The 54,830-nt window shown below is 58.3% G+C and carries 59 protein-coding genes and 2 pseudogenes (2 of these 61 only partly in view); 30 read left to right on the top strand and 31 right to left on the bottom strand.

From position 1 onward, the window contains the following. The 4 genes from G3M63_RS04480 to G3M63_RS04465 form a co-directional block, all read right to left on the bottom strand. Positions 1-755, bottom strand: the 5' portion of a protein-coding gene (locus tag G3M63_RS04480; protein WP_163981982.1) for an alpha/beta fold hydrolase. Its footprint begins 109 nt before the window's first position; 755 of the gene's 864 nt are visible here — the first part of the coding sequence; its start codon is at positions 753-755; its stop codon lies off the left edge, out of view. A gap of 119 nt (positions 756-874) precedes the next feature. Further along, the gene (locus G3M63_RS04475; RefSeq protein ID WP_223824984.1) at positions 875-1,741 is read right to left on the bottom strand and encodes an arsenic resistance protein; all 867 of its coding nucleotides are present in this window, start codon (positions 1,739-1,741) and stop codon (positions 875-877) included. 95 nt (positions 1,742-1,836) lie between these two features. Then, the gene (locus G3M63_RS04470) at positions 1,837-2,181 is read right to left on the bottom strand and encodes a YajD family HNH nuclease (RefSeq protein ID WP_150299923.1); all 345 of its coding nucleotides are present in this window, start codon (positions 2,179-2,181) and stop codon (positions 1,837-1,839) included. After that, positions 2,178-2,915 (bottom strand): spermidine synthase, encoded by a 738-nt coding sequence (locus tag G3M63_RS04465; protein WP_163981981.1) that lies wholly within the window; start codon positions 2,913-2,915, stop codon positions 2,178-2,180. Before G3M63_RS04465 ends, G3M63_RS04470 begins: the two co-directional genes overlap by 4 nt. 107 nt (positions 2,916-3,022) lie before the next feature. On the opposite strand from G3M63_RS04465, the gene G3M63_RS04460 reads away from it, so the two are divergent. Continuing rightward, complete coding sequence (locus G3M63_RS04460; protein ID WP_150299921.1) at positions 3,023-3,394, top strand: glutathione S-transferase N-terminal domain-containing protein; 372 nt, start codon at positions 3,023-3,025, stop codon at positions 3,392-3,394. A gap of 71 nt (positions 3,395-3,465) precedes the next feature. Next, positions 3,466-4,398: an NAD(P)/FAD-dependent oxidoreductase gene (locus G3M63_RS04455; RefSeq protein WP_150299920.1), complete on the top strand. Its 933-nt coding sequence runs from the start codon at positions 3,466-3,468 to the stop codon at positions 4,396-4,398. A 52-nt stretch (positions 4,399-4,450) separates the two neighbouring features. Here the strand turns inward: G3M63_RS04455 and G3M63_RS19490 are convergent. Together G3M63_RS19490 and G3M63_RS04445 are read right to left on the bottom strand one after the other, a co-directional pair. Beyond that, a pseudogene (locus tag G3M63_RS19490) lies at positions 4,451-4,567 on the bottom strand (DUF1328 family protein); the annotation flags it as partial. A 96-nt stretch (positions 4,568-4,663) separates the two neighbouring features. Then, positions 4,664-5,509 carry a BON domain-containing protein gene (locus tag G3M63_RS04445; RefSeq protein WP_163981980.1) on the bottom strand — a complete coding sequence of 282 codons (846 nt, stop codon included), beginning with the start codon at positions 5,507-5,509 and terminating at the stop codon, positions 4,664-4,666. A gap of 291 nt (positions 5,510-5,800) precedes the next feature. Here G3M63_RS04445 and G3M63_RS04440 point away from each other — a divergent pair, with 291 nt between their 5' ends. After that, positions 5,801-6,355, top strand: a complete 555-nt coding sequence (locus tag G3M63_RS04440; protein WP_163981979.1) for a DUF4136 domain-containing protein — start codon at positions 5,801-5,803, stop codon at positions 6,353-6,355. A 33-nt stretch (positions 6,356-6,388) separates the two neighbouring features. Here G3M63_RS04440 and G3M63_RS04435 read toward each other — a convergent pair whose 3' ends face one another. Together G3M63_RS04435 and alr are read right to left on the bottom strand one after the other, a co-directional pair. Then, the gene (locus G3M63_RS04435) at positions 6,389-6,937 is read right to left on the bottom strand and encodes a cupin domain-containing protein (RefSeq protein WP_163981978.1); all 549 of its coding nucleotides are present in this window, start codon (positions 6,935-6,937) and stop codon (positions 6,389-6,391) included. A 248-nt stretch (positions 6,938-7,185) separates the two neighbouring features. Further along, on the bottom strand, positions 7,186-8,256 hold the full coding sequence (gene alr / locus G3M63_RS04430) for an alanine racemase (protein WP_163981977.1): 1,071 nt from the start codon (positions 8,254-8,256) through the stop codon (positions 7,186-7,188). Between the two features lie 239 nt (positions 8,257-8,495). Here alr and G3M63_RS04425 point away from each other — a divergent pair, with 239 nt between their 5' ends. Continuing rightward, positions 8,496-9,791 carry an FAD-binding oxidoreductase gene (locus G3M63_RS04425; protein WP_163981976.1) on the top strand — a complete coding sequence of 432 codons (1,296 nt, stop codon included), beginning with the start codon at positions 8,496-8,498 and terminating at the stop codon, positions 9,789-9,791. 402 nt (positions 9,792-10,193) lie between these two features. Here G3M63_RS04425 and G3M63_RS04420 read toward each other — a convergent pair whose 3' ends face one another. From G3M63_RS04420 to G3M63_RS04395, 6 genes are all read right to left on the bottom strand, one after another. Then, complete coding sequence (locus tag G3M63_RS04420) at positions 10,194-11,531, bottom strand: ribonuclease J (protein WP_163981975.1); 1,338 nt, start codon at positions 11,529-11,531, stop codon at positions 10,194-10,196. 558 nt (positions 11,532-12,089) lie between these two features. Next, positions 12,090-13,319, bottom strand: coding sequence for a nucleoside recognition domain-containing protein (locus tag G3M63_RS04415; protein ID WP_150299913.1), 1,230 nt, complete (start codon positions 13,317-13,319; stop codon positions 12,090-12,092). Beyond that, positions 13,319-14,170: an N-acetylmuramoyl-L-alanine amidase gene (locus tag G3M63_RS04410; RefSeq protein WP_163984175.1), complete on the bottom strand. Its 852-nt coding sequence runs from the start codon at positions 14,168-14,170 to the stop codon at positions 13,319-13,321. Before G3M63_RS04410 ends, G3M63_RS04415 begins: the two co-directional genes overlap by 1 nt. 235 nt (positions 14,171-14,405) lie before the next feature. Next, complete coding sequence (locus G3M63_RS04405; RefSeq protein ID WP_163984174.1) at positions 14,406-15,233, bottom strand: endonuclease/exonuclease/phosphatase family protein; 828 nt, start codon at positions 15,231-15,233, stop codon at positions 14,406-14,408. 208 nt (positions 15,234-15,441) lie between these two features. Next, the gene (locus G3M63_RS04400; RefSeq protein ID WP_223824983.1) at positions 15,442-16,077 is read right to left on the bottom strand and encodes a thiol:disulfide interchange protein DsbA/DsbL; all 636 of its coding nucleotides are present in this window, start codon (positions 16,075-16,077) and stop codon (positions 15,442-15,444) included. 208 nt (positions 16,078-16,285) lie between these two features. Next, complete coding sequence (locus G3M63_RS04395; RefSeq protein WP_150299912.1) at positions 16,286-16,894, bottom strand: cytochrome c; 609 nt, start codon at positions 16,892-16,894, stop codon at positions 16,286-16,288. A 269-nt stretch (positions 16,895-17,163) separates the two neighbouring features. Between G3M63_RS04395 and yihA the strand changes: the two genes are divergently transcribed. After that, entirely contained in the window at positions 17,164-17,814 is a 651-nt protein-coding gene (yihA, locus tag G3M63_RS04390) for a ribosome biogenesis GTP-binding protein YihA/YsxC (RefSeq protein ID WP_163981974.1), read from the top strand. Positions 17,815-18,064: 250 nt separating this feature from the next. Here yihA and polA read toward each other — a convergent pair whose 3' ends face one another. Next, a complete protein-coding gene (polA, locus tag G3M63_RS04385; RefSeq protein WP_163981973.1) occupies positions 18,065-20,806 on the bottom strand; it encodes a DNA polymerase I in 2,742 nt (913 codons plus the stop codon). Positions 20,807-20,899: 93 nt separating this feature from the next. On the opposite strand from polA, the gene G3M63_RS04380 reads away from it, so the two are divergent. Next, a complete protein-coding gene (locus G3M63_RS04380; RefSeq protein WP_150299909.1) occupies positions 20,900-21,184 on the top strand; it encodes a DUF2782 domain-containing protein in 285 nt (94 codons plus the stop codon). Positions 21,185-21,192: 8 nt separating this feature from the next. After that, on the top strand, positions 21,193-22,146 hold the full coding sequence (locus G3M63_RS04375) for a homoserine kinase (RefSeq protein ID WP_163981972.1): 954 nt from the start codon (positions 21,193-21,195) through the stop codon (positions 22,144-22,146). Between the two features lie 17 nt (positions 22,147-22,163). Here the strand turns inward: G3M63_RS04375 and znuA are convergent, their stop codons facing one another. Continuing rightward, positions 22,164-23,108 (bottom strand): zinc ABC transporter substrate-binding protein ZnuA, encoded by a 945-nt coding sequence (gene znuA, locus G3M63_RS04370; protein ID WP_163981971.1) that lies wholly within the window; start codon positions 23,106-23,108, stop codon positions 22,164-22,166. Between the two features lie 72 nt (positions 23,109-23,180). Here znuA and G3M63_RS04365 point away from each other — a divergent pair, with 72 nt between their 5' ends. The 7 genes from G3M63_RS04365 (at position 23,181) to pdeM (ending at position 31,014) form a co-directional block, all read left to right on the top strand. After that, positions 23,181-23,675, top strand: coding sequence for a Fur family transcriptional regulator (locus G3M63_RS04365; RefSeq protein WP_163981970.1), 495 nt, complete (start codon positions 23,181-23,183; stop codon positions 23,673-23,675). Further along, positions 23,672-24,448: a zinc ABC transporter ATP-binding protein ZnuC gene (gene znuC / locus G3M63_RS04360; protein ID WP_163981969.1), complete on the top strand. Its 777-nt coding sequence runs from the start codon at positions 23,672-23,674 to the stop codon at positions 24,446-24,448. The genes G3M63_RS04365 and znuC overlap by 4 nt, the downstream gene beginning before the upstream one ends. After that, complete coding sequence (znuB, locus tag G3M63_RS04355; RefSeq protein WP_163981968.1) at positions 24,441-25,226, top strand: zinc ABC transporter permease subunit ZnuB; 786 nt, start codon at positions 24,441-24,443, stop codon at positions 25,224-25,226. The genes znuC and znuB overlap by 8 nt, the downstream gene beginning before the upstream one ends. Before the next feature lie 95 nt (positions 25,227-25,321). Then, positions 25,322-26,317 carry a ligase-associated DNA damage response exonuclease gene (locus tag G3M63_RS04350; protein WP_163981967.1) on the top strand — a complete coding sequence of 332 codons (996 nt, stop codon included), beginning with the start codon at positions 25,322-25,324 and terminating at the stop codon, positions 26,315-26,317. Then, complete coding sequence (locus tag G3M63_RS04345) at positions 26,317-27,912, top strand: ATP-dependent DNA ligase (RefSeq protein ID WP_163981966.1); 1,596 nt, start codon at positions 26,317-26,319, stop codon at positions 27,910-27,912. Before G3M63_RS04350 ends, G3M63_RS04345 begins: the two co-directional genes overlap by 1 nt. Then, positions 27,902-30,364, top strand: coding sequence for a ligase-associated DNA damage response DEXH box helicase (locus G3M63_RS04340; protein WP_163981965.1), 2,463 nt, complete (start codon positions 27,902-27,904; stop codon positions 30,362-30,364). The genes G3M63_RS04345 and G3M63_RS04340 overlap by 11 nt, the downstream gene beginning before the upstream one ends. Then, positions 30,361-31,014 carry a ligase-associated DNA damage response endonuclease PdeM gene (gene pdeM / locus G3M63_RS04335; protein WP_163981964.1) on the top strand — a complete coding sequence of 218 codons (654 nt, stop codon included), beginning with the start codon at positions 30,361-30,363 and terminating at the stop codon, positions 31,012-31,014. The genes G3M63_RS04340 and pdeM overlap by 4 nt, the downstream gene beginning before the upstream one ends. A gap of 176 nt (positions 31,015-31,190) precedes the next feature. Here the strand turns inward: pdeM and G3M63_RS04330 are convergent, their stop codons facing one another. Further along, positions 31,191-31,457 carry a phage integrase N-terminal SAM-like domain-containing protein gene (locus G3M63_RS04330; protein WP_256669940.1) on the bottom strand — a complete coding sequence of 89 codons (267 nt, stop codon included), beginning with the start codon at positions 31,455-31,457 and terminating at the stop codon, positions 31,191-31,193. Positions 31,458-31,673: 216 nt separating this feature from the next. Between G3M63_RS04330 and G3M63_RS04325 the strand changes: the two genes are divergently transcribed. The 10 genes and pseudogenes from G3M63_RS04325 (at position 31,674) to G3M63_RS04280 (ending at position 38,311) form a co-directional block, all read left to right on the top strand. Next, entirely contained in the window at positions 31,674-32,327 is a 654-nt protein-coding gene (locus G3M63_RS04325) for a hypothetical protein (RefSeq protein WP_163981963.1), read from the top strand. A gap of 89 nt (positions 32,328-32,416) precedes the next feature. Continuing rightward, complete coding sequence (locus G3M63_RS04320) at positions 32,417-32,896, top strand: hypothetical protein (protein ID WP_163981962.1); 480 nt, start codon at positions 32,417-32,419, stop codon at positions 32,894-32,896. 95 nt (positions 32,897-32,991) lie between these two features. Beyond that, positions 32,992-33,552 carry a hypothetical protein gene (locus G3M63_RS04315; protein ID WP_163981961.1) on the top strand — a complete coding sequence of 187 codons (561 nt, stop codon included), beginning with the start codon at positions 32,992-32,994 and terminating at the stop codon, positions 33,550-33,552. 93 nt (positions 33,553-33,645) lie between these two features. Beyond that, positions 33,646-34,329 (top strand): hypothetical protein, encoded by a 684-nt coding sequence (locus G3M63_RS04310; protein ID WP_163981960.1) that lies wholly within the window; start codon positions 33,646-33,648, stop codon positions 34,327-34,329. 96 nt (positions 34,330-34,425) lie between these two features. After that, positions 34,426-35,184, top strand: coding sequence for a hypothetical protein (locus G3M63_RS04305; RefSeq protein ID WP_163981959.1), 759 nt, complete (start codon positions 34,426-34,428; stop codon positions 35,182-35,184). Positions 35,185-35,253: 69 nt separating this feature from the next. Continuing rightward, positions 35,254-35,742 (top strand): hypothetical protein, encoded by a 489-nt coding sequence (locus tag G3M63_RS04300; RefSeq protein WP_256669939.1) that lies wholly within the window; start codon positions 35,254-35,256, stop codon positions 35,740-35,742. An 83-nt stretch (positions 35,743-35,825) separates the two neighbouring features. Then, positions 35,826-36,461 carry a DUF2971 domain-containing protein gene (locus tag G3M63_RS04295; protein ID WP_163981958.1) on the top strand — a complete coding sequence of 212 codons (636 nt, stop codon included), beginning with the start codon at positions 35,826-35,828 and terminating at the stop codon, positions 36,459-36,461. Between the two features lie 106 nt (positions 36,462-36,567). Beyond that, positions 36,568-36,966, top strand: a pseudogene (fos, locus tag G3M63_RS04290) (fosfomycin resistance glutathione transferase). A gap of 108 nt (positions 36,967-37,074) precedes the next feature. Continuing rightward, complete coding sequence (locus G3M63_RS04285) at positions 37,075-37,383, top strand: tautomerase family protein (RefSeq protein WP_256669938.1); 309 nt, start codon at positions 37,075-37,077, stop codon at positions 37,381-37,383. Between the two features lie 283 nt (positions 37,384-37,666). Further along, entirely contained in the window at positions 37,667-38,311 is a 645-nt protein-coding gene (locus G3M63_RS04280) for a DUF2959 domain-containing protein (RefSeq protein WP_163981957.1), read from the top strand. A gap of 82 nt (positions 38,312-38,393) precedes the next feature. Here the strand turns inward: G3M63_RS04280 and G3M63_RS04275 are convergent, their stop codons facing one another. Further along, on the bottom strand, positions 38,394-39,521 hold the full coding sequence (locus G3M63_RS04275; RefSeq protein WP_163981956.1) for a zinc-binding dehydrogenase: 1,128 nt from the start codon (positions 39,519-39,521) through the stop codon (positions 38,394-38,396). A gap of 389 nt (positions 39,522-39,910) precedes the next feature. Between G3M63_RS04275 and G3M63_RS04270 the strand changes: the two genes are divergently transcribed. Next, positions 39,911-40,360: a hypothetical protein gene (locus G3M63_RS04270; protein WP_163981955.1), complete on the top strand. Its 450-nt coding sequence runs from the start codon at positions 39,911-39,913 to the stop codon at positions 40,358-40,360. Between the two features lie 63 nt (positions 40,361-40,423). Here the strand turns inward: G3M63_RS04270 and G3M63_RS04265 are convergent, their stop codons facing one another. Continuing rightward, complete coding sequence (locus G3M63_RS04265) at positions 40,424-40,678, bottom strand: Txe/YoeB family addiction module toxin (protein ID WP_008938367.1); 255 nt, start codon at positions 40,676-40,678, stop codon at positions 40,424-40,426. After that, entirely contained in the window at positions 40,675-40,926 is a 252-nt protein-coding gene (locus tag G3M63_RS04260; RefSeq protein WP_150299893.1) for a type II toxin-antitoxin system Phd/YefM family antitoxin, read from the bottom strand. Before G3M63_RS04260 ends, G3M63_RS04265 begins: the two co-directional genes overlap by 4 nt. A gap of 181 nt (positions 40,927-41,107) precedes the next feature. Here G3M63_RS04260 and G3M63_RS04255 point away from each other — a divergent pair, with 181 nt between their 5' ends. Further along, entirely contained in the window at positions 41,108-41,263 is a 156-nt protein-coding gene (locus G3M63_RS04255) for a hypothetical protein (RefSeq protein WP_163981954.1), read from the top strand. A gap of 131 nt (positions 41,264-41,394) precedes the next feature. Here the strand turns inward: G3M63_RS04255 and G3M63_RS04250 are convergent, their stop codons facing one another. Genes G3M63_RS04250 through G3M63_RS04230 form a run of 5 tightly spaced genes read right to left on the bottom strand, consistent with a single transcriptional unit; the run spans position 41,395 to position 45,368 of the window. Next, the gene (locus tag G3M63_RS04250) at positions 41,395-42,027 is read right to left on the bottom strand and encodes an SCO family protein (protein ID WP_163981953.1); all 633 of its coding nucleotides are present in this window, start codon (positions 42,025-42,027) and stop codon (positions 41,395-41,397) included. Further along, entirely contained in the window at positions 42,018-42,923 is a 906-nt protein-coding gene (gene cyoE / locus G3M63_RS04245) for a heme o synthase (RefSeq protein ID WP_163981952.1), read from the bottom strand. The genes G3M63_RS04250 and cyoE overlap by 10 nt, the downstream gene beginning before the upstream one ends. Positions 42,924-42,978: 55 nt before the next feature. Then, the gene (locus G3M63_RS04240; protein ID WP_163981951.1) at positions 42,979-44,025 is read right to left on the bottom strand and encodes a heme A synthase; all 1,047 of its coding nucleotides are present in this window, start codon (positions 44,023-44,025) and stop codon (positions 42,979-42,981) included. A gap of 6 nt (positions 44,026-44,031) precedes the next feature. Then, complete coding sequence (locus tag G3M63_RS04235) at positions 44,032-44,634, bottom strand: hypothetical protein (protein ID WP_163981950.1); 603 nt, start codon at positions 44,632-44,634, stop codon at positions 44,032-44,034. Further along, positions 44,631-45,368 (bottom strand): SURF1 family protein, encoded by a 738-nt coding sequence (locus G3M63_RS04230; RefSeq protein WP_256669937.1) that lies wholly within the window; start codon positions 45,366-45,368, stop codon positions 44,631-44,633. The genes G3M63_RS04235 and G3M63_RS04230 overlap by 4 nt, the downstream gene beginning before the upstream one ends. 66 nt (positions 45,369-45,434) lie before the next feature. Here G3M63_RS04230 and G3M63_RS04225 point away from each other — a divergent pair, with 66 nt between their 5' ends. Further along, positions 45,435-45,647 (top strand): twin transmembrane helix small protein, encoded by a 213-nt coding sequence (locus G3M63_RS04225; protein WP_163981949.1) that lies wholly within the window; start codon positions 45,435-45,437, stop codon positions 45,645-45,647. Positions 45,648-45,696: 49 nt separating this feature from the next. Here the strand turns inward: G3M63_RS04225 and G3M63_RS04220 are convergent, their stop codons facing one another. Genes G3M63_RS04220 through coxB form a run of 4 tightly spaced genes read right to left on the bottom strand, consistent with a single transcriptional unit; the run spans position 45,697 to position 49,939 of the window. Beyond that, positions 45,697-46,596, bottom strand: a complete 900-nt coding sequence (locus tag G3M63_RS04220) for a cytochrome c oxidase subunit 3 (protein ID WP_150299886.1) — start codon at positions 46,594-46,596, stop codon at positions 45,697-45,699. Positions 46,597-46,641: 45 nt separating this feature from the next. Then, positions 46,642-47,211 carry a cytochrome c oxidase assembly protein gene (locus tag G3M63_RS04215; RefSeq protein WP_163981948.1) on the bottom strand — a complete coding sequence of 190 codons (570 nt, stop codon included), beginning with the start codon at positions 47,209-47,211 and terminating at the stop codon, positions 46,642-46,644. Between the two features lie 9 nt (positions 47,212-47,220). After that, positions 47,221-48,804, bottom strand: a complete 1,584-nt coding sequence (ctaD, locus tag G3M63_RS04210; RefSeq protein ID WP_150299884.1) for a cytochrome c oxidase subunit I — start codon at positions 48,802-48,804, stop codon at positions 47,221-47,223. A 10-nt stretch (positions 48,805-48,814) separates the two neighbouring features. Then, positions 48,815-49,939, bottom strand: a complete 1,125-nt coding sequence (gene coxB / locus G3M63_RS04205; protein ID WP_150299883.1) for a cytochrome c oxidase subunit II — start codon at positions 49,937-49,939, stop codon at positions 48,815-48,817. A 406-nt stretch (positions 49,940-50,345) separates the two neighbouring features. On the opposite strand from coxB, the gene G3M63_RS04200 reads away from it, so the two are divergent. Further along, complete coding sequence (locus G3M63_RS04200) at positions 50,346-50,990, top strand: hypothetical protein (protein ID WP_163981947.1); 645 nt, start codon at positions 50,346-50,348, stop codon at positions 50,988-50,990. A gap of 9 nt (positions 50,991-50,999) precedes the next feature. On the opposite strand, the gene G3M63_RS04195 is transcribed toward G3M63_RS04200, so the two are convergent. Next, positions 51,000-51,260: a YheV family putative zinc ribbon protein gene (locus G3M63_RS04195; RefSeq protein WP_150299881.1), complete on the bottom strand. Its 261-nt coding sequence runs from the start codon at positions 51,258-51,260 to the stop codon at positions 51,000-51,002. Next, positions 51,257-53,305: an oligopeptidase A gene (gene prlC / locus G3M63_RS04190; RefSeq protein WP_163981946.1), complete on the bottom strand. Its 2,049-nt coding sequence runs from the start codon at positions 53,303-53,305 to the stop codon at positions 51,257-51,259. The genes G3M63_RS04195 and prlC overlap by 4 nt, the downstream gene beginning before the upstream one ends. A 224-nt stretch (positions 53,306-53,529) precedes the next feature. Between prlC and G3M63_RS04185 the strand changes: the two genes are divergently transcribed. Beyond that, positions 53,530-54,072: a gamma carbonic anhydrase family protein gene (locus G3M63_RS04185; RefSeq protein WP_150299879.1), complete on the top strand. Its 543-nt coding sequence runs from the start codon at positions 53,530-53,532 to the stop codon at positions 54,070-54,072. 153 nt (positions 54,073-54,225) lie between these two features. Then, positions 54,226-54,830, top strand: partial view of an NADP-dependent oxidoreductase gene (locus G3M63_RS04180; RefSeq protein WP_163981945.1) — the 5' portion only. It continues 418 nt past the right edge of the window; 605 of the gene's 1,023 nt are visible here — the first part of the coding sequence; it begins with the start codon at positions 54,226-54,228; its stop codon lies off the right edge, out of view.

Raw genomic sequence — 54,830 nt, 5'->3', positions numbered from 1 at the left:
CGTTCGGCCGGTACTACCGTGACAGGCTGATAGGGCGCCTGGCTGTAACCGGGCATGAAGGCGTCACGTGAGCGCGGCGAGGCCCACAGATCGTCGGTCGTGTTCAAGGCGACGATGGGCGTTGTGACACTGGCGAAGCTTTGATGCACATGCTCCATCTCCGGATCCTCGAAGAAGTAGCGCGGGTTGCGGCACCAGCGCTTCCACTGACGGTACACGCCCATGGGCAGATCTTCACCCATGCCCAGCCGGCTCCACGCCAGGTAGCCCTTGGTGCGGGTGATCACCGGCGCAATGAGCTCCCACATCGCCTGGACACGAATGCGCTCAAGCGGCGGCATCCAGCCGTGCCAGCCGGCACCCGTGCCGAAGGTATAGAAGCCACTGACCTGCTGGTGATTGGGTAGCAAACCAAACGCATGACCGCCAAAGGAGTGCCCGACCATATACAGCGGGAGCTGATCGGCGCTCATGTGATCCACGGCGGCGGCGAGATCCAGATAGGCCCAGTCCAGGTACTGCATATCGAAACCGCGCAGTGTTTCAGGCGCCGAGCGACCGACGCCGCGGTAATCGAGGGTCAGCGTGGTGTAGCCGCGCTGCGCTGCGTGTTCAGCGAAGCGTCGGTAAAAGCGCTGGGGCACCCCTGTGGCGCCGGCGACAATGAGTTTGCCTATCGGCTGTTCAGCCGGATAGAGCGTGGCGCCGAGAAGATAGCCATCAAGTGCAGGCAGTGTAAAAACATCGTTTTGCATGGGGTTCCCTTTGACCTGCAGGTGTATCTGCGCGCTGGCCCGGTGTGGGGTCGTCAGAAATAGTAGCAGAACCCCTGTTGAAGATGCTGCCCGCGCCTGATCGCGCCCGCTTTACTGGATCAGGCGTTCTTGATGCCTGCGAACAGCCCGCGCGGTATCCAGCGCAGGTATACGAGCATGCCGAACAGCTCGACCAGCGACTGCACCACGATGACCAGGGCAGCGACCTCCCAGCCATTGGGCAAGCCGAGGGCGAAGGGCAATACCACGAAGGAATTGCGCGTACCGAGACTGAACGCCAGGGTGCGGCCCTGGCTGTCCGGGAGTTGCCACAGCCTTGCCTGCAGCTTGGCAACGAGCGCGGCGCTCACCAGGTACGCAACATAGATCGGAATCACCCAGGGCAACCAGGCCAGCGCTGCCTGCAGCGTCGACACCTGCACCGCAGCGACCAGCAGAATGACCAGACCGAGCAACGGGATGGGCCACCAGGCCAGCGTATCGCGCAGCACCTCACGGCCCGTCTGCGCCTCGATCCAGCGCTCGCTGATAGCTGCGGCAACGAGCGGCAGCAGCACGATCAGCAATGCCGGCGCGACATCTCCCAGCGATAACACGGCGCTGAGCTGCGAGTCGGTCATCGCCCAGAGATACAGGGGCAGCAAGCACAGTTGAAACAGCAGGTTGAGCGGCGTGACAGCGACGGCGCGGGGCACATCGCCGCCGCCGAGCTGGGTGAAGCTGATAAACCAGTCGGTGCAGGGCACCAACAACACCAGCAGCACGCCGAGCCGCAGGGGCGCGTTATCCGGCAGCCACTGCACCAGCGCCCAGACCACAAGGGGCATCAGCACGAAATTACCGGTCAGCACGGCACTGCCAAAGCGCCGGTCACCAAAAGCCTGGCGCACATGCAGCAGCGGTACCTGAAGAAAGGTGCTGTATAGCAAGACCGCCAGTACCGGCCAGATCAGCTTTTCCAGCAACGAGCCGGATCCGGGCAGCAGACCTCCGACCAGGATGCCGATCAGCAGTCCGGTGAGATAGACCCAGACCTGATGCCGCTCAAGCGTAATCCGCTTCAGGACTCTCCGTCCTTGTTCTTCAAAAGCGACGCCAGGTCCGCAAACGCCTTGTGGGTGGCCTTGCCGGCCACCGGCGTCGCGGTGGATGACTCGGTGAAATACTGCTGATCGGTATAGCGGGAGTGCTCGTTGTCGTGGCAATACAGACAGAGCAGCTCCCAGTTGGAGCCATCTTCAGGGTTGTTGTCATGATTGTGGTCGCGGTGGTGTACGGTCAGCTCGCCGATGCGCTTGCCATCGAATTCGCGGGCGCAACGGCCACAGACCCAGGGGTACATCTTCAGCGCTTTTTCCCGATAACTGGCTTCGCGGCTGGCGTAGGTGCTTTTGGTGGATGTCATTGCCCTGCCCTCGTGTGTCTTGATGTGTGAGTTGCCCGTCCCGGCTTTGAAACCGCTCCGCGCGTGGCGACCCAGATGGTGTGTTTGGGACCCCGGTTGCCGTGTGCATAGACCTGCCGTTCCTCCGCGTGAAAGCCCGCCTTGCCGAGTCGACTGGAAAATTCCCGGTCGGCGCTGGCGGACCAGACGGTCAGCATGCCGCCGGTTCGTAATGCCCGCGCGCAGGCGCGCAGTCCATCCAGGGAATAGATCCAGCTATTGGTATTGCGGGTCAATCCCTCCGGACCGTTGTCGATGTCCAGCATGATCGCATCGAAGCTCCCGGCGTTGTCCTGCAAGATTACCGCAACGTCTTCATTCAATACCCGGGCGCGCGGGTCGTCCAGCGGATTGCCGGCTTTGGCGCCAAGGGCGCCCCGGTTCCATTCGATCACGCCGGGCACCAGCTCGGCGACGGTCACCTCGGCATCGGGCGGAAGATGGCGCAACGCCGAGGCCAGCGTGAAACCCATACCCAGTCCGCCAATCAGTGCGCGCACCTGACTACGTCCCGCCAGCGAGCGGCAGGGGATCTCTGCCAGGGCGTCTTCGGAGCCGTGCATGCGGGTATTCATCAACTGCCCACCCTTGCCGCTTTGCAATTTGATGACGAAATCATCCCCGTATTCGAACAGGCAAAGCGCTTCGCTCGTGTTGGGAATGGGGGCGGTATCGAGCAACAGGTGTCGCTTCATGAGTGCTTTCCGTTAAGCGGGCGATGGCCGGATTATGCCCGATTGGCCTGGCTGCGCGGCAATCGCGTAAGCTGTGCGCCCTTCTTTACTTCTCAAGGTGTGTTTCGATGATCATGAAGGCAATCAGAATCGGCCTCGGTAATCTGATCGTGGCGGGTGATTACATCAGCCGTCCGCCCCGTATGAAGCGCTCGCCCGAAGCCCAGGCGGTGGTCAACCAGGCCGCAGCGCATTTGGCGCTGTACCAGTTCAAGGCCTGCCCGTTCTGCGTCAAGGTGCGCCGCACAATGCACAAATTGAACGTCCCGGTGGCGCTGCATGACGCGAAGAACAACCAACAGGACCGACAGACGCTGCTTGAACAGGGCGGGCGTATCAAGGTGCCCTGTCTGCGTATCGAGGAAGATGGTCAGACGACCTGGTTGTACGAATCCAGGGCGATCGTCAGTTACCTCGAGGGCCGTTTCGCTGCCGTCTGAGTGAAACACCTGCTGGCACAGAACTTCTACGGACAATGGTTCTCTACCTGACATTCAGCCGAGGAAGCGATATGTCCGAGATACCCGCAACAGAACTCGATTGTCTGGTCATTGGTGGCGGCCCCGCGGGCCTGACCGCTGCGATCTATCTTGCGCGCTTTCACCGGCGCTGCCTGATAGTCGACGCAGGGGCCAGCCGCGCTTCCTATATCCCTACCAGTCACAATTATCCCGGGTTTCCGCCTGGTATAAGCGGCCCTGAGCTGCTCTCACGGCTGCGCACTCAGGCGCTCGAATACGGTGCGCGCATAGAGACCGGTACGGTCGAGCGTCTTGGGCGCAAGGGTAATGTTTTCGCGGCGCATATAGGCGCACGCGAAATTACCGCCAGCAGCGTGATTCTAGCCACGGGCATTGAAGATATATTGCCGGATATGCCTGATATAGAACGGGCTATCACCTCCGGGATCGTCCGGCTCTGCGCTATTTGTGATGGTTATGAAGTAAATGGCGATGATATTGCGGTATATGGCGAGGCTGAGAATGCGATCAATCATGCGGTATTTTTGCGCACCTTCACCGATCGGGTGACGGTAATCGTTCATGGCGAGCCGGACGCCTGCACCGATGCGCTGGCCAAAGCTGCGCGTTACGATATTACGCTGATCAGCGACGAGGTCCGCCGCATAAGCCTGACCAGGGATGATCGAATAGAGGTGACGACAGCTCAGGGCAGCCGTTACGTGTTCGACATTATCTACCCGAACCTTGGAAATACCTGTCGTGCCACGCTGGTACATCATCTGGATGCAAAGCAAGACGGAAACGGTGCCCTGATCGTGGACGGCCATCAGCAAACGTCGATCGAGGGCCTGTATGCGGTGGGTGATGTAGTGGTGGGTCTCAAGCAGATCAGCGTGGCAGTGGGGCAGGCTGCTCAGGCCGCGACCGCCGTACATAACCGACTGGAAAACAATCCCTGGCGTCGGCCCGCTCCCGCTTGAGGTAACGAGCTGGAAAGCAGGGCCGCTCGGAGGCTGCCCTGCGTTGTTCCGGTCAGGCTCGGGGGACGCGACGGCTCATCACCAGCGAAATGACAAGCAGCACAAGGAATACCACGGACAGTATCCTGGCAATGCTGGTGGCGGTGCCGGCTATGCCACCGAAGCCGACATCAAGAGGCTGAAGGAGGTCCTTGGTTGCATGCGAGGCTCTGCTTGATACGACCGGGCGGCCAATATTGTTCCGTGGCCGTCCGGCCTGGTGCTGTTACTCGGCCACGTTCAATGCCGAGCTGTCGACTTCCCTTACGCCACGGATGTTTTTCGCGGTTTGCTCGGCCAGGTCTTTTTCCGCGTCGGTATCCACCGAGCCCTCCAGCACCACCTTGCCGTTATTGGTATCGACGGAAATATCCAGGCCGCTGAGACTGCGGCTGAACAGGTAGCTCGACTTCACTTTGCTGGTGATCCATGCGTCACTGATAGCGTTACCGGCGTCGTCCGCCGTTTCGGCCACCGTGCCCTCTGCTTCGTTGGCATCTTCACCGGTTACCTGCAGTTCGTTTCGAATCTCCCGGACGCCATCGGTATCCTCGGCAAGGCGTTCGGCCAGTTCCTTGGATGCGGATGAATCGGTTTCACCGGTTAACGTGACCACGCCATTCTCGGTGTCGACGTGAATATCCAGGCCTTCGGTGCTGCTGTTCCATAGCAGCTTGGATTTGATAGTGGCGGTAGTGGTGGAATCGCTCATGCGCTCGGCCAGGGACCGTTCGCCAGCCGCCTTGCCGTGCTCTCTTTCTTTACCCACCTGTAGCTGGTTGTCGATGTTATCGATGCCTTCGATGTCCGCTGCGATTTGTTCAGCCAGGTCCTTCTCGACGTCAGACTCGACCTCCCCCGTCAGCACCGCGGTGTCGCCCTCGACTTCGACATCAATCGAGAAAGGACTGAGATTGCGGTTGGTGGCGATTGCGGTGGAGACCGAGCCTTCGGCACGTGCATCGTCCAGCTGGCGATTCAGGTCGCCGTCATCGGCATGGACAGCCATTGGCGACAGTGCGACCAGACCGGCGGTCGCGGTGGCAACGGCGAGTTGTTTCAGCTTATGCATGGCGATTCCTCTTCTATCAGATCCGTTTGAATTGCTTCAGGAACAGGGCAATCCCCGTGCCAATTGGACTTGGGCTTTTTTCATTAAGTTTCAATCGCTTATTGAAGCGCCACAGGTTCGCCCTTATGCACTCTGCACGAAATGGCCGTATGCCTGCATGCAGATTGCACGGAATCGCCAATGCGCCGCGAACGCCGCGCGGCAGCCGCGGGATTTGCTGCTGCGATCATCTCTGCTATATCTCAAGGTTAAGAGCAGGCCATCTGGCCGGCATTGCAGCGGAGTAGGACCATGTTGCGCTTTCTCTATCCGATGACCCTGGTGTTATTGCTTGGCGCTTGCCAGACCACACAGGGCCAGCGCGATTTCGACAGCAACCGCGACTTCACTCAATATCGCGACTGGAGCTGGAGTGAGCCGGCGGTGAGCTATAGGCCGGCTGATGATCCGCGCATCGCCAGCGATCTGACCACGCAGCGAATCCAGGAGGCGGTCAGCGCCCAACTGGATGCGCGCGGACTGCGCCCGTCCAACGACGGCGAGCCTGATTTGCTGGTGCGGGTGTACATGATTGTTGAGCAACGGCAGGACAACGTGACCACTCACTACGGTGGCGGCCATTATTACTGGGGCTGGGGCATGATGGGACCGATGAGTCAGACCCGTACCCTGACCTACGATGTGGCCACCATGCAGATCGATCTGACCGATGCTGCGGATGACAAATTGGTCTGGCGCGGGAGCACCAGCGAGGTGCTGAATCAGCGTCAGCGATCACCCACTGACCGCACCCAGAGCACACACGAGATGGCGCGTGAAGTGCTTGAGGGCTATCCACCGTACTGACCCGGCAAACAGGCTGGTTATCCTGCGAAGCAGTCAGAAATTGGCCGGGGTGGTCGCGCTGATCAGCGTACAGGGGGTCTCGAAGGGATTGCGAAAACGGTGTGGCTGGCTACTTTCGAAATAGTAGCTATCGCCGGTATCGAGCACGTACACCTCGCTCCCGATGGTGATTTCCAGCTTGCCGGCAACCACCGTTCCGGCCTCCTCACCTTCGTGGTTGAGCATATCCGGTCCTGTATCAGAGCCGGGTGGGTAGGTTTCGTTGAGGAATGAAAACGCCCGGTTCTGATGACTCTTGCCGACCAGTTTCATGGACACCTGGCCTGAACCGATTTCCAGCAGTTCATCCTTGCGAAAGATCACCTTGCGCTGGTTGACCTGCTCGGCTTCGGAGGAAAAGAAATCCACCAGCGACATGGGAATGCCCGCGAGCACTTTCTTCAGAGAACTCACAGAGGGACTGACGCTGTTCTTTTCGATCATGGAGATGGTGCTGTTGGTGACGCCGGCGCGTTTGGCCAGTTCACGCTGGGATAAGCCCTTCAGCTTCCGAATGGTTTTGAGACGGGCGCCAACATCCAAGGTTTGGATCCTCCGGGAGCTCAGGAGCCTCTGAATAACTACTGCGCTCGGCCGTGCTGCGTTGAAATCCTCCCGAAACTCGGCGTCTCAAAATGCTCATTTACAGCACGTAAACTCCGCTTTTTCGTCGGCTTTCGCCTTGCCTGACCTTCGCTCGCTACGTTCTTCAGAGGCTCCTAAGGCGAATCAATACTAGGGGGCAATTTGAGGCGAATCATTGCACGGCCGTTCGAAATTTTCAACGCAGCTTATTGCTGATAATGACGGGGTACGCGGTTCAGATTACAGAACAGTTGATAGGCAATGGTGCCCGCCCAGCCGGCGACCTCGCTGGCATTCAGCCCTTCACCCCATAACCGCACATGGCTGCCGAGTCCGGACTCCGGCAAGTCGGTCAGATCAACCGTCAGCATATCCATGGATACGCGCCCGGCGAGGGTGGTGCGCAAGCCATCGACCAGCACCGGCGTGCCGTCGGGCGCGTGGCGTGGATAGCCGTCCGCATAGCCCATGGCCACCACGCCCACCCGCGTAGGGCGGGCGGTGACGAAGCGCGAACCGTAACCAATGGGTTCGTTGGCGGGCACGTGGCGCACAGCGATGATTTTCGAATCCAGCTGCATGACGGGTTTCAGGTTGGTTGCGCTGTCCTGTGCGAAATCAAAGGGCGTCGCGCCATACAGCATGATGCCCGGCCGCAGCCAGTCGCCGTGTGCCTGGGGCCAGGCCAGCACGCCGGCTGAATTGCACAGACTGCTTGGCCCATCGAGGTTTTTCGTGGCCTGTTCGAAGACCGCCAGCTGCTGTTCGGTACGTCCCGTAGAGGGTTCGTCGGCGCGTGAGAAGTGAGTGATCTTGGTCAGACTGGCCACCTGAGGATTGGCCTGCAGCCTTTGCCATATCGCCGGGTACTCCTCCGGCGTAAAGCCCACCCGATGCATGCCGCTATCCAGTTTCAGCCATACATGGACAGGTTGGCTCAGGTTGGCCTGCTCGAGGTCCGCCAGTTGCCCATGATGGTGAACCACAACCCACAATTGCTGTTCGGCAATCAGCGGCAGCTCGCTCGCTTCGAACCAGCCTTCCAGCAGCAGTATCGGATGCTCGAGCCCCGCCTGGCGCAGCTGCAGAGCTTCTTCGATGCAGGCGACCGCATAACCGTCTGCCAGATCGGCCAACGCTTCGGCGCAACGTACCGCGCCATGGCCGTAGGCGTTGGCCTTGACCACGGCCAGGGCTTTGCTGGAGGAAAGCTGTTTGGCCAACAGGTAGTTGTAACGCAGGTTGGCGAGGTTGATCAGAGCGTGGGCTGGGCGCATGGCGGCGTATTCCGGAGGACGGCAGGTGCCTAGATTAGCAGACCGGAGCGGGCGCGCGGACGCCGGGAATCAATCGCAGCGGACCTTTTCTGTACCCGGCGCAGCGGGATCGGTTATTTTGGTCAGCATGTTTTCTTCAGAAGCCTCTGGAGAACCTGGCGAGCGAAGGTCAGCTGCAACGCAGCATGGCCGAGCGCAGCAGTTGTCCGGAGGTTCCCTGGTCCAAATGGAACGTTCCTATGCTCTGCCATACCGATCATCATGCGCCCTCCTATTACGCCGCCACACCGGGCAAATCCCTGGCATTTCCAGAACTGAAGGGCGAGGCCCAGGCTGACGTCTGCGTGATAGGCGGCGGCTTTACCGGGCTGAATACGGCTATTGAACTGGCCCAGCGCGGACTCTCGGTTATTTTGCTGGAGGCGCATCAGATTGCCTGGGGCGCGAGTGGACGCAACGGTGGTCAGCTGATCCGCGGCGTTGGGCATGATCTGGAACAGTTCGAAAACCAGGTCGGTGCCGAGGGTGTGCGGGAATTCAAACGCATGGGCATCGAGGCGGTGCAGATCGTGCGGGACCGCGTAGCCGAGTTTGATATCGATTGCGATCTCACCTGGGGCTACTGCGATCTGGCGAACAAGCCGCGCCACCTGGAGCAGTTCCGTGAGGAAAAAGCCGATCTGGAATCCCTGGGTTATCCGCATGAGCTGCGCATTGTCGAGCCGGACAACATGCGCAGCGTGGTGGGCTCGGATGTATATGTAGGCGGCATGAGTGACATGGGCTCCGGCCATCTGCATCCGCTCAATCTGGCGCTGGGCGAGGCCGCAGCGGCTGAGAGCCTGGGTGTCAGGCTGTTCGAGAACTCCCAAGTGACCCGTATTGAACATGGTCCGACGGTTACGGTGCACACTGCTGGCGGCACGGTGCGCGCGCAGCATCTGGTGATCGGCTGTAATGCCTATCTTGGTACGCTGGACAAACAGCTGAGTGGCACGGTCATCCCGGCAGGCAGTTATATCATCGCCACCGAACCCTTGAGCGAAGCGCGAGCGCAGCGGTTGATACCGCAGAATATGGCGCTATGTGATCAGCGCGTGGCGCTGGATTATTACCGCTTGTCCGCAGACCGCCGCCTGCTGTTCGGCGGGGCCTGTCATTATTCCGGCCGTGATCCGGTGGACATCGCCGGCTATATGCGCCCGAAGATGTTGCGGGTGTTTCCTGAGCTGGCGGATGTGAAAATCGACTATCAATGGGGCGGCATGATCGGCATCGGCGCCAACCGCTTGCCGCAGATTGGAAAGATGCCGGGGCAGGCTAATGTGTTCTATGCCCAGGCGTATTCCGGGCATGGCGTGAACGCCACGCACCTGGCTGCGCGAATCCTCAGCGAGGCGATTACCGGGCAGGCCAGCCGGGGCTTCGACCTGTTCAGCCGCGTACCGCACATGGCGTTTCCCGGCGGTGATCGTTTCCGCGCACCGCTGCTGGCGCTGGGCATGCTGTGGCAGAAGGTCAAGGAAGTGGTGTGATTGGGCTTTGTTGAAAAGCGAATCCCCCCTAGCCCCCCTTTTTCAAAGTGGGGGACTGGTCCGAGCGGCTGCTGGTTGTTGTATTCTCAGGGATAGCCATTTGACGCGGCGACACAGGTGCAAAAGTGCCATACGAGCTTCCCTCTTCTTTCAAAAAAAGGAGCCGGTTACCGGCTTATCATTTCCTGGCAGAAGCTATCCAGCAGGACGGCGCAGATGCGTCAGACCCGCACGAACGTCCCTCCTTTTCAAAGTGGGGGGCTGGTCCGAACGGCCGAGGGTTTTTATATTCTGGGCGATAGCCCGCCGTCAGAATGACGCAGGTAACCCAGACCCGCACGGTAACGTTCCCCACTTTGGAAAAGGGGGGCCAGGGGGGATTCGGGGTTAACCGCCGACAACTCAATCCCGCTGAATCTCAACCAACCCCGTCGACATCTGTGCCACCTTGCACGGCCGCCCGCGCAGGTCTATCAGGTCGCCGTTGGCCGGCACCAGGCCGCTCAATCCCAGGCTGCGACTGAACTTGAGGTGAGCTTGCTGATGGTAGGGCTCGCCGTGCACCGGCAGTAAATAGCGCGCGTTCAACCATCCATATAGCTGGCGCAGATCATCCTGAGGCGGGTGGCCGGAGGCGTGGATGGGCGCCATGTCGTCATCGATGACTGTGACGCCCTGCTCCTTCAAACCTGACTTGATCGCAGCCAGGGACTCCTCGTTTCCGGGAATCAATCGCGAGGAAAACACCACAGTGTCGCCTTCCTCCAGTGACAGATGCGGATGGCTTCCGCTGGCCAGCCTGCCCAGAGCCGCAGCGGGCTCGCCCTGGCTACCGGTGCAGATCCACAGTTGTTGCTCGCGCGGCAAATAGCCCAGCTCCCAGGGATCGATAAATCCGGGGCGGGCGCTCAGATAGTCATGCGCACGGCCGGCCCGGTGCATGGTCAGCAGGCTGCGCCCGAGCAGGCCTGCATAACGCGCAGTATCGAAGGCGATTTCCGCAAGACTGTGCAGGCGCGCGAGATTGCTGGCGAAACAGGTCACGATGACCCGTTTGGGGCATGCCCGGATGGTGTCGAGCAGACCGTTCTGTACGCTTGCTTCGGAATAACTGGCTCCAGCCGTCGGCGCATTGGTGGAGTCGCCAATAATCACGTCCACACCACTGCGGCCAATCGCCTGCAGCCGACCCTGTGCGGTCAGGCCACCCACGACCGGCTGCGGATCCAGCTTCCAGTCGCCACTGTGGTAAAGCCGTTTGCCCGCGACGTCGAGCACAATGCCATGCGATTCCGGGATCGAGTGGGTGACCGGTATCCATTCAGCCTGAAAGGCGCCAATGCCCACCGGTTGCAGTGGCTTGATCTCACGCAGGGTTGGCCAGCTGAGGGCTGGATCAAGCTTGTTACGGATAAGCCTTGCGGTGAAAGGGCTGGCATAGAGTGGGCAGTCCAGCTGTCGCCAGAGATAAGGGATCGCGCCGATATGATCTTCGTGCCCGTGGGTAATCAGGATCGCCGAAAGTTTGATGTCGTGACGCTCAAGAGCGCCGACGTCCGGAATCGATACCTGTGTTGCGCCCCCGGGGGCCGATTGCAGAGCGAAACCGCAATCCACCGCGATCCATTCGCCAGCCGAGCCGTACAGATAGAAATTGGCACCGAACATGCCGGCGCCCCCAAGGGCGACAAAGAAGGGGCCTGGCTCGCGGTGAAGCTGATCGAATCGGGGTGCAGACATCGGCGCGGTCCTGTGTGAGGCTGTTTTGACAGCTTAACAGATGATTCCGGCCCCGCAGGAAAGGGGGCTGTTGACCGTCGATCGCGAGCCGAAACCTGGGCGAGCGCACGCCACGCCACGCCACGATGAAGCCCGTTTGAGGCAGCTCGGCGCTATGCAGGGGTGCCAACCTTTGTCGGCGCGCAGGCGCACGCCAACCCCAGGGGAGCCCGTCCGATCCGCTGCGCCGGATCATGAATATGAGCTATGGCGCAACGCACCTGGGGGTGTAGCGCGCCTGCGCTACGCCAAAGCCTCCGCAGAACACCAAGTCTGGTATCAAACCCTGTCGGCGCGCAGGCGCACGCCAACCCCAGGGGAGCCCGTTCGGTCCGCTGCGCCGGATCCTGAATATGAGCTATGGCGCAATGCACCTGGGGTGTAGCGCGCCTGGGCTACGCCGTGCTCGCGCTTGACCTCACGCTTTTGCCTGTCGGCGCCAACCCCAGGGCGGCCTGCTGCAGCTAATGCGGCAGATCCCAACTTTCATATCGAGCTGCGGTGAGACGCCAGTGGACCCTACCCAAAAAACCAGTAACAGACTGCTATGGCAGTCAGCATCCCTGCCAGATCAGCCAGCAGCGCGCAGCCCAGCCCGTGGCGGACGCGACGGATACCGACCGCGCCAAAATACACGGCGATGACATAGAAGGTCGTTTCGGTGCTGCCCTGGAAGGTCGCGGCCATCAGGGCTGGGAAGCTGTCGACACCAAAGGTATCCATGGTCTCTATCATCATGGCCCGGGCGCCGCTGCCCGATAGCGGTTTGATAAAGGCCGTGGGCAGCGCATCGATGAAGCGCGTATCCCAACCCAGCGCATCAGCCACCCAGCGAATCCCGTCCAGGCCGGCGTCCAGTACGCCGCTGGCGCGCAGCACCCCGACCGCCACCAGCATCGCCACCAGGAACGGCAGCAGTGACATGGTGAAGCTGAAGCCTTCCTTTGCGCCTTCGATAAAGGTGTCGTAGACGTTTACCTTGCGCAGCGCGCCCACCAGCAAAAACGCCATGATGATGCCGAACAGCGTCAGGTTGCCGACCAGTGTCGAGGTGGCGCTCAATGCTTGGGCAGACATGCCGGCGAGCGTGGCCAGCAGCGCGCCCAGGGCGAGTGCGCCACCCAGGAGATAGGCCAGCACGACCGGGTCCCACAGCCGCAAGCGTTGCATTACCGCCACGGACAACAGGCCAACCAGGCTTGAGGCGGTAGTCGCCAGCAGAATTGGCAGAAACACCGCAGTAGGATCCGCTGCGCCCTGTTGCGCCCGGTACATGAAGATGGTGACCGGGAGCAGCGTCAGCGACGAGGTATTCAGCACCAGGAACAGGATCTGTGCGTTGGTGGCGGTTTCCTTGTTCGGGTTCAGGCTCTGCAGGGCGTGCATGGCCTTGAGACCGATCGGCGTGGCGGCATTGTCCAGCCCCAGCACATTGGCGGCGAAATTCATGGTGATATGCCCCAGCGCCGGATGGCCGCTGGGCACCTCGGGCATCAGGCGCCGGAACAGGGGATCCAGCACGCGCGCCAGTACCCTGATCAGGCCGGCTTTTTCGGCGATGGCCAGGAAACCCAGCCACAGCGTCATGGTGCCGACCAGCACCAATACGATTTCGACGCTCAACCGCGCCATATCAAACAGCGACGCCACCAGACGGCTGAAAACTTCGCTATCGCCGACGCCGAGCCATTGCCAGAGCGCGGCGGCGAACGCAGCGGTAAAAAAGCCGAGCCAGATTCCGTTCAGCATCAGTCGAGAATGTCCTGGATGGGGCTTGCGTCGGGCAACGGCAGCAGACAGGGTGGCGTCGTGCTTTCAGACGTCTGCTTGTATGCACACCATAGGGGCGATTGTGCTGCTGTGGGTACCAGCGCTGCGAGTATGGCTGCCGTCTGGGTGTCTGGCTGGCCGTCATGGCGCGCCGGCCGGAAGCGCATCTGAAAGGCCGCGATGACATTCAGTGTGGGCTTGTCCAACAGCCCGGTTTGCGGAACCTCGTAACCGAAGCCGGCCAGCGCCTGCTGGAACCAGCTGATCGATGGGGTCAGCCCGGCGAGTTGCGCCTGGTAGAGGGCTACCGAATCGGCGTCCGGCCAGATTGCCACGCCCGCCTCCGCGAGTTGAAACCACGGAAACAGCGGACCCGGATCGACCTTGCGTTGCGGCGCGACATCGCTGTGTCCGACAACCTGTTCCGGTGCCAGATCATGGCGCTGAAGAATATCCTCGAGCAGAGTGACCAGGTTGTCGATCTGTTCCTGCTCCCAGGGATACCAGCGCCTGCCCTGGGGCGTCTCAATAAATCCCCGATGTACCAGTTCGATCCCGATCGATATGCCATTGACGTAGCTGCGCCCCTGCCAGCTGCTTTCCCCTGCATGCCAGGCGCGGCGATCTTCGTCCACCAGTCGATAGATGGTGGCCGGACCTTCATCAATCAGGTAGTGGCTGCTGACGGGCCCCAGGGTCAGGGCATTCAGGGACCGGTCGAAGCCGGACGAGGTGTAATGCAGCACTACGTAACGTACGCGGCTGTCATGGCTTCTGGATTGGTGACTGGTATCGATGCGGGGACCGCCGGTACAGCCAACCAGGAGCATGACGAGAAAAAACAGTGCGGTAAATCTCACCTGGGCCCCTTGCCGGTCTGTCCCCGGTTAACGCACATGGATGTGCTGAACACACTTCACTCCTCGCGTCCTGCCTGTTCACACCAAACGGGTCCTGGTCGCGGCCGCAATGAAACGGCACTGGCCCGGACGCCGCTGGAAATCGAAGGCTAGCCTAGCATGTCCGTTACCTAATGCGAGGGGTACCAGCAGGAAGATCTGTCGGTCAGCTGCCCACCGAACTGGCGGGTACGCACAGGCCGGACGGCAGGCGGATATGCATCGACACCGGTAGGTGATCAGAGATCGGATGGGGCAGTACATCGACCTGTTCGATGGACAGGCTGGGGCTGAGCAAAATGTGGTCAAGCACCCGCGCGGGCTTCCAGCTTGGATAGGTGCCCGGCAGCGTTGCGGTGTGCATTTTCGAGCCGCGCAGGGGCGAGTTTTCCAGCAGATCCTCGGCGTGGGTGTTCATGTCGCCCATCAGCACTACGTGCTTGTGATCAGCGATGCGCTCACGGATATATGCGAGCTGATTCGCACGTGTGCGCGGGCTGAGCGCGAGATGCATCATGACGACCAGCAGCGAATCGGGACCTTCACCGAAGCTGGTGAGAATAGCTCCGCGCCCGGGTAGTACGCCCGGTAGCTTGTGGTCTTCGAGCAGTTGCGGTGCATAACGGCTGAGCAGGCCATTGGAATGCTGGGCGAAGCGCCCGAGATTGCGGTTGAGTTGCTGGTACCAGTAAGGAAACTTGCCTTCGCGGGCAAGGTGCTCAACCTGGTTGATATAGCCCGAGCGCATACTGCCGCCATCAACCTCCTGCAAAGCCACCAGGTCGAAATCGTTGAGAATACGGCTGATCAGATCCAGCGTGGTGCTGCGCCCTGCGTGGGGCAACAGATGTTGCCAGCTGCGGGTGACATAGTGTCGATAGCGCTGGGTATTGATACCCACCTGGATATTGAAACTCAGCAGGCGTAGTACTTCAGGCAGCGCTTGCTCGCCGTGCACACAGTGCGGGTTGGTTTGCAGACTGGCAGTCGCCATTGCGCCATGGGTGGAGCGCTTCGCCGGTATGTTTCCCGCTGCAATCATCAAACCCCCTCATAGCCATCGTGAAAAAACTGCGTGGCCAGTCCTTGGTCAGAAGCGCAAACTGCACAGTGGGCCCCTTTCAGAGCCCCTGGTAATAGCCTGTCCGTTTGTCGGCCATCACCCTCTGTGCGGTACTCGCCAGGCTCCAGAAACGGAGCGGTTAAAGTGCCTCGCGCTCCTGCTCGACCAGATAGTCGGCCACTTTCAGCATATCCTCAAAACTGCCGGCCATGCCGCCTTCGATCCGGTATTTGCCGTTGACGATCAGAGTCGGTACGCCACTGGCGCGGTAGGCCTTGGCCAGGCGTTTGGCTTGCTCGATTTTCGCGCGTACGCCGAAGGATGACCACGCCTTGGTGAACTCTTCTTCGGTGATGCCGTAGGGCTCAAGGAACTTGATCATGGCTTCCTGATCAGCGAGGCGGTTTTTCTGGTTATGCATCGCCTGGAACACAGCAGTGTGGGTTTCATCAAGCTTGTCCAGGCTGTCGAGGGTGTAATACAGCTGGCCGTGGGTATCCCAGGCGCCCCCAAAGAATGCCGGCACAGGACGGAAATGTACGTCCTCTGGCAGGTCTTTTTTCCATTCGCCGATGATCGGCTCGAAGCTGAAGCAATGACCGCAGCCATACCAGAACAGCTCGGCGACTTCGATCTTGTCCGGCTCTTCCACGGGTGCCGGGCTCGGCAGTTTCACGTAATGCTTGCCTTCCTGATAGTTGGTAGCTTCCTGTGCGGTCGCCATGGCGAAACTGCCCAAGAGCCAGATCAGACCAACAGTTAACATCGCGCGCATGTAGTTCTCCTGTACAGAACGCTGGTATTCAGGGAATTCGATGAGCTCGGAGCTTCCCTGATATCGTCCGGCAACGCAACACGGGCCGGGGTAATTTAAAACACTGCCTGCATGGTAAAGCCACTGTAACGCCCGCAGGGACAAAAAAGGGTGACCGAAGCCACCCTTTTTTTGAAGTCTGCCGTTACAGATGGCAATACATCAAGGTCTATCGCAGACCCTGAATGTAATCCGAAACAGCTTCAATATCGCGGTTGCTCAGGCGGCTGGCGATGGTCTGCATGATCTGCGCCTCACCGTCGTTGGTGCGGTCCCCTTCCCGGAAATCAGCCAGCTGCTTGGCGGTGTACTGAGCGTGCTGACCAGCCAGTTGCGGGAAACCAGCTGTATCGATGCCCTGGCCAGTCGGCGAATGGCAGCCGGTACAGGCAGGAAGGCCGACTTCCAGATTGCCGCCGCGATACAGCTCTTCACCACGCTCGACCAGCGCGGGATCGGCGACGCCCTTGGTTGCGGTCTGTTCAGAGAAATAAGCCGCGATGTCAGCCAGATCCTGTTCGTTGAAAGGCTCCAGCATGCCAGTCATTTCCGGAACTACTCGAGCGCCTTCCTTGATGTCCACTAACTGCTTGAGCAGATAGCGTTCGCCTTGCCCAGCGATCTTGGGGAAATTCGGGAGAGGGCTATTTCCGTCTGGTCCATGACAGGCGCCACAAACGGCGACCTTGCCCTGTCCAGCTTCGGCGTTGCCTTCCAGTGCATGGGCCGAACCGGCCACACCGAGAGATAACACCAGGCTCACGAGTAATTTATTCATCGGCTAATCCAATTACGGCTAAAAGAATGTGTGGGCTGTACCCGTCGCTACGGTCTGCAACGCGCTCTAGGACAGACCGCCTCGTTTGTTATTGCTCGATAAATGAAGCAGAGGTCGGTTTGCCAACGCCATGCTATCGGTCGCTCGAAAGCGAAGCAATGTCCATACTGTCGCAGTTACGCTTTCAGGATATAAAACCGCAGCAGTATATACTAAGCTACCGGCTCAGGTGAATGTCATCAGCCCTCGTCAGCCCCAATGGATCGTCCATGTCCTCAGCTACACCCCTTGTTTCCCTCTGTCAGCAAGCCACTTTCATCAAGAGCGCCAGCCAGGTCGACCAATGCCCCATGGACGTCGGCTACGAGGTCGCCTTCGCCGGGCGCTCCAACGCGGGCAAATCCAGCGCGCTGAATACCTTGACTCACGCGCGTCTGGCCAGAACATCGAAGACGCCGGGTCGGACCCAGCTGATCAATTTCTTCGCTCTGGATGAACAGCGCCGGCTGGTCGATTTACCCGGCTACGGTTATGCCAAGGTGCCGCTGGCGCTGAAGGAACACTGGAAACAACATCTGGATGCCTACCTGACACAGCGGGATTCGCTGGTCGGCCTGGTGCTGGTGATGGATATTCGCCATCCATTATCCGATTTTGACCGGATGATGCTCGAATGGGCGGATGTCAGCGGTCTGCCTGCGCATATCCTGTTGAGCAAGGCGGATAAACTGGCGTATGGCGCAGCAAAGAATGTGCTGCTCAAGGTGCAATCGACGGTTCGCAAGGAATACGGCAACCGGGCGACGGTACAGCTGTTCTCTGCGCCCAAGCGTCAGGGCCTGGAAGAGGCTTACGAGGTGCTCGACGTGTGGTTTTTCAGCGAGGATGAGGACGACAGCGAGGATGTGTCCGCGGAGTAAATCGCAGCCAAAAAAAACCCCGAGCTTCTATGGGGAGGGAAGGATCGGGGTTTAACGACCGGGCTGTGCTAGGAAAGGGTGCCCGGGTTTTTCTGCCAACACTAAAATCACATCTAAGGAGCAAGAAAGGCTTGACTGGCCATTCATAAGCTCTGACCGAAAGGGTTCCGAAAAAGTTCAATCAGCACGCAAAAAAATCGAACTTTTTTGCAGGCCGCGTCTGGCGAGGCCTGCAGAGCAATGGTGAGGGTCAGTGCGCCTCGTCCCAGTTGTTGCCCACGCCCACTTCCACCGCCAGCGGGACATCCAGCGTTGCCGCCGCACTCATGCGTTCGCAGAGGCCGGCGCGGATGTCATCAACCAGATCCTCACGCACTTCCAGTACCAGTTCGTCGTGGACCTGCATGATGACCCGCGCATCCAGCCCGGATTCGGCGAGCCAGTTATCCACCGTGATCATTGCGCGTTTGATGATATCGGCCGCGGTGCCTTGCATCGGTGCGTTGATCGCCGTGCGTTCCGCGCCCTTGCGCAGTGCCTGGTTGCGCGAATGAATCTCCGGCAGGTACAGACGGCGCCCGAACAGGGTTTCGACGAAGCCCTGGTCGCCGGCCTGCTGACGGGTGCGTTCCATGTATCCGAGTACGCCGGGATAACGCGCGAAATAGCGGTCGATGTATTCCTGGGCTTCCTTGCGTCCGACGCCAAGCTGTTTGGCCAGCCCAAAAGCGCTCATGCCATAGATCAGGCCGAAGTTGATCGCCTTGGCGCTGCGCCGCTGATCGTTGCTCACTTCTTCAAGCGACACGCCGAATACTTCCGCAGCAGTGGCGCGGTGCACATCCCGGTCATGTCGGAAGGCATCCAGCAAACCGGCATCCTGGGCGAGGTGCGCCATGATCCGCAACTCGATTTGGGAATAGTCCGCCGCCAGTACCTTATAACCCTGCGGCGCGATGAACGCCTGACGGATTCGGCGGCCTTCGGCGGTGCGAATCGGAATGTTCTGCAGGTTCGGGTCGGATGACGAAAGCCGCCCGGTGGCCGTTACCGCCTGGTGATAGGAAGTATGGATACGACCGGTACGCGGATTGATCTGCTCGGGCAGGCGGTCGGTATAGGTAGATTTGAGCTTGCTCACCGTGCGGTACTGCATGATTACCTGGGGCAGCTCGTAACCCTGTTCCGCCAGCTCGGCGAGTACCGATTCGGCGGTGCTGGGCTGACCCTTGGCGGTCTTCGAGATGACCGGCAAACCCTGTTTTTCGTACAGCACCACGCCCAGCTGCTTGGGCGAACCCAGATTGAATTGCTGTTCAGCAAGCTCATGTGCGCGCTGTTCCAGACTGAGCATTTTCTCGCCCAGTTCGCGGCTCTGGATGCCAAGCAGCTGAGCATCGACCAGGGCGCCGTAACGCTCGATGCGCGCCAGCACCGGCACCAGCGGCATCTCGATGTCCTTCAGCACGCTGACCAAAGATGGCGTAGCCGAAAGCTTCTGCAGCAGCGTCTGGTGCAGGCGCAGCGTGATGTCCGCGTCCTCGCAGGCGTAAGGCCCGGCCTGCTCCAGCGATACCTGATCAAAGGTAAGCTGCTTGGCGCCCTTCCCGGCAACGTCCTCGAAGCGGATGGTGCCGTGGCCCAGATACTTCAGCGCCAGGCTGTCCATGTCGTGACGGCTGGCGGTTGAATTCAGCACGTAGGACTCGAGCATGGTGTCGTACGACACCCCACAGATATCGATGCCGTAGTGAGCAAGGATATTCATGTCGTATTTGAAATGCTGACCGACCTTGGCGCGCGACGGGTCTTCCAGTAGCGGTTTCAGTGTGGCCAGCACATAGTCGCGGTCGAGCTGCTGCGGTACACCCATATAGCTATGCCCGAGCGGAATATAGGCTGCCTCGTGCGGATTGACCGCCAGCGAGATGCCCACCAGTTCGGCCAGCTGCGCATTCAGGTTGGTGGTCTCGGTATCAAAGGCAAACAGCTTGGCGGCCTTGAGCTTGTCGACCCAGCGTTCGAAGTCGGCTGTTTCCAGAATGGTTTCGTAATGCGGCTCGACAGTTTCCGCCTTGGCGGGGCCGGGGATGGCGGCATCGGCGGCTTTGGCTTCGCGTTGCAGATCGTCCAGCCAGTTGCGGAATTCCAGTTGCTGATAAAGCTCGATCAATGCGTCGCGGTTCGGTTCGCCGGGCATCAGCGCATCGGCGCGCAGCTCCAGCTCGACGTCGACCTTGATAGTGGCCAGCTGGTAGGAGAGATAGGCCATCTCGCGGTTCTCGACCAGCTTGTCGGCCAGTTTCTTGGCGCCGCGGATCGGCAGCTCGGGTATCTTTTCCAGATTGGCATAGATCACCTCAAGCCCGCCGCCGAGCCCGGTAACCAGGCCCTGGGCAGTCTTTTCGCCGATACCGGGTACGCCCGGAATGTTGTCGGATTTATCGCCCATCAGCGCCAGATAATCGATGATGCACTCCGGGCCGACACCGAATTTCTCATGCACGCCGGCAATATCCAACACCGTGCCGCTCATGGTGTTGACCAGGGTAATGTGTTCGTCGACCAGCTGCGCCATGTCCTTGTCGCCGGTGGAAATAATCACCGGTCGGCCTGCCGCTGCGCTTTGCCGCGCCAGCGTACCGATCACATCATCGGCTTCGACGCCCTCTACACACAGCAGCGGCAGGCCCAGCGCCCGCACGCTGGCGTGCAGCGGCTCGATCTGCACGCGCAGGTCGTCGGGCATGGGCGGACGGTGTGACTTGTAGCTTTCGAACAGCGCGTCGCGAAAGGTCGGTCCCTTGGCATCGAAGACCACCGCAAAGGGGCTGTGGGGATATTGCCTGCGCAGGCTGTTGAGCATGTTCAGCACGCCTTTCACTGCGCCGGTCGGCTTGCCGGTGGAGGTCATCAGCGGCGGTAGGGCGTGGAAGGCGCGGTACAGGTAGGACGAGCCATCCACCAGGATCAGGGGTGCATTATCAGTCATGCGTCAGGTCAACGTATCCATAGGTAAAAAGGGCTAGAATGGTCAGCAGTAGAAGGGACATTCCGAACATTCCGGGCAAAGGGCAAGAGTAACATGTCACGCATATTAAACCGTTGGTTGGGCGCCGCAGTGTTGGCAGTGAGTCTGCCGCTCATGGCCCAGGATCAGATTACCGCAGAGCCTGATGTCACCATTCGTCAGGAAGGTGACCGCACCGTCGAGGAGTATCGGGTCAACGGCTTTCTCTATGCCGTCAAGGTTACCCCGAAGGTCGGCCCGCCCTATTTTCTGGTAGCCGTGGATGACGAAGGCAACTTCACCCGTGGCGATCAGCCTGAGGGCATGCGTATCCCATCCTGGAAGATTTTCGAGTGGTGAGATAATTCATGTCGGTATTTACCCCGGTCAGCCGCGCCCAGCTCGAGCAGTTTCTGCAGACCTTCGATCTGGGCAAGCTGATTGAGTTCAGGGGCATCGACGGCGGCAGCGAGAACAGCAATTTCTTCGTGACCTGCGAGACGGGGGAGTTTGTACTGACCCTTGTCGAGCGCGGTCCTGCCGATGAGCTGACGTTTTTCGTCGCGCTACTGGAGTGCCTGCACCAGGCCGCGTTGCCGGTGCCTTACGCCATTCCAGATCGATACGGGCAAGCCATAGGCACCTTGAACGGTCGACCGGCACTGCTACAGCCGCGCCTGCGGGGCAACCACGTGCAGCAACCCGAGGCCAGGCATTGCAGCGCTGTGGGTGACATGCTGGCGCGCTTGCATGAGGTCAGCGCCGATTGTGGCCTTGCCCGCAAAACCGATCGCGGTGCCGAGTGGATGAAGCACGAAGCCGCATTGCTACGCCAGCATGCGTCGGGCGACACATCAGGGCTGCTTGATGAGGCATTGCAGGCGCTTGATCAGTTTGCAACATTCAGGCAAAAGCTACCCCAGGCCGTGCTGCACGCAGACCTGTTCCGCGACAACATCATGTTTGAAGGTGACAAGCTCACCGGCGTGATTGATTTCTACAACGCTGCCAGTGGCTCGACACTCTATGACGTCGCCATATGCGTGAACGACTGGTGCCTGGACGATGCTGATCAACTCGACCCGGTCCGTACCGACGCCTTGCTCAAGGCGTATGCGGCGCGCCGTCCCTTCACTACCGTTGAGGCTCAGTGCTGGCCGCCTATGTTGCGCATCGCCGCGCTGCGGTTCTGGCTATCCAGAGAAATTGCAGCACGGGCGCACGCCGAGCATGCGGGTGTGTTGATCAAGGATCCGGGTCACTTCCAGACAATACTGGCGAACCACCGCCGGGTGGAGATAGCGCTGCCGGTATCCAGCTGATCCTGGCAGGCCTCGCCTCAGAGTTTTTCCAGACAGCCCGCCAGCTGATCGGCAAGCCCTTCGAGTAACGCCTCATAGCCTCGCGCATCCACCTTGATCTCGCTGCCCAGCGGGTCCAGCTCGGCCTTGCGGATCGGCAGATCGCGGGTCAGGGTATCGACCAGCCGCGGGGTGAATTGCGGCTCGCTGAACACACAGGCAGGGCCGGCCTGCTGCAGTTGCTCCCGCAAGGCATTGATATGTCGGGCACCCGGCTGCACCTCATGGGACAAACTGAATATGCCGCGCGGCGCGAGATTGTAGTGGTCTTCGAAGTAACCGTAGCCGTCATGGAATACAAAGTACGGCTTGTCATGCAGCGGCTCGAAGCGCGCACGCAGCCGGGTATCCAATTGCGTCAGGCGGCTTTCGAATGCGGTCAGGTTATCAGTCAGTTTGCCGGCCTGATCTGGATAGAGAGCCTGCAGATCGTCAGCCATGTAACGCGCGATAGTCAGCGCGTTGTGCGGGTCCAGCCAGATATGCGCGTCCAGACTACCGGGTGTGTGCTCGTGTCCATGTTCGTGCTGATGAGCCTGTGCACCCGGCGAATCGGAATGGTTGTCTGCACCGGGGAGCGTCTGGCGCATGTCTCGTAGTGCCAGTTGCGGAATGTCCATCAGTTCCACGGCAGTCTGGCTGTTGTTCAACAGTCGCTCGACGAACATCTCCAGGTCCGGGCCCACCCAGTAAATGCGTTCAGCCTGCAGCACGGCGCGGCGATCCGATGGCCGCAATGCATAACTGTGCGGTGAGGCGCCTGGTGGCAGCAGCACGCCAGGCGCATCGACACCATCCAGCACGGCAGCGGCGATCAATTGCAGCGGCTTGATAGTGGTCAGCACGGTGGGGGCGGTGGCTGAGACGGCGGACCAACTCACACTCAGCCCGGCAAGCAACAACACCAGACGACGGAACAGCATGGGAGATACCTCGAGGGAGTTAAGTGTTATATGATAACAGCCCATTCCTTCCTGGGCATATAGGCCAGACCAATGACGGACGCATTCATCCAGATCGATCCCCATCACCCGCACGACCACAGCCAGTGTGTCAGCGAGGCGTTGGACGCTGCCGAGCAATTGTGCGCGCAGGCTGGCGTACGCTTTACGGTGTTGCGCAAACGCGTGCTTGAGCTGGTCTGGCAGAGCCACAAACCGCTCGGTGCCTACGATATTCTCGAAGCGCTGGCGCGCGAGGATGACCGCCGCGCGGCACCGCCCACCGTGTACCGCGCGCTGGACTTTCTGCTTGAGCAGGGGCTGGTGCACCGTATTGCCTCGCTGAATGCCTTTATCGGCTGCGCCAGTCCGGAGCATCGGCACGAAGGGCAGTTTCTGATCTGCCGGTCCTGCCGGATTGCCATCGAGCTGGATCAGCCGGCTATCCGCGACGCCATCGCTGCCAGCGCGGCCAGCTTGGGTTTTGCTGTCGAAGGCGAAACGGTGGAAATCACCGGGCTCTGTGCCCAGTGCCAGGCGGCCGCATGAGCGACGCACTGCTTTCACTGGAGTCGGTCAGCCTGCGCTTGCACGGCAACGCCATTCTCGATGAGGTAAACCTCAGCGTTCAGCCGGGCGAAATCGTCACGCTGATCGGGCCCAACGGCGCGGGCAAGACCAGTTTGGTGCGTATTGTGCTGGGCCTGCTCAAGGCCGATTCGGGCACGGTCACACGCAAATCGCGACTGCGGATTGGCTATATGCCGCAGAAACTGCAGGTCGATGCGACGCTGCCACTGACCGTGTTGCGTTTCCTGATGCTCGCACCGCGCGTCAAGCGTCCCGCGGCGGTCGAGGCGCTTGAAGAGGTTGGGGCAGGGCATCTGGCCCAGCGACCGCTGCAACAGGTGTCCGGTGGCGAACTGCAACGCATCCTGCTGGCGCGGGCCTTGTTGCGTAAACCGCATCTGCTGGTGCTCGACGAGCCGGTGCAGGGCGTCGATGTCAACGGCCAGATCGAGCTCTACGAACTCATTACCCGGCTGCGCGACCGCTACGGTTGCGGTGTGCTGATGGTGTCGCATGATCTGCATCTGGTGATGTCCACGACCAATACCGTGGTCTGCCTCAACCGGCACGTCTGCTGTTCCGGCCGGCCGGAGCAGGTCAGCCTGGATCCGGCCTTCGTCGCGCTGTTTGGTGAACAGGCCAGCGCGCTCGCGGTATATAACCATCACCACGATCATGACCATGATCTGCGCGGCGAGGTGGTCGAAACGCCCGCTGGGCTCCAACACGGACCGAACTGCAAGCATGCCTGATTTTCTGATTTACGCGCTGGTCGCAGGACTGGGGCTGGCGCTGGTTGCCGGCCCGCTGGGATCCTTCGTGGTCTGGCGGCGCATGGCCTATTTTGGCGATACCCTGTCGCACTCCGCTCTGCTCGGCATCGCCATGGGCATGCTGCTGGACATCAACCTGACCATCGCGGTCACCGCTGGCTGCGTACTGTTGGCGGTACTGCTGGTGGTGATGCAGAACCGCCAGTGGCTGGCCAGCGATACCCTGTTGGGTATTCTAGCGCACAGCACACTGTCCCTCGGCCTGGTTGTGCTGGCGCTGACCGATAACGTGCGGGTCGATCTGATGGCCTACCTGTTCGGTGATCTGTTGGCGATCAGTACCGCGGATCTCGGCTGGATGCTCGGCGGCGTCGCGGTGGTCTCGGCATTGCTGGCACTGCTCTGGCGTCGCCTGCTGGCGGTCACCGTGCATGAGGAGCTGGCGCGGGTCGAGGGGCAACCAGTCACGGCCATTCATATGGCCTTGATGCTGCTGATCGCCATCGTTATCGCCGTGGCGATGAAGATCGTCGGCGTGCTGTTGATCACCTCACTGCTGATTATTCCGCCGGCCGCTGCCCAGCGCCACGCACGCACCCCGGAACAGATGGCTCTTGGCGCCAGTGTGCTGGGGTGCCTGGCGGTGCTGGGCGGGCTGAGCATGTCGTGGAATCTGGACACCCCAGCCGGCCCGTCGATCGTGGTCTGCGCGGCGGCGCTGTTCATGCTGGTATTGGCAGTGCCCAGACGCGCCTGAGCCACGGATTGCGCCAACCCCTGTAACACCGTCGCGCTTCGATTGTCCCACCTACAGGTGTCGATATTCGACGTGTCACAGGGGCGCCGTACCGCATGCGTGATCCGATCATCATTCCGACCGATGAAGGCCTGTTCTGCCCGGCGGGCAATTTTCACATCGATCCGTGGCGCCCGGTGGCTACTGCAGTCATCACCCATGCCCACGCCGATCATGCCCGCGCGGGCAGTGAGCATTATCTGGCCCAGCACGACAGCCTGCCGATCATGCGCCACCGGCTGGGTGACCACGCTTTCACCGGTATGGATTATGGCGAGCAGCGCCGGTTCGGCCCCATTACCCTGAGCCTGCATCCGGCCGGTCATGTACTGGGCAGCGCCCAGGCGCGCCTGGCCCATGATGATGGCCGCGTCTGGGTGGTGACCGGCGATTACAAACGCGACCCGGACCCGACCTGCGCCCCCTTCGAAGTCGTCCCCTGCGATACCCTGATCACCGAGGCGACCTTTGCCTTGCCCTGTTACCGCTGGCCCCCGGTGGAGCGCGTTGCCGAGCAGATCTGGCAATGGTGGTCGGCGCACCCTGACCGCCCCTGCATTCTTTTCACCTACGCACTGGGCAAGGCGCAGCGGGTGCTGGCCGCGCTCACCGAACATACTGATCGTCCCGTGTACGTTCACGGCGCGATGGTGGCGATGACCGATATATACCGGCAGGCCGGCGTGAAGATGCTGCCGACAACGCCCATCTCGGAACTGCCCGCTGACCATGATTTCGGCGGTGAGCTCATCCTGGCGCCGCCCTCTGCCGCCGGATCGTCATGGATGCGACGCTTCCGCAACGCCAGTACCGGCTTTGCCTCCGGCTGGATGCGTATACGCGGCAACCGGCGCCGGCGCGGCTATGACCATGGCTTCGAGCTCAGCGACCATGCTGACTGGCCGGCCCTGCTGCGCACCATCCGCGAAACTGGCGCCAGTACCGTGCTGACCACTCACGGCCGCAGCGATGATCTGGTGCGCTACCTGCGCGAGTGCGAGGGCGTCGAGGCCTACGAATTGGAAACGCTCTACGGCGGCGAGGACGACTGATGCAGGCCTTCGCCGATATGTACACCGCGCTGGACGCCACCACCCGCACCCAGACCAAACTGGATGTGCTCACCGCTTATTTCGACGGCATCGACCCGCACGACGGTGCCTGGGCGCTCTACATACTGACCGGGCGGCGCATGAAACGGCTGGTTGGGCCGAGCAAACTGCGTGAATGGCTGGCCGAGGCCAGCGCCCTGCCGGAATGGCTGGTTGAAGAGACCTATCAGCACGTGGGTGATCTGGCCGAAACCATCAGCCTGTTGATGGAAGACGACGCCGAGCGGCCGGCGGTGCAGGGCAGCCTCGCCGAGTGGATCGAGCAAAGCATCCTGAGTCTGCGCACCCTGGAAGAAGAGCAGCGCAAGGAACAGGTCATCGCGCTGTGGCGTGCCTTGCCGCGCCACGCCTGCTTTCTTTACAACAAGCTGCTGACGGGCAGCCTACGCGTCGGTGTGTCCCGGGGCTTGGTGGAGCGTGCTTTGGCAACGCTGAGCGGTAAGCCCCGGGCGTTGATCGCACGCCGCCTGATGGGTGAATTCGAACCCAGCGCCGAATTCTACTCACGTCTGTTTGATGAGGAGCACCGCGAAGAGCGCAAGGGCCAGCCCTATCCGTTTTTTCTGGCGTCCCCGCTGGAGGGCGAGCCTTCGGATCTGGGCGATTTGCACCAGTGGCTGGCGGAATGGAAATGGGATGGCATCCGCGCACAGCTGATTGCTCGGTCCAGCGGGGTGTGGCTCTGGTCGCGTGGCGAAGAGCCCATGGGCGGGCGCTTTCCTGAGGTGGAGGAGGCTGCACTGGCGCTGCCTGAGGTCGTGCTCGACGGCGAGCTGCTGGCCTGGGATGTCGATGTACTGCTCTTCTCTCAGATGCAGCGACGTATCCAGCGCAAGACGGTAGGCCCGAAACTGCTCAAGGAAGTCCCGGTGGTGTTTCTCGCCTACGACCTGCTCGAATATCAGGGCGAAGACTGGCGGCAAAAGCCGCTTGATGAACGGCGCAGTGAGCTGGAAGGCGTTCTCGCCGAAGCGGCGCAACCCGCGATACGGTTGAGCCCGATGACCGACGCCAGCGACTGGCCGGCACTCGCGACGCTGCGCGATTCCAGCCGGGAGCGCCGCGTCGAGGGTCTGATGCTCAAGCGCCGCGCCAGTCCCTATCGCAGTGGTCGAATACGCGGCGACTGGTGGAAATGGAAAATCGACCCGCTGAGCATCGATGCCGTGCTGCTGTATGCCCAGCCGGGGCATGGCCGACGCGCCAATCTGTACACCGATTACACCCTGGCGGTGCGCGACGGCGACAGCTTTGTGCCCATCGCCAAGGCTTATTCCGGCCTGACTGACAAGGAGATCCAACAGCTGGATCATTGGATTCGCCGCAATACCGTCGAGAAGTTCGGCCCGGTGCGCTCGCTCAAGGCCCAGCAGGTGCTGGAAATCGCCTTCGAGGGCATTCAGCCCTCGCCCCGGCACAAGTCCGGCATCGCTCTGCGTTTCCCGCGCATCGCCCGCTGGCGTCAGGACAAGCCGGTGGAGGAGGCCGACACCCTCGATCAGGTCAAAGAGCTGCTGCGTATCTATGGCAGTTGACGGTATCAAGGCGATTGAAGACTGGTTCGCCAGCCGCGGCTGGCAACCGGCACCGTTCCAGCGTCGCACCTGGGCAGCCTTTCGTGACGGGCAGTCGGGCCTCATCCATGCGTCCACCGGCTCCGGCAAAACGCTCGCTGCCTGGCTGGGCCCGGTATCCATGGCGCTCGAGCAAACCAGAGCACCGGCCAGGCTGCGGGTGTTGTGGATCACACCGCTGCGTGCACTGGCTTCGGATACCGCGGGCAATCTGCAGGAGGCGGTCGACGGGCTGGGACTTGGCTGGCGCGTGGAAACCCGCACCGGCGACACCAGCGCAGGCGTGCGCGCCCGGCAGCGGCGCAAGTTACCCGAGGCGCTGGTCACCACGCCCGAAAGCCTGTCCGTGTTGCTGTCCTACCGCAACGTAGAAGACAGTTTTCGGCACCTGGACGCGGTGATCGTCGATGAGTGGCACGAGCTGCTGGGTAACAAGCGCGGCGTCCAGCTGCAACTGTGTCTGGCCTGGTTGCGCGCGCGGCGTCCCGGTCTGCCGGTCTGGGGCTTGTCCGCCACGCTGGGCAATCTGGATGAGGCCATGCAGGTATTGCTCGGCCAAGGCGCAGCGCCGGGTGTCAGCGTGGCCGGCGATACACACAAGACACTGACCGTTCGCGGCCTGCTGCCCCCGACGCTGGAGCGCTTCCCCTGGGCCGGTCACCTGGGTTTGGCGCAGCTCGAGGGTGTGCTCGAGTATCTGGAGCAGGGCGCCACCACACTGTTGTTCACCAATACACGTTCGCAGGCCGAGTTGTGGTTTGAGTCGGTGCTCAAGGCGCGTATGGACTGGCTGACCGAGATTGGCCTGCATCACGGCTCGATCGATCGCAAGCTGCGCAAACGTATCGAGGACGGGCTGCGCGACGGCAGCTTTCGTTGCGTGGTCTGTACCTCGAGTCTGGATCTGGGCGTGGATTTTTCGCCGGTGGACCGCGTGGTCCAGGTCGGCAGCCCCAAGGGCATTGCGCGGCTGATGCAACGCGCGGGACGCTCCGGCCACCAGCCCGGCGCCAACAGTGAAATCCTCTGTGTGCCGAGCCACGCCTTTGAACTGGTGGAAATTGCCGCAGCCCGCCGCGCCTGGGAGGCCGGGCGAGTGGAGGCCAGACGACCGCTGCGGTTGTGCCTGGATGTGTTGGTTCAGCATCTGGTCACCCTGGCCGCCGGCCCTGGTTTTAACGCCGAACACGCGCTGGCCGAAGCCCAGGCCACTCATGCGTTTGCCGACCTGACCGAGGAGATGTTCAACTGGTGCCTGGTGTTCATCACCCAGGGCGGGCCGGTGCTGGAACACTATCCGCAGTTTCAGCGGGTGGTCGAGCAGGGTGGCCTGTTCCGCGTGGAGGACACCGGCATTGCGCGGCGGCACCGCATGGCCATCGGCACCATTACCAGTGACGCGCAGATGCGCGTGAAATTCATGCGCGGTGGCTCGCTTGGCACGGTGGAAGAGTCGTTTATCGCACGGCTCAATCCCGGCGATGTATTCCTCTTTTCCGGCCGTGCGCTGGAGTTGATCAAGGTCCGTGATCTGGTCGCTTACGTGCGGCCGGCCAGTACGCGGCGGCACAGTGTGCCGCGCTGGTACGGCGGCAGGCTGCCGTTGTCGTCGGAGCTGGCCGATACCGTGCTGGAGATTCTCGAAGAGGTGGACAAAGGTATCTACCGCGACGCCGAAGTCGAAGCCATACGTCCGGTGCTGGAAGTCCAGCGGGACCAGTCCGCCTTGCCCGGCCGGCACCATCTGCTGATTGAGCGCTGCCGATCGCGGGAAGGGCATCATCTGTTTATCTATCCCTTCGCCGGCCGGCTGGCCCACGAAGGACTTGCTGCCCTGTTGGCCTGGCGCATCGGGCAAATCCAGCCGGCTACCTTTTCACTATCGGTCAATGACTACGGCTTCGAGCTGCTGACCTCCACCGAGCCGCCCGAGCTGACCGAAGCGGTGTGGCGCACGCTGCTCAGTCCGGAGCATTTACTCGATGACGTACTGGCGGCACTGAATGCCAGCGAGCTGGCGCGCCGGCAGTTTCGTGATATTGCGCGGATCAGCGGGCTTGTGTTTCAGGGTTACCCGGGGCGCGGCAAGACCGATCGTCAGCTGCAGGCGTCGACGGGCCTGCTTTACGACACCCTGGCACGTTACGATCCCGATCACCGACTACTCGATCAGGCGCGCCGCGAAGTGCTGGAATATCAGCTCGACATCCGCAGGCTGCGCGATGTGCTTGAGCGCGCCGCCGGACAGGAGCTGACCATCGTCACACCGAAGCATTTCTCCCCGCTGGGCTTTCCGCTATGGGTCGACCGCCTGCGCAGCCGCCTGAGTACTGAGAACTGGCGCCAACGCGTGCAACGCATGTTGGCAACACTGGAGCGCAACGCGGACCGCGTCGCGAAAAAACGCAAGTGAGCCGCACGCTTGACTGGGAACTGGCGGGCGAGAAGGTCGTGTTGCACGGTGACCAGGCTCTGTATTACCCCGCCCACGCAACGCTCATGGTTGCCGATACGCATTTTGGCAAAGGCGCGTTCTTCCGCCGCAAAGGATTGGCAGTGCCCACCGGGCAAAGTCAGGACGATCTGCGCCGCCTCACGGCACTGATCCATCACTTCAGCCCCAAGCGGCTGATCGTGCTGGGCGACTTCTTTCACCATCGCCCCAGGGAAGGCGAGCCCTTCCTCGAGCAGTTCCCGGCTTGGCTCAAACGCCATGCGGACGTGCAAGTCGAAGCGGTGATCGGCAACCACGACCGACATGCCGAAGGAATAGACATCGGCATCACCTGGCACGCCACCCTGGATCTCGGCCCCTTCCGGCTCTGCCATGAGCCAACTAAAGTGCCAGGCAAACACATCCTCGCCGGCCACCTGCACCCCGCGCATACCCTGACAGTAGGACGGGACAAACTACGCGCGCCGGTATTCTGGTTTCGCGAAAGTGTAACGGTACTGCCCTCATTCGGCGCGCTGACAGGGGGGTGGGACATCAGACCAGACCCTGCTGAGGACGCTGTTCTGGTTGTAGGTGGAGAGCTGTTTCCACTGTCTGGCGGGATGTAACGCACCTGCGGTACGCTGGGGTTGTTAATACTTGGCGTGCGTTTTACGTAGGGCGGTAGCGTGCCTGAAATCTAATGACCCTAAGGGGCGCTGTCAGCGCCTCGGTATGGCTGAACACCGTTGGAATACGAGCTGGCCGCTTCACACGCACCACGTCACCAATCTCCCCCAGTGGTTTATCGAGCACCCGGGCATAGAGAAAGACGATTGTATTCAGCGCCTGGTTTTGCGTGGCCGCCAACGTCTCGGTCCACGGCTAACCAACTGAGAAAAGCGTTAACCTCCGCCGGACCCATTTCGAGAGGATGACGCAGCTTGTGGAAACGGATGAAGTATCGTATCCAGTACCAGTAAGACTTCTCCGTGCGAATGCTGTAATGGTGTAACCGAATAACGGCTCGGAACTGGTCTTGCAGACGCGGTGGGGCTGACGTGGTGCTCATATCGATTCCATAGTTGTATGAAGGTACAGCGGTGTTGAAATCGACAAATGTGGAGGTCAAGCGATTACTTACGAGGCCGTGACTCAGTCGTTGAAGGACTGATTTTGCATGGGATAACGATATGCTGGAGCGGAAACCCTCCGTTGTTATCTGGAAGCCACGAATATGTAATATGATGGGATTCCATCTAATCACTGTTATGTTTAGGGAGAGCATGTGCTCAAGGAATTAAAGTCGCTCATTACTGCATTGATAGGCGCAGCTCCAGCATTGGTAAAAATATACGAACAGAAACGTCAAGATAAAAAACTTGTCGAGCTAATGGAGTCAGCCTTTCTCTTACGTGATCTTATTAATACAGCAGAGGAACTGCTAGAGCTGGTCAATTCTGGCAAAGTCATCACCGTGGAGAAATTAGAAATTGAGTATGCTTTCATTCAGGCAAGCTTAAATATTCAACTTCAACGCTTGAAGCGAATTGGCGATATATTTAAAGAGAGCCCAACGATAGATTTGTTAGATCCTAGAATAAAAAAACGAATTAATACAGCTCTTGGCACAAAGGGTGAGGGTCTTTTTAAGATAGGTTCAGCTATCTTTTTTAACCAAATATTTGGAAATGCACGCAAGGAAGGTGAATCCGATGCGGACGCCAGAACTCGGATCCTGCATGAAAAAATGGAATTCGTATCGTGTATTCTTAACGGAGATAAATATGGATACGAAAGACAACGCGCCCTGATTGAGATCTTAAAAGAGTTACAAGAGAGATACCTTCATGCGCTTAACAATGTGCTTACAAGTAAAAGCAAGCTTATTCTTGCCAGTGAAGCAGAAAAGCTAGCTTCAGAGTATGGTGTGCGTAAATAAACATAACAAATCAATCAACGGTCGCCTGCGGCTGGACGCGCACCAGCGCGCCCGTTATTGACGCGTTATGCATGCAGAGAGGCCGCAGTATGAATTGGTTTAAGAGGATGTTTGGAAAGCCAAGGATTGAAGGCGACGATATTGAGCGAAAGTTCAGTGCGCAAATGGCGGAGATTAGGAGCGCTGGCAAGATTAATGATGGTCACTATACCGATAGTGTTGAAAAGATAAAGGCGCTAAAGCGTGAAGGCAGGAATTTGGAAGCGATTGAGCTCCTACTCAAGTGTATTGATGCGACGGAAAAAGAAGCGAAATCCGCAAACGCGAAACCATCCGTATTGGACGAGAGGTTTTCCTTTCTAGAAGAAGGTCGATCTGAACATGGATGGGGTGTGGCGCCTTGGTATTATGAGCAGTTGGCAATTCTGTACCGTAAAGAAAAGCAGTACCAGAAAGAGGTTGAAATCCTAGAGCGCTACAAAAAACAGGAAAAGGCGCCAGGTGTCGGCCCACAAAAGCTTGCCGATCGCCTAGTGAAGGCGAAGGAACTGGCGAGAAAACATGCATAACAAACCCATCAACTCAGACAGCCAAAAGCTACGTTCCTTCGTCGCTCCGCTTTCGGCTGCGGGTTATGGGCGGCGTTAGGCTATAAAGAGGCCGCATGAAAACTGCCGATGCAAATCAAATTTATGTGATGGAATTTTGCTCTAGCATTTGTGCACATAGCGCACCCATGATAGTTGAGTGTTCTCCGGCACACGGCACAGCCGAAAACGAATGCTTTGAATTGGTTGGAAGAAAAGTCCAAGAGCTCGGTGGAAGTCAGGTATTTGGCTGGGCTGTTTGGGAAAAGCCGGGGGTTTTCATAGAGGCTGAGTTTCACTCAGTATGGCAGCAGCCTAACGGAATGTACCTTGATATAAACCCACGCAACCCAATATTCAATATAAAAACAAATATTGTTCGTTCCGGACAAGAAAATAAAATACAAAGAAAAACAAATAGACAATATTCGCAATCCCTGGTAAATGACAACGACGTGATTCGATTCTTGTATTTAAGCGCAAAACGCTTCCAAATTCTAAACCGCGGTAAGCGAGCATACGAACACGGCGAAGTAAGTCTTCCAAACAAAGAAATTAAAGAATATCAGCGAGCCATGAAAGAGCTAATCAAGCTACAAAATATTATCAATAATCGTTACAGCACCGTTACCGCCTAACAAGTGGTTCAAATCGCTCGCTGGGACGGGTAAAAGCCCGCCCCTTGACCAAACGTTAGCTTGTAATTCCACAAGATTATTTTTGGGAGGTTTATGACAGAAGAAGAATTGGCTCAGATAGTTTCAAAAATATCAGATCTAGGTCTCAGTATCGGCTACGACAGCTATATAGCAGTCGCAGTCATAAGCGTCGTTTCGGCAGGTTTAGGGGCATATTTTGGCTCTTATCTGAAGAAGAAGGGGCAAGATAAGGCCATGTCGGAGGGCTTCAGAGAGCTCAAGGAAAGATTGAGAGTTACAACAAAATTAACCGAAGGTATTAAAAGTGACGTAGCAAGGGATAGTTATGAATACAAATTTAAATTCGAGAAATATCATGAAAAACGAATTGAAGTAATTGAAAAGCTATACGAACTATTAATAAATATAGAGCGCCATGCTACTGACTATATAGTTACATCTGATTTTGGCGGTGGCCAGAATGAGTCATTTAAGAAAGCGAAAGCCGCTACTGAAGAATTTGTTGCATACTCAAAGCTTCGCAGCTTCTGGGTACCTAAAGATTTGCACTTAGAGATAGAGAGCCTGGCCATTATGCTTGATACACATGTGTATTCAGTGCTTATAAAATTGGGTTCAAGTTCTTCAGAACAGGACGGATTGGCTGGTATTCAGGCAAGCGATGAGGCTATAAACACCCTAAAGCATCAGGTTCCAGAAGCTAAAGAAAAAATAGTTGAAAACATAAGAAGACAGCTTGACCCGACATATAGCTAACAATTGACTTCACAGCGACCGATTTTTCGCCGCTTCGCGGCTCCAAACCGGCGCGCGAGCCGGGAGTTATGCAGCATGTCATCTTGGGAGTAAATTTTGAGCTCAATTAAAGACCATCTGTTTGAGGTTCAAAGCGAGCGAGCAGAGCAATGGATTCGTGAAAGGCTTAGTGATGATCAGCTTGATGAGGGCTCAGAAGAGTGGCAACAATTGGCAAGTGACTATTCAAATTATCAAGATTATTTATTAGAAGAGGCCGAATGGAAAGCTGAACTAGAATGGTTAAAAGAAAATGGTTCGTCCAATATACACAAGTTTTTTTTAGATGAGTTAAATGCGCTCAAAGTAATGGCTGAAAGCAATTTAGGTCATTCCACCAAAATGGCGTTTATGTTGCACTCGAATATCATTGTAAAAATGTCATATGCCTACGCAGTTACTCTTTTGGAATCATTTCTGGGTGACACATTAAAAGCCCTGATTACCGAGCGAGAAGAATTCTTGCATAATGCAATCAGAAATGTAGAAGAAGTAAGTAAAGCGAAATATTCACTTGCAGATCTTGCTGAAACAGATTTAAGCATTTGCGACTTAGCTTTAAAGCACGCGAATGAGATATTGTTTCATAACATCCCTAAAGTGAAGAAAATCTATGAGCAAGTCATTGGGGTGAAACTGCAACTCGATATCTCTAAGATTTCTAGAATCACTGCCTTACGGCACGATATTGTACACAGAAATGGTTACAGCAAATATAACGAGCCGATCAATTTAAATGCTCAAGACTTTTATCAGGCAATAGAGAATATCAAAGAGTTCACGTCCTCACTGCAAAAACAGATCAATGCGCTATAGATTGCATAACAAGGCCAGGCACTGCGACGGCTTTTTCGTTGCGGCTTCGCCTTCACTACAAAGCCGCGCATGCTGGCAGCGTTAGGTCGCAAGATGGAAATCACAAACATCGGACGCTACAAGCTGAGCTTTGATGCAACTCAGTTCTCCATTGAGTGCCCGCTAGGAACAGCTAAGTTCTCTGGCCTCGCAACATCCAGACTACCGAAGCTATACGTGATTAGTGTTGGCGAAAAACCCATCTATGTTGGTATCACCAAACAGCCTATTCGCAATCGTCTTCGCCTTGGCTGGACCGCTAAAGGAGAGGGTGGCTACTACGGTTACGCTTGGCGGCACAAGTTCACGGCGGCGCATCTCGATCTTTGGTGCCACACCAATCCGGCTGGTGAGAACGATTGCCTGGACATCGAGACAGTAGAGGCCGAATTGGTCTACCTCGTACGCAAATCCGGGCAGTGGCCTTTGTTCCAGACAGAAATTCATTTTCACCCATCAAGCGAGGTGCATCGTGCGATCGCAGCGCAAATTGGATCAATATACAGAATTGCGCCCTAACAAGGCATTTAAGCTCGCTCGTTTCACTCGCTGGGACCGGCGTACCTCCGGCCCCTTAATTTCGCGTTAAATTTAAGGTTGTCATGGCTTACGATTACAAGAAATGGAAGGAGCGGATGAGTGAAAGACAAGACCTGTCTTCATCGCTCGTTCACCTCACGAGAGCGGCAGAGATAGACGGGAAGAGCTTGTCTGCTGTTGATGTACTACTAAAGATTTTGCGTGAGAAAAAGCTGCTTGGAAGCACGACAGCGAAAGGCTTCATCCGAGGAAAAAGGAGTGCGGTGTGTTTTCAGGATGCTCCGCTTTACTCGATAGCCCAGAACCTGAAGTTCGAGAAGGAGCTTAGCAGGGAGCAACACGCGCGGCATCGGTACTCTGGCTGCGGCTTGGTCTTTTCGAAGTATTACTTATTCCAAAACGGCTGTCGGCCCGTCATTTATGACAAGGTCGAAACAGGGAAGTCCTACATAGATGAATCTGAACTTTACCGCCTGGTCTGCTTTGATATGAGCGACACTAAAAATATCATAGACTGGTCTCATGAAAGGGAGTGGCGAATGGTCGGCGACTTTGAGTTCAAAATTGGCTGGTCGGCTGTAGTTTTGGAGACGAAAGAGGATTATCGAGAGTTTATCAAGAAGGTTGTTTTGCCGGAGAATGGCGGCATTCTTGATGCCATTTGTGGAGTTATTGTTCTCGATGCTCTAGTCATGTAGAAATTTTAACAATCGCAGGCACGGCGACGGCCTTTCCGTTGCGGCTTCGCCTCCACTGCAAGGCCGCGCGTGCTGCGAAGCGTTACGTTTTCTCAAGGTGCATCGCATGATTACCGGCATCAATCACATCACCTTTTCTGTACGGGATCTGCAACAGTCGATCGGGTTCTACCGTGATCTGTTGGGGATGAAGCTACATGTGTTTTAGGACACAGGTGCGCACCTGACGGTAGGTGACACGTGGTTATGTTTGAGCTTGGGGCAACCTGAGATTCCCAAGGACTACACACATGTCGCTTTCAGTATCAGTGAAGGCGAGCTCATGGAGTTGCGAACTAAATTGAATCAGGTTGGCGCTGTAGAGTGGAAGCAGAATACTAGTGAGGGTGATTCCATCTATTTACTCGACCCGAATGGCCATCGGCTTGAACTACATAGTGGCACATTGGCAACTCGCCTGGCTGAGCTGAAGAACGCGCCTTACGAAGGATTAGTCTGGTGCTGAAACGTACCAATTGGCTGTTTCCTTCCCGACGGGGCTGGGACGGCCTTTCCGCCACTCTGCGGCTATAAGTCAGCCCCAAGCCGGGCGTTACATATTGCGGGAGCCATCGTGATAGTCATCTATGGAATCAAGGAACACCTCAACCCGGTAAAGGCGCAGCTCTTCGAGGTCATTCATGGATGTATGCAATCCGTACTCGGTATGTCGGAAAACAAGGGGGCTCACCGTTTCATCCCGATGGATGCCGAGGATTTCTATTACCCAGGCGGCAGAACGCCAACCTACACTGTCATCGGGATCAACACGATGCAGGGGCGGGCTCCTGAGACCCAAAAAGCGCTGATCAAGGAACTCTTCAACAGAATTGAGTCTGTGGTTGGTATATCACCTGTGGACGTTGAAGTGACGTTGAAGTGACGATAAAGGAACAGCCTGCCCACTGTTGGGATTTAGGGGCATGACCGGAGATGAAGCACGTGACCTGAAGTACTCGGTCAATGTGTAACAAGTCGCTCTAGTGCGCGGCCGGTGGTCGCCGGACGCTCTTTCGACTGCGGCTTCGCCTCCGCGAGAAAAGGGGGCAGATTGAACTAGCCCCTTTTCTAGGCCTTGGCGCCAGGGGGTATCACCTTCCAGCATCCAAAAAGGCTATCATTTGTCCTATTCAAACTCGCAAGAACCCAGCTAAAGGTGAGGATGCATGTCGATAACTCGTTGGTTTTTATGTGCCTTTTTGGTCGCGGCTCTGGCGGGTTGTCAGTCGGCGTATTACGGCGCAATGGAGAAAGTGGGTGTTCACAAGCGCGATATCATGGTCAATCGCGTGGAGTCGGTCCAGGAGGCGCAGACTGATGCCAAGGAACAATTCGAATCCGCCCTGGCGGAGTTCCGCTCCATTATCCAGATCAAGGATCAGGACTTGGCAGCACGCTACGACAGGCTGAACGACGAATACGAAGACAGCAAAGTCGCCGCTCAGTCGGTGACCGACCGCATCGATGCGGTCGAAGACGTGTCCGAGGCATTGTTCGATGAGTGGGAGGAAGAGATCGAGCTGTACAGCAATGCCAACCTCAAGCGCCAAAGTGCAGCCAAGTTAAGCCAGACCCGGCGGCAATACCAAGGACTCATCAAGGCGATGCGTAGCGCAGAGACCCGCATGGCGCCCGTGTTACAGGCCTTCCAGGATCAGGTGCTGTTTCTAAAGCATAATCTGAATGCGCGAGCCATTGACTCGTTACAAGGTGAGTTGGGGACTATAGAAACAGATGTCGCCCAGTTGATCAGGGAAATGGAAAAATCCATTGCTGAATCAGAAGCCTTTATCAGCAGCCTCCAGGATTAAAGGCAGGATTACTTCTCATGCAGGCGCTGGAGTCAACCTGACTCCAGCGCCCTGGGATGGCCTTGCGGCCAGACGCTAAACGTTAGCTCTGTGGTTTGATCAGGAACTTCTCTCCGGTAGCCTGTTTGCCGTAAACCGAGATCGCATCCAGTTGTAACGCACCGGCCAGGGATACTTCGTGCGTGTAGTGGCTGGCGAACGTGGTCTTGATCTCGGCGGCTATGCGCTTGCGCATGGCGGCGGCGGTGTCCTTTCCCAGTTTCCCCAACGCATTGAACAACAGGAAGCCGTTTACACCCCAGGCAAAACCAAAGGTGCGGTTGAGCGTGATGGGGCCGCGATCAAGGCCGCCATAGATATACACCTGCTTGTAGATGTCGGATCCATACACGCTGTATTCAGTCATGTTGCGCGAGACGGCGGCTTCCATGCAGGTGAGGATGTCGCTAGCCAATCGTCCGCCACCGATAGGGTCGAAGGCGATGGTGGCGCCGGTGTCGATGAGTGCCTGGGTGAGGTCTGCCATAAAGCTGTCGCTGCTGGAATTGACCACGTATTTGGCACCCAGGTCGCGCAGCAATGCTTCCTGTTCAGGCTTGCGGACAATATTGACCAGGTCGATGCCGTCGGCGATGCAGATGCGGTTAAGCATCTGTCCGAGGTTGGAGGCGGCGGCAGCGTGAACGATAGCCTTGTGACCTTCAGCGCGCATGGTTTCTACCATGGCCAATGCTGTCAGCGGATTAACAAAGCTTGAAGCGCCTTCGGCTGCAGTCGTACCCGGCTCCAGTTCCAGACAGCTTTGAACATTGGCACACAGATATTTGCGGTAGCTACCGCCTCCAATGAACGCAACGGTTTTGCCCATCAAGCTTTTCGCAGCGGCTGATGAGCCAGCCGCGACGACTGTACCGGCGCCTTCGTTGCCCACGGGTATAGACTTGCCAACCCGCTTTTCAACGGCGCCCATGAATTTGGCCGGGACATCGGCACTGATGACTGGGCGGTCGGCGCTACCGGATTGCTTGGCAGTTGTCATATCGGCTGCGCTGAACATCACTCCCAGGTCAGACGGGTTGATAGGGGCGGCTTCGATGCGGATGACCACCTGGTTTTCGCCTGGCTGCGGAATCTCGATCTCGCGTAGGGCAAGTTCCAGTTTGTTGTCTTCGCTAATGGTCGAAGTCAGTTCGATGTTGGTATCTGACACTTTTTTCTCCTGAAAAAGTTAAGTGGTCTGGTGCTTCGCTAACCGTTGTTACCGCACAAGATGCGGGGCAAGCCCTTGGCGCCCGCGTGATCCGCGTGGCTGGGCTGTCTGATCGTAGAGATCAATGGGGTTAGAGTAGCTGACTTATTCGATCAGCTTCCCTAAGAATTGCAGGCCATCGTCCGCGAAGCCACCCGGGCCACCAACAAAAAGAAAAGAGCACAGGGTCGGGATTGTGCTTTCTGGCGATCAGCTTTGCAGCAAAGGCTTTGGACAACGCCGCCCGCAGGACTTAATCTCGTTTGCAGCAAAGGAATGCCAGTTTCATCCCGCCTAAAGGCAAGGACAGCCTGCGCTCCTTCCCATAACGTAGATGCACGAGAGCACCGATGAAGAGAATTGGAGGCGTGCTGATACACATCCTGACTGTAATTTCAGTCGCTACGGTTCTTGCGGTGACGTATCAGGCAGTGATGGTTTACGTTTTGGGCCAAGTTGATCCAAAGTTTTCGCCCATTGGAACCGTGCAATTAGCGGGCTTAATGATTCTGCCTTCGTCGGCAATGGCTGGCGTAGGTTCAGGTGCGTCTCACTGGTTCTGGCTGCGCAAGCATCTCGGAATGCACGTCAATCGATGCGCCATGCCCACAGCTGTGCTCGTCGGCGCGCTCGTCGCGCTCCTGCACAGGTCAGTGTTCGAGTTTCCGCTTCTATACGGTGTAAGCGACGTCACGCAGTATTGCTTCTATTTCTTCGGCTTAGGGCTGCTTCTGCACCGTATAGGTGTGCTAGTACTCGGTCGGGAATTAAAATGGGGGTCAGATGAACATTATCCATAAACCTTCATCTGACACCCACATCTGACCCCCATTTTCTTTTCGGCACGTGCGCCGCGCGTTAAATCAGTAGTGATACCGGAGCTGGGCGATAAGCAAAGCGTCATCCGTGACTTTGTAAACTATTCGGTGTTCTTCGTTGATCCGGCGAGACCAGTACCCGGCGAGGCTGTGTTTGAGGGGCTCTGGTTTGCCAACACCTTCGAACGGTTCTCGCTTGGTCTCTTTGATCAGCTTGTTGATTCGGTTAAGAATCTTTTTGTCGGTTTTCTGCCAGTACAGATAGTCTTCCCAAGCGTTCTCGGAGAAGATGAGTTTCATTCAAGAAGTTCCTTCTCTTGACCACCGCCTTGCTCCAGCTCGGCGACGGATTCCAGCAAACGCCGTGCGTTTTTTGGTGCGCGCAGAAGGTATGCAGTTTCTTGCAGCGCCTCGTAGTCATCCAGGGAGATCATTACCACGGACTGCGACTTGCTCCGGGTGATGATCACAGGGGAATGGTCTTCACAGACCTGTTCCATGGTTTTTGCTAGATTGGTTCTAGCGGCTGTGTAGCTAATGGCATCCATAAGGTTGCTCCTGTACAGGATGTTGAACATGGTCAGGATATCGTACGTCAAAGGATTTAACAATCGGTTGTACAGCGCCCGATTTTCCGCCGCTTTGCGGCTCCGAGACTGCCGCAAAGCACCGCGTTAAATAAAAAGCACGGCATCACAACAGGTTGTCCGTGGCATTCGGATTAATCCAATGGATGATGATGGCTATCAGAAGGTCGAGAAGGGTGACCTTGTCACCGTCGGTGGCGTGTTGGATGCGGATGCCATCAAGCAACGTAAGCTGGAGGCAACATCGCTAGTCATCATTCGAGACGAGTCTCAAGCAGAGGAGTCTGACTCCGCCTAGATAGACACTACAGAAGGGCTATTCTGACTAGGTAGTGGCTAGGACACCTGAATATTGAAAGTCGGCGGTGACAGGCGGTGCCTGCAAAGGCTTAATAAACCTGCAGGTGCCGCCTGTATTTCCTGTTCATTTCATCTGTTCATGATGCGCGGCAGCCATTGGCTCAGCTCCGCGGGGCGTAACGGCGCTCTGAGGAAACCAACGTATTCACCCTCAGGGTTGATCATGATCACCTGCCCGCTGTGATCGACCATGTAGTTTTCCTCACTCGTATCCGGCTCGATATAGGCAATCGACAGGGCGCTGGCAAGGCTGGCGAGCTGCTCGGGATCACCGCTGGCACCTTTGAAACCCTCACTGAAGTATTCCAGATATTCGCGCATGCGCTCGGGCGTATCACGGTTCGGATCGACGCTGATCATGGTGATCTGCAACTGATCGGCTTGCTCCGCCGGCAGGTTGTTTTCGATCTTCCGCAGTTCGGCCATGGTGGTCGGACAGATATCGGGACAGTAGGTATAGCCAAAGAACAGTAAATCCCACTGGCCGTTCAGATCCTCCCGCGTCCAGGCTTCGCCGTCGGCAGATATCAACTCCACCTCCGGAACGCTGCGCGGGGTATCGAACAGAAAGATACCCGAGCGGGACAGTACTTCCCGGTCCAGCGCGGGCTCGCGGGTTGTCTTGTATACCAGCGCCCCAACAATCAGAGCGATAATGGCGACCAGGATGACGACGGTTTTCTGCACGCCGCTTACAGCCATCCAGCAATACCCACGTAGTGATCGACCAGCAGTGCCACGAACAGCCACAGCAGGTACCAGAGGGAGAACTTGAAGGTGCGTATTGCCGCATGTGGGCGGCTATCGCGCCAGAGTGCCCAGGCCCAGTCGATGAAACGCGCTCCGAGGATCAGTGCGACGGCCAGATACAGCGGACCGCTCATCTGGATCGCATAGGGCAGCAGGCTGACCGCCAACAGGATGAAGGTATAGAGCAGGATGTGCAGCTTGGTATACCGCTCGCCGTGGGTCACCGGCAGCATGGGGATATCCACCTTGGCGTACTCGGCCTTGCGGTGAATGGCCAGCGCCCAGAAGTGCGGTGGCGTCCAGGCGAAGATGATCAGCACCAACAACAACCCCTCGGCATCGATCTGACCAGTGACAGCGGTCCAGCCAAGCAGGGGTGGCGCCGCGCCTGCCAGGCCGCCAATAACGATATTCTGTGAAGTAGCGCGTTTGAGAAAGGAAGTGTAGATGACCGCATAGCCGAGCAGCGAGCCCAGCGTCAGCCAGGCGGTCAGGGCGTTAATCCATTGCAGAAGAATGCCGAGGCCGGCACCGCCGAGGACAGTGGCAAACAACAGCGCATTGATGGGGTTGACCCGGCCCTGGGCGAGCGGTCGGCGTTGGGTGCGCGCCATGTGTAGATCAATACGCCGGTCAACGACATGGTTTACCGCCGCTGCGGAGCCCGCACAGAGCGCAATGCCCAGATTGCCGAGCAACAACACGCTCCAGGGTACGAAGCCGTCTGTGGCCAGCAACATGCCGATTGCGGAGGTGATGATCATCAAGGCTACGACCTTGGGCTTGGTCAGCTCAAGATAGTCGCGCCATCCGGCACCGGCTGTTAAAGCACTGCTCACGCTAGCCATTTGAATCCCCCCGGCGCTCGTGCGCCTTATATGTCTTGTTTTCGGCCAGTATGCGTTACGGCTCAGGTGCTTGCCAGCCCTGTGCTATGGCTATCACCAATCCGCGGTCACGCCTGGCCGACCTACGTAAACGGTAATTGACCGCCACCATAGTCAGCAGCAGCAAGGCGCCAACGGCATTGTGTGCCACCGCAACCGGCAGTGGCAGGTGTGCCAGCACATTGGTTATACCCAGGCTGACCTGGGTGCCAAGCACCACTACCAGCAATCCCGCCAGGCCGGTCTGGCCGAGCCTGAACAGTCGCCATGCCAGCAGCAGCACCAGAACGCTGGTCACCACTGCGCCGATTCGGTGACTGAAATGAATCGCCGTACGGCCGGGACCGTCGAGCATACCGCCGAGATAATTTGGACCAATCTCCTGAAAGACATTGAAGCCGGCGGCGAAGTTCATGTCCGGCCACCATTCGCCATGGCAGGTGGGCAGGTCCACACAGGCGACGGCGGCGTAGTTACTGCTGGTCCAGCCGCCCAGCGCGATCTGGCCAATAACGACCAGCAGCACCAGCCGTGCAAGCTTTCGCGTTCCATTCACGGCCGGGGCAGGGGTGAGGGGCGGCAAGGAAGAGGACAGGCGCAGATTCAGCAGTAGCAGCAGGCTTAACGTAGCGAAGCCGCCGAGCAGGTGGGTGGTGACGATTTGCGGCCAGAGTTTGAGCGTTACGGTCCACATGCCGAACAATGCCTGGCAGATGACCAGCACCAGCAAGCCCAGGCTGAGCCCAGTCGGGTAACCCGGTTCGTTGCGACGGCGCAGGGCAAGCACCGCGAGCCCGAGAATCAGCAAGCCGAGCAGGCCGGCGGCGTAACGATGGATCATTTCGGCCCAGGCCTTGAACGCCTCCACAGGGTCGTCGGGGAAACGCATCTGCGCCATCTCAAGCGCCGAATCGCTCCGCGGCACGCTCAGAAAGCCATAGCACCCCGGCCAGTCCGGACAGCCCAGCCCGGCATGCACCAGGCGGGTATAGGCTCCCAGGATCACTACCACGAAGCCCAACGCCAGGGCGACCAGAGCCACGATCGATACATTTCTGCGCATGCTCGCTTATCCTACCTTTGAGACTTTCAACAAATGCTTGAGGTCATCCAGCAGTTGCTTGCCGGGTTCGTCCGGGTCCTGGTGCAGCACGATTCTGCCGAGCGGATCGATAACCCACAGCTGAGCGCCCTGACGCCAGGATTCCGGATGTTCATTCAGACTGCGGAAATAAGCATCAGTGCTCAGGGTGGAATACTCGAGCCTGGGGAAATCATTCTGCAACCGCTCCGAGAGCCCGGCGGGCTGTGCCTGCCCTGAGGCCAGCACATGCACAACGCGGCCGGCTTCGCGGCCCAGCGCCACGTTGATCTGGCGCGCCTCGTGCACCAGTTCCATGCAGGTATCGGTACACGCTTCTGCGCTGGTCACCACCAGACGCCACGGCGCGCCGTAACCGACCGGCTCGAGCGGCATATCCCAGTCTTCTGCGGTGACTACCGGCTCCACCAGGTCCGACTTGTTCTTCTGCGTATCCGGAATACCAATGTCGAACTTCGCCATGACCCAGGCAGCGAATATTGGCAGTGCAACAACACTCATAATTGCCAGCAACTTGAGCTGGCCGCGGGGTTTGTTATTGAGATCGGTCTGTTGGTTCGTTGCGTTCAATGTTTCGCATCCCCGTCGGGTTCAGGCCGAAAACCGGCCCAGATAAACAGAATCAGCAATGCCAGCGCCAGGGCGAACCACTGAACGGCATAGCCGGTGTGTTTGCTGGCTGTCATTGGCAAAGCCGGCCAGTCGAGTGTGAAAGCAGCGGGGCTGCCGCTGCGTAAGCGTGCCACATGGGGCAGTAGCTCGATATCCGCCTGGTCGGTCATGCTCTGCAGTTCAATGCTGGAAATCAACCGTGGCCAGGCCTCCGATACGCTGCCGTTTTGCTGAAGAAAACCGGCTTCACTCGGCGCCACCATCTGTGCGTCGAGGCGCTGCTCGCCCTGCGGTGTGTCGATCTGTGGAGCAATACGACGATCCGGCCACGGCAGCCAGCCCCGGTTGACCAGTACCTGTTCGCCGCTGGGTAGGTCATGAAAAACCTGCAGAACCTCGACACCGGCCTGGCCATCGCGAATCCGGTTGTCGAGCAGCCAGATGTATTGTGAATCGAAGCGGCCTTCAAGGTGGACCGGACGCCAAGCTGGATCGGGCAAGCGGATTGCATCGTGCAGGGGCACAGGAACTGCCGATTCGGCCTGATCGATTACCGCCTGCATCTGGCGTTTTTCCTCGGCGCGTTCCAGCTGCCACCAGCCCAGGCCAAGCAATAAGGGCATGAACGCCAGCACCCACAGGCTCAGCAGCCAGCCGGGACGGAAGCGTGCCGGCATCACCGCGGCAGACATGGCTTCGTGCGGCCTGGATGGAAGGCTATACTCGGGCAAATTCGAATAAACATGGATGGGATGCTTATGTGGTTGAAACTGGCCATTCTGGTCTTGCTGGCGGCACTGGTAGCAAGTCTGTTCAGTGGATTGTTTTTTCTGATGAAGGATACCGGGCGCAGCAACCGACTGGTCAGTGCTCTGTCTCTACGCATCACCTTGACCGTTGCCGTGGTAGCACTCATTGCGTATGGCTTCTGGTCCGGACAGTTTGGCTGGAACACGCCCTGGCTCAATTAATAGATTCCCTGAATGAGTTGCCAGCGCGGTTGCCCGCGCTGGCGATGCTTCATAGGACGTAGACAAAAATAAACAGACCTACCCACACCACATCGACGAAATGCCAATACCAGGCAGCGGCTTCGAACCCGAAGTGGTTATCGGGCGTGAAGTGGCCCTTCATTACGCGCAACAGAATGATGGTGAGAATCAACGTACCCATCGCCACGTGGAAGCCGTGGAACCCGGTCAGCATGAAGAAGGTCGCGCCGTAGATTCCCGAATCCAGGGTCAGACCCAGGTCGTTATAGGCATGCATATATTCCATGATCTGCAATGTCAGGAATACGGCCGCCAGGATTACCGTCAGCAACAACCAGAGCGTCAGGGCCGTGCGCTTGGCCGCCCGCAGCGCATGGTGGGCGAAGGTGACAGTGATACTCGATGTAATCAGTATCACGGTGTTGATCAGCGGCAGTTGCCAGGGGCTGATGGTCTCGGTGGGGCCGGGATAAACCGCCGGGTCGGGGTTCTGCAACAGGGGCCAGACGAACTGGAACTCGGGCCATAGCAGTCCGGATTCGCCCTTGTGCCCTTCGCCCGCCAACCAAGGGCCGGCGAGCATGCGCACGTAGAAGAGGGCGCCAAAGAACGCAGAAAAGAACATCACTTCAGAAAAAATGAACCAGCCCATGCCCATGCGGAACGAGCGATCCATCTGCGCACTGTAGAGACCCTGACGGCTTTCGTTAACGACGTTACTGAACCAGCCGAACATCATATAGGCGATGATCAATATGCCCGCCAACAATATCCAGTAACCGATACTGCTGTCAGAGTCGGCGCTCATGTTGTTCATCATAGTGCCGGCGCCGAACACCGTCACCAATAGCCCGATCGAGCCAACAATCGGCCATTTGCTCTGCGGCGGTACATAGTAGGTTTCATGACTCGTGTCGTGACTTGCCATCTTTTGTTCTCCTTATAGGCAGCCTGATTAACGCGGCATGCAGTATCAGTTGGGGTGCTGCATTGAAGCCAGATCAAGGCTGGCTGCCATACGTTCGGTCACATCAAACAGAGTGTAGGCCAGGGTGAGCCGTTGGACCTCACCAGGCAGCGCGGCATCCACGATGAAGCGCACCGGCATCTCGACCCGCTCGCCAGGTTGCAGCACTTGCTGGGTAAAGCAGAAACACTCGGTCTTGTGGAAATACGCCGCGGCCTTGGATGGCGATACGCTGGGAATCGCCTGTGCGACCATCGGCTTGTCGGTAGGGTTGTATGCGGTGAAGATCATCTCGCGGGTTTCGCCAGGGTGCATCACCAGTTGATTCGCGGCGGGGCCAAACGACCAGGTCATGCCTTCGGCATTGGTCGAAACGAACTGCACGCGAACCGAGCGGGTCTCATCAATGGCCGACACGGTGCCTTCATAGGCCGTCCCGCGGGTTTTGCCGTTGATGCCGAAGGCATCGCACATCACGTCATAGATCGGCACCAGCAGGAAGCCGAAGCCGAACATGCCTACTACCAGCAAAGCCAGTCGGGACACCAGTCGTTTAGTGCTGACGCCTTCGCTCATGTCGTTACCTCACTTCACTTCCGGTGGGGTGGTGAAGGTGTGATACGGAGCCGGTGAGGGCACGGTCCATTCCAGACCTTCCGCGCCTTCCCAGGGCTTGGCGGCAGCTTTCGGGCCGCCACGGATGCACTTGATGACGATGTACAGGAACAGCAACTGGGTCGCGCCGAACATGAAGGCGCCGATGGAGGACACCATGTTGAAGTTGGCGAACATCATGTTGTAGTCGGGAATCCGCCGCGGCATGCCTGCCAGACCCACAAAGTGCATCGGGAAAAACGCGAGATTCATCCCGATAAAGGACATCCAGAAGTGTGTCTTGGCCAGTACCTCGTCGTACATGTGGCCGGTCCACTTGGGCAGCCAGTAGTAGGCCGAGGCAAAGATGCCGAAGATGGCGCCGGGCACCAGTACGTAGTGGAAATGCGCCACCACGAAGTAGGTGTCGTGATACTGGAAATCCGCTGGTGCCATCGCCAGCATCAGGCCCGAGAAGCCGCCGATGGTGAACAGGATCACGAAGGCCACCGAGAACAGCATGGGCGCTTCGAAGGTCAGTGAGCCGCGGAACATGGTCGACACCCAGTTGAATACCTTCACCCCGGTGGGCACCGCGATCAGCATGGTGGCGTACATGAAGAACAGTTCGCCGGTAAGCGGGATACCCACGGTAAACATGTGGTGAGCCCATACCGCGAAGGACAGGAATGCGATGGCGCCGGTGGCATAGACCATCGAGGTATAGCCGAACAGCGGCTTACGGGCGAATGCCGGGATGATCATGCTGACCGTGCCGAAGGCCGGCAGAATCATGATGTACACCTCGGGATGACCGAAGAACCAGAAAATGTGCTGGAACATCACCGGATCGCCGCCACCCGCCGCGTTGAAGAAGCTGGTGCCGAAGTGGATATCCATCAGCATCATGGTCACCGCACCCGCCAGAACCGGCATCACGGCAATCAGCAGGAAGGCGGTGATCAGCCAGGTCCAGACGAACAGCGGCATCTTCATCAGCGTCATGCCCGGCGCGCGCAGGTTGAGGATGGTGGCGATGATGTTGATCGCCCCCATGATCGAACTGATACCGGCCAGGTGGATGGCGAAGATGAAGAAGGTCACGCTCGGCGGGGCGTAGGTCGTGGACAGTGGGGCGTAGAAGGTCCAGCCGAAATTCGGGCCACCGCCTTCCATGAACAGCGTGGAAATCAGCAGACCGAAGGCCGCCGGCAACAACCAGAAGCTGAAGTTGTTCATCCGCGGCAACGCCATGTCCGGTGCCCCGATCATCAGGGGGATCATCCAGTTGGCCAGGCCGACGAAAGCCGGCATCACGGCGCCGAACACCATGATCAGACCGTGGCTGGTGGTCATCTGGTTGAAGAATTCCGGCTGCACCAGTTGCAGACCGGGTTGGAACAGCTCGGCGCGGATAATCATGGCCATGCTGCCGCCGAGCAGGAACATTGCGAAGCTGAACCACAGGTACATCGAGCCGATGTCCTTGTGGTTGGTAGTCAGCACCCAGCGCATCAGGCCCTTGGCCGGACCATGTCCATGGTCGGCGTGATGGTGATCGATCACTGCACTCATGACAGGTCTCCTATTGATCTTCTTCAAATTCGAGGATGTCGAGCGGTGTCACCATGTCGCCGGTGTCGTTACCCCAGGCGTTACGTTCGTAGGTGATAACCGCTGCCAGATCCACCTCGGAGAGCTGCGGACCGAAAGCCGCCATGGCGGTGCCGGGGCTGCCATTGACCACGATGTCGATGTGACCGGTGAGATCGTTCAGCACCATGTCGCTGCCGACGAGCGAAGGGAAAGCGCCTGGAATACCCTGGCCGGTAGGCTGGTGGCACGACGCGCAGGTGCTGGAATAGACTCGCTCGCCCCGTTCCATCAGCTCTTCGAGCGTCCATTCCTTTTCAGTCAGTTCGGCTTCGCGTGCGGCAAACTCCTTCTTCTCTGCGAGCCAGGCGTCATAGTCTTCCTGCGAACGAGCGTCGACCACGATGGGCATGAAAGCATGGTCGCGGCCGCAGAGTTCGGTGCATTGTCCGCGGTAGATGCCGGGCTCTTCCACGCGGGTCCAGGCTTCGTTGACGAACCCGGGGATGGCGTCCTTCTTGACCGCCAGCGAGGGAACCCACCACGAGTGGATCACGTCCGCAGCCGTGACCAGAAAACGAACCTTTTGGCCCACCGGAATGACCACCGGCTCGTCCACCTCAAGCAGGTAGTTCTCGCCCTTGTCGGCCAGGTTGTTGATTGCGTCGCGGGAGGTGGTCATGTGGCTGAAGAAGGAGACGTCTTCGCCGAGATAGCTGTATTGCCAACGCCACTGGTAACCGGTCACCATGATATCGATGTCGGAATCGTCTGCGTCGTAGATATCGATCAACGTTGTGGTGGCCGGTATCGCGATGCCAACCAGAATAAGCAGGGGGATAACGGTCCAGAGAATTTCGACCGTCAGGTTCTCATGGAAGGTGGCCGGAACGGCTCCCCGGGATTTCCGGTGCATGAACATCGACCAGAACATGATCCCGAAGACGATGACGCCAATGGCCACACAGATCCAGAAAATGGTCATATGGAGGTTGAAGACCGAGTGACTGACGTCGGTCACCCCCCTGGTCATGTTTACTTCCCAGTCGGCGCTGGCGGAACTGCTGACTGCTGACAGTGACAGACCACCCAGCCAGGCACTTGCATATCGCAACATTCCCGGTTCCCCTGTTTATTTTTTTTATCAACCAAACTGGCGCAACGGGGAGTTCAACCTATACGGCAACGGTCTCGCAGAAGCTTGCCCACATTTCCCCCAAAGGTCCTGACAGGCAGAAGCCTGGCCCCCCGAACAGCTACCAGACAGATCCGAGTATAGACCTGGCGGAGGTGATCGCAATATCTCGTTGCGGTTTATTTTGATAAAGGTCAAGCAACGGCCAGAAGTCTTGTGCTAGTCAGTAACCCATTCAAGGCCGTTTGTGACGTGTTCAACAAGCCGCGCAAATAGGTTTAATGGCTCATGAATGAGTCACTTTGACGGTGTCAAAAGCCTCTGCTAGCTTTGAATGACTTACCGTATCCCCACCGCGGGCAGCGTCATTATCCCGCACGGAGTCTCCATGAATATTTCCGCATTAAGAGAGCGTGTCGCCGAGGCGCGCTCGGATCAGCAGGGCGAGGCAGCGCTGAAGGACTGGCTGGAGCACAGGCTGCCGGACCTGCACCCAGCCATAGCACCGGAGCCGGGTGCCACCGCAGCGTTGCTGCGCTTTATCAATGCGTACATTGCCCAGGTGCCGGATATTCTCGAGGCAGCCGAAGCGGTGGCAGAGGCTGCGCAGATCCGCACCCAGCTGCTTCCGGTACTGAAAGTCGCTGAAGCGTTTTTCCTGCAGCCGCCTGCTTTACCAGCTGACCACCAGGGCATTCTGGCGCTCCTTGATGAGGCGTATCTGTCCCATCGGTTGGTAGAAGAGGTCAATGATCGGTATGTGATACATGAATGCGGTCCGCTGATTCCGTTGGGCATGACCCGCGCCAATCTGATCGTGCATCAGTTGTTGGGCGAGCCTTTCTCCAACGAGCTGGATGCAGAGGTAGAACGCGCAGTGCAGGCCCTGGTGCCGGAAACGCTGTTTGAAGGCGAGGCATTTCAGGCCTACAAGGCGCAGATTGATCCCGAAACCTGTCGCCGGTTATGGGACCAGTGGCCGTGCATGTCCGAGGAGCTGGGGGTGGAGATCAAGTGGCGCGGGGCCGCCTGATCTCCCGCTTCACTTCTTTTTCAGTTTCGGATTGGGAAAAAACTGCACCGTATGAGAGGTTGCGGCCGGCTTCGCCGGCTTGGCCACGGTCACCCGGGTCGGAATTTCGCGGGGCACAGAATTGCCCCGCTCATCCAGCGTGTCGGCAAAGCCGCACTCGACACATTCGCGGTGCTGGGCGCCGTCCTCTTCAAACATGACGATGGTGTCCATCTTACTGCAGGCGGGGCATACCGCCCCGGCGATGAAGCGTTTTTTTACTTCGGTCATGCCGCTTGTTCTCCGGTCAGGCCGCTGTGTCGCAGCAGCGCATCAATCGACGGTTCGCGCCCGCGGAAGGCGACGAACAATGCCATGGGCTCACGGCTGCCGCCCTGCGCCAGAATCGCCTCGCGGAAATCGCGACCGGTTTCGCGGTTGAAAATGCCCTCTTCCTCAAAGCGCGAGAACGCATCCGCAGACAGCACTTCAGCCCACTTGTAACTGTAGTATCCGGCCGCATAACCCCCGGCAAAGATATGCGCGAATCCGTTCTGGAAACGGTTGAACGCAGGCGGGCGCAGCACCGAGGTTTCGTCACGTACTGCATCCAGTACTTGCTGGACGCTGCGGCCCGGTTCGCGTCTGGCATGTAGCTCGAAGTCGAACAGGGAGAACTCGATCTGCCTGAGCATGCCCATGCCGGACTGGAAGTTGCGTGCCGCGAGCATTTTTTCCAGCAGGTCCTGCGGAAGCGGCTCGCCAGTCTCGTAGTGACCTGAGATGAGCTCCAGCCCTTCCGGCTCCCAGCACCAGTTCTCCATGAATTGACTCGGCAGCTCGACCGCATCCCAGGCGACACCGTTGATCCCGGAGGCAGAGGCATAATCGACCCGGGTCAGCAGATGATGCAACCCATGGCCAAACTCGTGGAACAGTGTGGTGACCTCGTCGTGTGTGAGCAGCGCCGGTTTGTCGCTGGCCACCGGCGGTGTGAAATTGCACACCAGATAGGCCACCGGCCGCTGGATCGCGTCACCCGGTAATAGGCGACGGTCACGCGCGCCATCCATCCAGGCGCCGCCGCGCTTGTTGCTGCGAGCGTACAGGTCTAGGAAAAAGCGACCGATGACTTCGCCGTCTTCGACGATTTCGAATAGCCGCGCGTCGGGGTGCCAGCGATCGAAGTCCTCGACCTCGCGCATGTCCACGCCATAGAGCCGGCCAGCGACAGCAAACATGCCATCCAGCACCTTGTTCACTGGAAAGTAGGGGCGCAGTGCTTCCTGGGAAATGGCGTAGCGATGCTGGCGCAGTTTCTCGCCGTAATAGCCCAGGTCCCATGCCTGGAGATCCTTACAGCCTTGTTCGGCGGCATAGTCGCGAAGCGCTTGCAGATCGGCTTCGGCGGCCGGTTTGCTGCGCTTGGCCAGATCGCGCAGGAAGCCCAGTACCTGGTCAGTGCTTTCGGCCATTTTGGTGGCCAAGGACAGCTCGGCATAATTGGTGTAGCCAAGCAGTTCGGCCAGCTCCTGGCGCAGTGCGAGGATCTCTTCGATCAGTGGGCCGTTGTCGTTGTCGCCGGCATTTGGGCCCTGATCCGAGGCGCGCGTGCTGTAGGCGGTATACACCTCTTCACGTAACGCCCGATTATCGGCGTGGGTCATTACCGCAAAATAGCTGGGGAATTCCAGGGTGATCAGCCAGCCGTCCAGCTCGCGTTCTTCGGCAGCCTGCCGAGCCTGCGCCATGGCAGATTCGGTCAGGCCTTCAAGCTCGGCGGCATCGGTGATGTGCTTGGTCCAGGCCTGGGTGGCGTCCATCAGCTGGTTGGAGAATTTGCTCTGCAGCTCGGACAGCCGCATCTGCATCTCGCCGTAGCGCTTCTGCTGTTCCGGGGGCAGGGCGATGCCGGACAGGCGGAAGTCACGCAGAGTGTGCTCGATGATGATCTGCTGGGCAGCGTCCAGTTTGGCAAAGCCATCGCTTTCCGCCAGCTGGGTATAGGCTTCGAACAACGGCTGGTTTTGGCCGAGCTCGGTGAAATATTCACTGAGCAACGGCAGGCAGCTGTTATAGGCGTCCCGTATTTCGGGGCTGTTCATTACCGAGTTCAGGTGGCCTACCGGGGACCAGGCGCTGGAGAGCCGGTCCCCCAGGTCATCCAGTGGCTCGATAAGGTCTGACCAGGTCCACTCGGTTGGGTTGGTCGCCAGCAACGCGTGCAGCTGCTTGCGGTTGTCCGCCAGGATCTGTTCGATGGCCGGTTTGACGTGCTCGGCCTTGATGGCACTGAATGGGGGCAGGTCATAGGGTTGCAATAACGGATTCGACATGGCGTTTGGGTATCCTGATTCGAGAAAACACGGACTTTGACCGTCATCTTATTTAATATGACGCCTTTTGGCACGGATGGTGGCTTCACCAACGCTAAACAAGTGCGGCCGGCACATTATTTTTCGACCGGCCGCAGATGAAACGCAGCCGTGCAAGCCTGATAACCCTTCGGCGTCCTGGTGCCGGATATTTGCCGGGAGCTCCCCGCATGAGGTGCAAAGCCATGAATGTAAGACCTTTCGCAGACAAGATTCCGCAGCTCGGGCAGGGCGTATTCGTTGATCCCTCGGCCGTGGTGCTGGGTGACGTGGTGTTGGGTGATGACTGTTCGGTCTGGCCCGCAGTCGTCATACGCGGCGACATGCTGCATATCCGCGTCGGTGCGCGCACCAGCATTCAGGACGGCAGTGTGCTGCATATCACCCACGCCGGCCCGTTCAACCCTACCGGCTATCCATTGATCATCGGTGATGACGTGACCATCGGCCACAAGGTGCTGCTGCACGGCTGTACCATCGGCAGTCGCTCGCTGATTGGCATGGGCAGCATCGTGATGGACGGCGCCGTGATCGAGGATGAGGTGATTCTGGGTGCAGGCAGTCTGGTGCCCGCCAATCGCACGCTCAAGAGCGGGCACCTCTATGTGGGTAGTCCAGCGCGGGCAATCCGGCCGCTGAACGACGACGAAAAAGCCTTCTTTACCTATTCCGCCAACAACTACGTGCGCCTGAAAAACGAACACCTCGCGGAAGACTGGGCAGGCTGATCGCGCCAAGGAATGGTTTCGGTCTGCTAATTACTGCTGAATCAGAGACATGAATAGTAGCCCGGCGAACCTGTTGCGCTGCTGAACCTGGTTTATGATCCTGGGCTGCTTCCACTCGAAGCTGTTCTCCAACCATTCAGCACGCGAGGCACCATGACCAACCTTACCAATCGCAAAATCATCCTCCAACAGCGCCCTCAGGGCGAGATTCGCGACGGCGATCTGGTCATGGAGCAAGAGCCGGTACGCGACATCCGCGACGGCGAGGTTCTGCTCCAGACCCTTTGGCTGTCTCTCGACCCCTACATGCGTCCCCGTCTGAACGACGCCAAGGGTTATATGGACCCGGTCGGCATCGGCGAGACCATCGTTGGCGAAAGCGTATGCCGTGTCATCGAATCAAAATCCGATAACTACAGCGTTGGCGATCTGGTCACCTGCTACACCGGCTGGCAGGAATATTTCATCATCCCCGGCGACGCGCAGATGGTTTACAAGATCGAGCCCAAGGGCGTACCGCTGCAGGCGTATCTGGGCGTCGCGGGCATGCCGGGGCGGACCGGTTATTGTGGTCTGAAATTCGTTGGCAAGCCCAAGGCTGGCGAAACTGTGGTGGTGTCTGCGGCGTCGGGCCCGGTTGGCACCGTGGTCGGCCAGACCGCCAAGCAGATGGGGTGCCGCGTGGTAGGTGTCGCCGGCGGTGAAGAAAAATGCCGCTTCGTGGTCGAAGAGCTGGGCTTTGATGCCTGCGTCGATTA

The sequence above is a fragment of the Pseudomonas sp. OIL-1 genome, from assembly GCF_010669185.1.
Classification (GTDB): Bacteria; Pseudomonadota; Gammaproteobacteria; order Pseudomonadales; family Pseudomonadaceae; genus Halopseudomonas; species Halopseudomonas profundi.
The sequence above is the reverse complement of the archived record's forward strand: the minus strand, read 5'-3'. Positions and strand labels throughout refer to the sequence as shown.

What these genes read in the sequence shown, in the direction of transcription:
- G3M63_RS04470 (WP_150299923.1), bottom strand. Translation starts at nt 2,181, where the DNA reads ATGACATCCACCAAAAGCACCTACGCCAGCCGCGAAGCCAGTTATCGG.
- G3M63_RS04465 (WP_163981981.1), bottom strand. Translation starts at nt 2,915, where the DNA reads ATGAAGCGACACCTGTTGCTCGATACCGCCCCCATTCCCAACACGAGC.
- G3M63_RS04460 (WP_150299921.1), top strand. Translation starts at nt 3,023, where the DNA reads ATGATCATGAAGGCAATCAGAATCGGCCTCGGTAATCTGATCGTGGCG.
- G3M63_RS04455 (WP_150299920.1), top strand. Translation starts at nt 3,466, where the DNA reads ATGTCCGAGATACCCGCAACAGAACTCGATTGTCTGGTCATTGGTGGC.
- G3M63_RS04445 (WP_163981980.1), bottom strand. Translation starts at nt 5,509, where the DNA reads ATGCATAAGCTGAAACAACTCGCCGTTGCCACCGCGACCGCCGGTCTG.
- G3M63_RS04440 (WP_163981979.1), top strand. Translation starts at nt 5,801, where the DNA reads ATGTTGCGCTTTCTCTATCCGATGACCCTGGTGTTATTGCTTGGCGCT.
- alr (WP_163981977.1), bottom strand. Translation starts at nt 8,256, where the DNA reads ATGCGCCCAGCCCACGCTCTGATCAACCTCGCCAACCTGCGTTACAAC.
- G3M63_RS04425 (WP_163981976.1), top strand. Translation starts at nt 8,496, where the DNA reads ATGCTCTGCCATACCGATCATCATGCGCCCTCCTATTACGCCGCCACA.
- G3M63_RS04420 (WP_163981975.1), bottom strand. Translation starts at nt 11,531, where the DNA reads ATGTCTGCACCCCGATTCGATCAGCTTCACCGCGAGCCAGGCCCCTTC.
- G3M63_RS04415 (WP_150299913.1), bottom strand. Translation starts at nt 13,319, where the DNA reads ATGCTGAACGGAATCTGGCTCGGCTTTTTTACCGCTGCGTTCGCCGCC.
- G3M63_RS04410 (WP_163984175.1), bottom strand. Translation starts at nt 14,170, where the DNA reads ATGCTCCTGGTTGGCTGTACCGGCGGTCCCCGCATCGATACCAGTCAC.
- G3M63_RS04405 (WP_163984174.1), bottom strand. Translation starts at nt 15,233, where the DNA reads ATGGCGACTGCCAGTCTGCAAACCAACCCGCACTGTGTGCACGGCGAG.
- G3M63_RS04400 (WP_223824983.1), bottom strand. Translation starts at nt 16,077, where the DNA reads ATGCGCGCGATGTTAACTGTTGGTCTGATCTGGCTCTTGGGCAGTTTC.
- G3M63_RS04395 (WP_150299912.1), bottom strand. Translation starts at nt 16,894, where the DNA reads ATGAATAAATTACTCGTGAGCCTGGTGTTATCTCTCGGTGTGGCCGGT.
- yihA (WP_163981974.1), top strand. Translation starts at nt 17,164, where the DNA reads ATGTCCTCAGCTACACCCCTTGTTTCCCTCTGTCAGCAAGCCACTTTC.
- polA (WP_163981973.1), bottom strand. Translation starts at nt 20,806, where the DNA reads ATGACTGATAATGCACCCCTGATCCTGGTGGATGGCTCGTCCTACCTG.
- G3M63_RS04380 (WP_150299909.1), top strand. Translation starts at nt 20,900, where the DNA reads ATGTCACGCATATTAAACCGTTGGTTGGGCGCCGCAGTGTTGGCAGTG.
- G3M63_RS04375 (WP_163981972.1), top strand. Translation starts at nt 21,193, where the DNA reads ATGTCGGTATTTACCCCGGTCAGCCGCGCCCAGCTCGAGCAGTTTCTG.
- znuA (WP_163981971.1), bottom strand. Translation starts at nt 23,108, where the DNA reads ATGCTGTTCCGTCGTCTGGTGTTGTTGCTTGCCGGGCTGAGTGTGAGT.
- G3M63_RS04365 (WP_163981970.1), top strand. Translation starts at nt 23,181, where the DNA reads ATGACGGACGCATTCATCCAGATCGATCCCCATCACCCGCACGACCAC.
- znuC (WP_163981969.1), top strand. Translation starts at nt 23,672, where the DNA reads ATGAGCGACGCACTGCTTTCACTGGAGTCGGTCAGCCTGCGCTTGCAC.
- znuB (WP_163981968.1), top strand. Translation starts at nt 24,441, where the DNA reads ATGCCTGATTTTCTGATTTACGCGCTGGTCGCAGGACTGGGGCTGGCG.
- G3M63_RS04350 (WP_163981967.1), top strand. Translation starts at nt 25,322, where the DNA reads ATGCGTGATCCGATCATCATTCCGACCGATGAAGGCCTGTTCTGCCCG.
- G3M63_RS04345 (WP_163981966.1), top strand. Translation starts at nt 26,317, where the DNA reads ATGCAGGCCTTCGCCGATATGTACACCGCGCTGGACGCCACCACCCGC.
- G3M63_RS04340 (WP_163981965.1), top strand. Translation starts at nt 27,902, where the DNA reads ATGGCAGTTGACGGTATCAAGGCGATTGAAGACTGGTTCGCCAGCCGC.
- G3M63_RS04330 (WP_256669940.1), bottom strand. Translation starts at nt 31,457, where the DNA reads ATGAGCACCACGTCAGCCCCACCGCGTCTGCAAGACCAGTTCCGAGCC.
- G3M63_RS04320 (WP_163981962.1), top strand. Translation starts at nt 32,417, where the DNA reads ATGAATTGGTTTAAGAGGATGTTTGGAAAGCCAAGGATTGAAGGCGAC.
- G3M63_RS04315 (WP_163981961.1), top strand. Translation starts at nt 32,992, where the DNA reads ATGAAAACTGCCGATGCAAATCAAATTTATGTGATGGAATTTTGCTCT.
- G3M63_RS04310 (WP_163981960.1), top strand. Translation starts at nt 33,646, where the DNA reads ATGACAGAAGAAGAATTGGCTCAGATAGTTTCAAAAATATCAGATCTA.
- G3M63_RS04300 (WP_256669939.1), top strand. Translation starts at nt 35,254, where the DNA reads ATGCTGGCAGCGTTAGGTCGCAAGATGGAAATCACAAACATCGGACGC.
- G3M63_RS04295 (WP_163981958.1), top strand. Translation starts at nt 35,826, where the DNA reads ATGGCTTACGATTACAAGAAATGGAAGGAGCGGATGAGTGAAAGACAA.
- G3M63_RS04280 (WP_163981957.1), top strand. Translation starts at nt 37,667, where the DNA reads ATGTCGATAACTCGTTGGTTTTTATGTGCCTTTTTGGTCGCGGCTCTG.
- G3M63_RS04270 (WP_163981955.1), top strand. Translation starts at nt 39,911, where the DNA reads ATGAAGAGAATTGGAGGCGTGCTGATACACATCCTGACTGTAATTTCA.
- G3M63_RS04265 (WP_008938367.1), bottom strand. Translation starts at nt 40,678, where the DNA reads ATGAAACTCATCTTCTCCGAGAACGCTTGGGAAGACTATCTGTACTGG.
- G3M63_RS04260 (WP_150299893.1), bottom strand. Translation starts at nt 40,926, where the DNA reads ATGGATGCCATTAGCTACACAGCCGCTAGAACCAATCTAGCAAAAACC.
- G3M63_RS04255 (WP_163981954.1), top strand. Translation starts at nt 41,108, where the DNA reads ATGGATGATGATGGCTATCAGAAGGTCGAGAAGGGTGACCTTGTCACC.
- G3M63_RS04250 (WP_163981953.1), bottom strand. Translation starts at nt 42,027, where the DNA reads ATGGCTGTAAGCGGCGTGCAGAAAACCGTCGTCATCCTGGTCGCCATT.
- cyoE (WP_163981952.1), bottom strand. Translation starts at nt 42,923, where the DNA reads ATGGCTAGCGTGAGCAGTGCTTTAACAGCCGGTGCCGGATGGCGCGAC.
- G3M63_RS04240 (WP_163981951.1), bottom strand. Translation starts at nt 44,025, where the DNA reads ATGCGCAGAAATGTATCGATCGTGGCTCTGGTCGCCCTGGCGTTGGGC.
- G3M63_RS04230 (WP_256669937.1), bottom strand. Translation starts at nt 45,368, where the DNA reads ATGTCTGCCGCGGTGATGCCGGCACGCTTCCGTCCCGGCTGGCTGCTG.
- G3M63_RS04225 (WP_163981949.1), top strand. Translation starts at nt 45,435, where the DNA reads ATGTGGTTGAAACTGGCCATTCTGGTCTTGCTGGCGGCACTGGTAGCA.
- G3M63_RS04220 (WP_150299886.1), bottom strand. Translation starts at nt 46,596, where the DNA reads ATGGCAAGTCACGACACGAGTCATGAAACCTACTATGTACCGCCGCAG.
- G3M63_RS04215 (WP_163981948.1), bottom strand. Translation starts at nt 47,211, where the DNA reads ATGAGCGAAGGCGTCAGCACTAAACGACTGGTGTCCCGACTGGCTTTG.
- ctaD (WP_150299884.1), bottom strand. Translation starts at nt 48,804, where the DNA reads ATGAGTGCAGTGATCGATCACCATCACGCCGACCATGGACATGGTCCG.
- coxB (WP_150299883.1), bottom strand. Translation starts at nt 49,939, where the DNA reads ATGTTGCGATATGCAAGTGCCTGGCTGGGTGGTCTGTCACTGTCAGCA.
- G3M63_RS04200 (WP_163981947.1), top strand. Translation starts at nt 50,346, where the DNA reads ATGAATATTTCCGCATTAAGAGAGCGTGTCGCCGAGGCGCGCTCGGAT.
- G3M63_RS04195 (WP_150299881.1), bottom strand. Translation starts at nt 51,260, where the DNA reads ATGACCGAAGTAAAAAAACGCTTCATCGCCGGGGCGGTATGCCCCGCC.
- prlC (WP_163981946.1), bottom strand. Translation starts at nt 53,305, where the DNA reads ATGTCGAATCCGTTATTGCAACCCTATGACCTGCCCCCATTCAGTGCC.
- G3M63_RS04185 (WP_150299879.1), top strand. Translation starts at nt 53,530, where the DNA reads ATGAATGTAAGACCTTTCGCAGACAAGATTCCGCAGCTCGGGCAGGGC.